This window comes from Pedobacter sp. UYP24 (assembly GCF_054057295.1).
The window spans coordinates 57,672-111,846 of sequence record NZ_JBSRZD010000011.1; the positions used below are offsets into that span (position 1 = coordinate 57,672).

At 37.8% G+C, this 54,175-nt stretch carries 49 protein-coding genes (1 of these 49 running past the window's edge); 26 read left to right on the forward strand and 23 right to left on the reverse strand.

All coding sequences use genetic code 11. The features are described from left to right. The 3 genes from ACVWYN_RS16190 to ACVWYN_RS16200 all read left to right on the forward strand — a co-directional run. Positions 1–1,179: the 3' portion of an ATP-binding protein gene (locus ACVWYN_RS16190; protein WP_457289924.1), read on the forward strand. 387 nt of this gene lie to the left of the window's left edge; 1,179 of the gene's 1,566 nt are visible here — the last part of the coding sequence; its start codon lies off the left edge, out of view; the stop codon is at positions 1,177–1,179. 57 nt (positions 1,180–1,236) lie between these two features. Beyond that, entirely contained in the window at positions 1,237–2,991 is a 1,755-nt protein-coding gene (locus tag ACVWYN_RS16195) for a PAS domain-containing protein (protein ID WP_457289925.1), read from the forward strand. Between the two features lie 172 nt (positions 2,992–3,163). After that, positions 3,164–5,122, forward strand: a complete 1,959-nt coding sequence (locus tag ACVWYN_RS16200) for a glycoside hydrolase family 97 protein (protein WP_457289926.1) — start codon at positions 3,164–3,166, stop codon at positions 5,120–5,122. Positions 5,123–5,209: 87 nt separating this feature from the next. On the opposite strand, the gene ACVWYN_RS16205 is transcribed toward ACVWYN_RS16200, so the two are convergent. Both ACVWYN_RS16205 and ACVWYN_RS16210 read right to left on the reverse strand, forming a co-directional pair. Next, positions 5,210–6,181 (reverse strand): family 43 glycosylhydrolase, encoded by a 972-nt coding sequence (locus ACVWYN_RS16205; RefSeq protein WP_457289927.1) that lies wholly within the window; start codon positions 6,179–6,181, stop codon positions 5,210–5,212. Positions 6,182–6,194: 13 nt separating this feature from the next. Then, entirely contained in the window at positions 6,195–6,905 is a 711-nt protein-coding gene (locus tag ACVWYN_RS16210) for a class I SAM-dependent methyltransferase (protein WP_457289928.1), read from the reverse strand. Positions 6,906–6,993: 88 nt separating this feature from the next. On the opposite strand from ACVWYN_RS16210, the gene ACVWYN_RS16215 reads away from it, so the two are divergent. From ACVWYN_RS16215 to ACVWYN_RS16225, 3 genes are all read left to right on the forward strand, one after another. Beyond that, positions 6,994–7,140: a hypothetical protein gene (locus ACVWYN_RS16215; RefSeq protein WP_457289929.1), complete on the forward strand. Its 147-nt coding sequence runs from the start codon at positions 6,994–6,996 to the stop codon at positions 7,138–7,140. A gap of 127 nt (positions 7,141–7,267) precedes the next feature. Then, the gene (locus tag ACVWYN_RS16220) at positions 7,268–8,152 is read left to right on the forward strand and encodes an aldo/keto reductase (protein WP_457289930.1); all 885 of its coding nucleotides are present in this window, start codon (positions 7,268–7,270) and stop codon (positions 8,150–8,152) included. A gap of 1 nt (position 8,153) precedes the next feature. After that, positions 8,154–9,110, forward strand: a complete 957-nt coding sequence (locus ACVWYN_RS16225) for an alpha/beta fold hydrolase (protein ID WP_457289931.1) — start codon at positions 8,154–8,156, stop codon at positions 9,108–9,110. Between the two features lie 18 nt (positions 9,111–9,128). Here the strand turns inward: ACVWYN_RS16225 and ACVWYN_RS16230 are convergent, their stop codons facing one another. Further along, on the reverse strand, positions 9,129–9,797 hold the full coding sequence (locus ACVWYN_RS16230; protein ID WP_457289932.1) for a DUF6266 family protein: 669 nt from the start codon (positions 9,795–9,797) through the stop codon (positions 9,129–9,131). Between the two features lie 5 nt (positions 9,798–9,802). Beyond that, the gene (locus tag ACVWYN_RS16235) at positions 9,803–10,441 is read right to left on the reverse strand and encodes a DUF6266 family protein (RefSeq protein WP_457289933.1); all 639 of its coding nucleotides are present in this window, start codon (positions 10,439–10,441) and stop codon (positions 9,803–9,805) included. A gap of 476 nt (positions 10,442–10,917) precedes the next feature. Between ACVWYN_RS16235 and ACVWYN_RS16240 the strand changes: the two genes are divergently transcribed. Beyond that, the gene (locus ACVWYN_RS16240) at positions 10,918–11,127 is read left to right on the forward strand and encodes a hypothetical protein (protein ID WP_457289934.1); all 210 of its coding nucleotides are present in this window, start codon (positions 10,918–10,920) and stop codon (positions 11,125–11,127) included. Beyond that, entirely contained in the window at positions 11,120–11,572 is a 453-nt protein-coding gene (locus tag ACVWYN_RS16245; protein ID WP_457289935.1) for a nucleotidyltransferase, read from the forward strand. Before ACVWYN_RS16240 ends, ACVWYN_RS16245 begins: the two co-directional genes overlap by 8 nt. Before the next feature lie 198 nt (positions 11,573–11,770). Here the strand turns inward: ACVWYN_RS16245 and ACVWYN_RS16250 are convergent, their stop codons facing one another. From ACVWYN_RS16250 to ACVWYN_RS16260, 3 genes are read right to left on the reverse strand one after another with little or no spacing between them, the layout of a single operon-like run. Continuing rightward, complete coding sequence (locus ACVWYN_RS16250; protein WP_457289936.1) at positions 11,771–12,940, reverse strand: glycosyltransferase family 4 protein; 1,170 nt, start codon at positions 12,938–12,940, stop codon at positions 11,771–11,773. A 1-nt stretch (position 12,941) separates the two neighbouring features. Then, entirely contained in the window at positions 12,942–13,856 is a 915-nt protein-coding gene (locus tag ACVWYN_RS16255; protein ID WP_457289937.1) for a lysylphosphatidylglycerol synthase domain-containing protein, read from the reverse strand. Further along, entirely contained in the window at positions 13,853–15,034 is a 1,182-nt protein-coding gene (locus ACVWYN_RS16260; RefSeq protein ID WP_457289938.1) for a glycosyltransferase, read from the reverse strand. The genes ACVWYN_RS16255 and ACVWYN_RS16260 overlap by 4 nt, the downstream gene beginning before the upstream one ends. Before the next feature lie 258 nt (positions 15,035–15,292). Between ACVWYN_RS16260 and ACVWYN_RS16265 the strand changes: the two genes are divergently transcribed. The 3 genes from ACVWYN_RS16265 to ACVWYN_RS16275 all read left to right on the forward strand — a co-directional run bounded on the left by ACVWYN_RS16265 (position 15,293) and on the right by ACVWYN_RS16275 (position 19,051). After that, on the forward strand, positions 15,293–16,714 hold the full coding sequence (locus tag ACVWYN_RS16265) for an inorganic phosphate transporter (RefSeq protein ID WP_457289939.1): 1,422 nt from the start codon (positions 15,293–15,295) through the stop codon (positions 16,712–16,714). A 41-nt stretch (positions 16,715–16,755) separates the two neighbouring features. Then, positions 16,756–17,577: a universal stress protein gene (locus ACVWYN_RS16270; protein WP_457289940.1), complete on the forward strand. Its 822-nt coding sequence runs from the start codon at positions 16,756–16,758 to the stop codon at positions 17,575–17,577. A gap of 76 nt (positions 17,578–17,653) precedes the next feature. Then, entirely contained in the window at positions 17,654–19,051 is a 1,398-nt protein-coding gene (locus ACVWYN_RS16275) for an SGNH/GDSL hydrolase family protein (RefSeq protein ID WP_457289941.1), read from the forward strand. Here ACVWYN_RS16275 and ACVWYN_RS16280 read toward each other — a convergent pair. Next, positions 18,986–19,324: a hypothetical protein gene (locus ACVWYN_RS16280; protein WP_457289942.1), complete on the reverse strand. Its 339-nt coding sequence runs from the start codon at positions 19,322–19,324 to the stop codon at positions 18,986–18,988. The genes ACVWYN_RS16275 and ACVWYN_RS16280 overlap by 66 nt on opposite strands. Before the next feature lie 97 nt (positions 19,325–19,421). Here ACVWYN_RS16280 and ACVWYN_RS16285 point away from each other — a divergent pair, with 97 nt between their 5' ends. From ACVWYN_RS16285 to msrA, 3 genes are all read left to right on the forward strand, one after another. Beyond that, positions 19,422–21,281 carry an ABC transporter ATP-binding protein gene (locus ACVWYN_RS16285; RefSeq protein ID WP_457289943.1) on the forward strand — a complete coding sequence of 620 codons (1,860 nt, stop codon included), beginning with the start codon at positions 19,422–19,424 and terminating at the stop codon, positions 21,279–21,281. A 125-nt stretch (positions 21,282–21,406) separates the two neighbouring features. Beyond that, a complete protein-coding gene (locus ACVWYN_RS16290) occupies positions 21,407–22,021 on the forward strand; it encodes a DUF4870 domain-containing protein (RefSeq protein ID WP_457289944.1) in 615 nt (204 codons plus the stop codon). 78 nt (positions 22,022–22,099) lie between these two features. Further along, complete coding sequence (gene msrA / locus ACVWYN_RS16295) at positions 22,100–22,591, forward strand: peptide-methionine (S)-S-oxide reductase MsrA (protein WP_457289945.1); 492 nt, start codon at positions 22,100–22,102, stop codon at positions 22,589–22,591. 90 nt (positions 22,592–22,681) lie between these two features. Here the strand turns inward: msrA and ACVWYN_RS16300 are convergent, their stop codons facing one another. Then, positions 22,682–23,260, reverse strand: coding sequence for a hypothetical protein (locus tag ACVWYN_RS16300; RefSeq protein ID WP_457289946.1), 579 nt, complete (start codon positions 23,258–23,260; stop codon positions 22,682–22,684). Between the two features lie 116 nt (positions 23,261–23,376). Here ACVWYN_RS16300 and ACVWYN_RS16305 point away from each other — a divergent pair, with 116 nt between their 5' ends. Beyond that, a complete protein-coding gene (locus ACVWYN_RS16305; RefSeq protein ID WP_457289947.1) occupies positions 23,377–24,069 on the forward strand; it encodes a CPBP family glutamic-type intramembrane protease in 693 nt (230 codons plus the stop codon). A gap of 5 nt (positions 24,070–24,074) precedes the next feature. Here the strand turns inward: ACVWYN_RS16305 and ACVWYN_RS16310 are convergent, their stop codons facing one another. Further along, positions 24,075–24,824: a LytR/AlgR family response regulator transcription factor gene (locus ACVWYN_RS16310; RefSeq protein WP_457289948.1), complete on the reverse strand. Its 750-nt coding sequence runs from the start codon at positions 24,822–24,824 to the stop codon at positions 24,075–24,077. A gap of 16 nt (positions 24,825–24,840) precedes the next feature. Then, complete coding sequence (locus ACVWYN_RS16315; RefSeq protein ID WP_457289949.1) at positions 24,841–27,633, reverse strand: sensor histidine kinase; 2,793 nt, start codon at positions 27,631–27,633, stop codon at positions 24,841–24,843. A gap of 182 nt (positions 27,634–27,815) precedes the next feature. On the opposite strand from ACVWYN_RS16315, the gene ACVWYN_RS16320 reads away from it, so the two are divergent. Continuing rightward, positions 27,816–28,274 carry a hypothetical protein gene (locus ACVWYN_RS16320; RefSeq protein WP_457289950.1) on the forward strand — a complete coding sequence of 153 codons (459 nt, stop codon included), beginning with the start codon at positions 27,816–27,818 and terminating at the stop codon, positions 28,272–28,274. 41 nt (positions 28,275–28,315) lie between these two features. Here ACVWYN_RS16320 and ACVWYN_RS16325 read toward each other — a convergent pair whose 3' ends face one another. The 3 genes from ACVWYN_RS16325 to map form a co-directional block, all read right to left on the reverse strand. Next, positions 28,316–32,074: a hypothetical protein gene (locus ACVWYN_RS16325; RefSeq protein ID WP_457289951.1), complete on the reverse strand. Its 3,759-nt coding sequence runs from the start codon at positions 32,072–32,074 to the stop codon at positions 28,316–28,318. Next, positions 32,068–33,552, reverse strand: coding sequence for a hypothetical protein (locus tag ACVWYN_RS16330; RefSeq protein ID WP_457289952.1), 1,485 nt, complete (start codon positions 33,550–33,552; stop codon positions 32,068–32,070). Before ACVWYN_RS16330 ends, ACVWYN_RS16325 begins: the two co-directional genes overlap by 7 nt. A gap of 108 nt (positions 33,553–33,660) precedes the next feature. After that, on the reverse strand, positions 33,661–34,461 hold the full coding sequence (gene map / locus ACVWYN_RS16335) for a type I methionyl aminopeptidase (protein WP_457289953.1): 801 nt from the start codon (positions 34,459–34,461) through the stop codon (positions 33,661–33,663). A gap of 192 nt (positions 34,462–34,653) precedes the next feature. Here map and ACVWYN_RS16340 point away from each other — a divergent pair, with 192 nt between their 5' ends. Together ACVWYN_RS16340 and ACVWYN_RS16345 are read left to right on the forward strand one after the other, a co-directional pair. After that, positions 34,654–35,286: a hypothetical protein gene (locus ACVWYN_RS16340; protein ID WP_457289954.1), complete on the forward strand. Its 633-nt coding sequence runs from the start codon at positions 34,654–34,656 to the stop codon at positions 35,284–35,286. 107 nt (positions 35,287–35,393) lie between these two features. Continuing rightward, a complete protein-coding gene (locus tag ACVWYN_RS16345; RefSeq protein ID WP_457289955.1) occupies positions 35,394–35,999 on the forward strand; it encodes a hypothetical protein in 606 nt (201 codons plus the stop codon). Here ACVWYN_RS16345 and ACVWYN_RS16350 read toward each other — a convergent pair. After that, a complete protein-coding gene (locus ACVWYN_RS16350) occupies positions 35,992–36,609 on the reverse strand; it encodes a hypothetical protein (protein WP_457289956.1) in 618 nt (205 codons plus the stop codon). The genes ACVWYN_RS16345 and ACVWYN_RS16350 overlap by 8 nt on opposite strands. 480 nt (positions 36,610–37,089) lie before the next feature. Here ACVWYN_RS16350 and ACVWYN_RS16355 point away from each other — a divergent pair, with 480 nt between their 5' ends. After that, positions 37,090–37,530, forward strand: a complete 441-nt coding sequence (locus tag ACVWYN_RS16355) for a DUF3995 domain-containing protein (protein ID WP_457289957.1) — start codon at positions 37,090–37,092, stop codon at positions 37,528–37,530. A gap of 10 nt (positions 37,531–37,540) precedes the next feature. On the opposite strand, the gene ACVWYN_RS16360 is transcribed toward ACVWYN_RS16355, so the two are convergent. Continuing rightward, entirely contained in the window at positions 37,541–38,050 is a 510-nt protein-coding gene (locus ACVWYN_RS16360) for a DinB family protein (protein ID WP_457289958.1), read from the reverse strand. 289 nt (positions 38,051–38,339) lie between these two features. On the opposite strand from ACVWYN_RS16360, the gene ACVWYN_RS16365 reads away from it, so the two are divergent. Together ACVWYN_RS16365 and ACVWYN_RS16370 are read left to right on the forward strand one after the other, a co-directional pair. Beyond that, entirely contained in the window at positions 38,340–40,949 is a 2,610-nt protein-coding gene (locus ACVWYN_RS16365) for a PAS domain-containing protein (protein WP_457289959.1), read from the forward strand. Further along, a complete protein-coding gene (locus tag ACVWYN_RS16370; protein WP_457289960.1) occupies positions 40,946–41,305 on the forward strand; it encodes a response regulator transcription factor in 360 nt (119 codons plus the stop codon). Before ACVWYN_RS16365 ends, ACVWYN_RS16370 begins: the two co-directional genes overlap by 4 nt. Before the next feature lie 63 nt (positions 41,306–41,368). Here ACVWYN_RS16370 and ACVWYN_RS16375 read toward each other — a convergent pair whose 3' ends face one another. From ACVWYN_RS16375 to ACVWYN_RS16395, 5 genes are all read right to left on the reverse strand, one after another. Further along, positions 41,369–42,670: an energy transducer TonB gene (locus ACVWYN_RS16375; RefSeq protein WP_457289961.1), complete on the reverse strand. Its 1,302-nt coding sequence runs from the start codon at positions 42,668–42,670 to the stop codon at positions 41,369–41,371. 621 nt (positions 42,671–43,291) lie between these two features. After that, complete coding sequence (locus ACVWYN_RS16380; RefSeq protein ID WP_457289962.1) at positions 43,292–44,206, reverse strand: EamA family transporter; 915 nt, start codon at positions 44,204–44,206, stop codon at positions 43,292–43,294. Positions 44,207–44,346: 140 nt separating this feature from the next. Beyond that, positions 44,347–45,111, reverse strand: a complete 765-nt coding sequence (locus ACVWYN_RS16385; RefSeq protein ID WP_457289963.1) for an NYN domain-containing protein — start codon at positions 45,109–45,111, stop codon at positions 44,347–44,349. 29 nt (positions 45,112–45,140) lie between these two features. Further along, complete coding sequence (locus ACVWYN_RS16390; protein ID WP_457289964.1) at positions 45,141–45,434, reverse strand: HigA family addiction module antitoxin; 294 nt, start codon at positions 45,432–45,434, stop codon at positions 45,141–45,143. Then, positions 45,418–45,570: a type II toxin-antitoxin system RelE/ParE family toxin gene (locus ACVWYN_RS16395; protein WP_457289965.1), complete on the reverse strand. Its 153-nt coding sequence runs from the start codon at positions 45,568–45,570 to the stop codon at positions 45,418–45,420. Before ACVWYN_RS16395 ends, ACVWYN_RS16390 begins: the two co-directional genes overlap by 17 nt. A gap of 297 nt (positions 45,571–45,867) precedes the next feature. Between ACVWYN_RS16395 and ACVWYN_RS16400 the strand changes: the two genes are divergently transcribed. The 3 genes from ACVWYN_RS16400 to ACVWYN_RS16410 all read left to right on the forward strand — a co-directional run bounded on the left by ACVWYN_RS16400 (position 45,868) and on the right by ACVWYN_RS16410 (position 50,943). Beyond that, positions 45,868–47,337 carry a Fic family protein gene (locus ACVWYN_RS16400; RefSeq protein ID WP_457289966.1) on the forward strand — a complete coding sequence of 490 codons (1,470 nt, stop codon included), beginning with the start codon at positions 45,868–45,870 and terminating at the stop codon, positions 47,335–47,337. Positions 47,338–47,494: 157 nt separating this feature from the next. Then, entirely contained in the window at positions 47,495–48,109 is a 615-nt protein-coding gene (locus tag ACVWYN_RS16405; RefSeq protein WP_457289967.1) for a hypothetical protein, read from the forward strand. After that, positions 48,106–50,943 carry a hypothetical protein gene (locus tag ACVWYN_RS16410; RefSeq protein ID WP_457289968.1) on the forward strand — a complete coding sequence of 946 codons (2,838 nt, stop codon included), beginning with the start codon at positions 48,106–48,108 and terminating at the stop codon, positions 50,941–50,943. The genes ACVWYN_RS16405 and ACVWYN_RS16410 overlap by 4 nt, the downstream gene beginning before the upstream one ends. A gap of 66 nt (positions 50,944–51,009) precedes the next feature. Here the strand turns inward: ACVWYN_RS16410 and ACVWYN_RS16415 are convergent, their stop codons facing one another. Beyond that, on the reverse strand, positions 51,010–52,287 hold the full coding sequence (locus ACVWYN_RS16415; RefSeq protein ID WP_457289969.1) for a hypothetical protein: 1,278 nt from the start codon (positions 52,285–52,287) through the stop codon (positions 51,010–51,012). Between the two features lie 191 nt (positions 52,288–52,478). On the opposite strand from ACVWYN_RS16415, the gene ACVWYN_RS16420 reads away from it, so the two are divergent. Beyond that, a complete protein-coding gene (locus ACVWYN_RS16420) occupies positions 52,479–52,847 on the forward strand; it encodes a hypothetical protein (protein WP_457289970.1) in 369 nt (122 codons plus the stop codon). 57 nt (positions 52,848–52,904) lie between these two features. Continuing rightward, positions 52,905–53,504 carry a hypothetical protein gene (locus ACVWYN_RS16425; protein ID WP_457289971.1) on the forward strand — a complete coding sequence of 200 codons (600 nt, stop codon included), beginning with the start codon at positions 52,905–52,907 and terminating at the stop codon, positions 53,502–53,504. A 3-nt stretch (positions 53,505–53,507) separates the two neighbouring features. Here ACVWYN_RS16425 and ACVWYN_RS16430 read toward each other — a convergent pair whose 3' ends face one another. Next, on the reverse strand, positions 53,508–53,759 hold the full coding sequence (locus tag ACVWYN_RS16430; protein WP_457289972.1) for a T9SS type B sorting domain-containing protein: 252 nt from the start codon (positions 53,757–53,759) through the stop codon (positions 53,508–53,510). Between the last annotated feature and the right edge of the window lie 416 nt (positions 53,760–54,175).

The window sequence follows — 54,175 nt, forward strand, 5'->3', positions numbered from 1 at the left end:
GAGATCGTAGAACAGGCTGGCCAAAATGTTGGTTACCATTGTAAACCATATGCATCAGAAGAAATTATTCAACTGGCTACAAAGGGTGTAGCTGATTATAATAGAATGCGTAATCTTGAAAATCTTATAGATTCTATTTCATCCATTGAATTAAACAAACCTCAGCTAACTTCTTTACTAAAAAACATCCTAGATCAGATATCAACCTCTCTCAATACTGACATGGCATTGATTGGTAAATTACATGATGATCTTAGCTATGAAAAAGTCCTCTCAATTGGTTCAATTGAAGAAAAGATCAATCTTCAAGAATTGATTAACGTAATAAAAGGTGTTGATATTGTTAAAAACGAAGTAATACAGATCGATGAATTGGTAGTTGCCCGTTTAGATGATTACTCCATTTTTGTTGTACTTAAAAAACAGGAAAAACTAAAAGTAGAAAAAATGTACCTGTTAAAGCTTTTTATTCAAAATGCTGCACAGGCTATACGTAACGCTGAATTAAACGAGCAACTGCTAAAAAAAGAAAAGCTTTCTGCGGTAGGCAATGCAGTGGGGATGGTAATGCATGATCTGCGTTCACCTATCAAAAATATTAAAGTTATTACCTCTTTAATGCGTGACGATTACCCAAATAGTGAGCTTTTAGATATGATCGATCAGTGTACTGAACAAGCTTCAGAAATATTCGATGATTTTCTGGATTTCATAGGACAAACCCCTATAGAAAAATCTCCTGTAAACGTTGCCAAAATAGTAGATGAGGCAATGAAACAGGCAGAAACGCGGGAAGGATTCGAAAACATAATACTCCATAAGGATATACCCGAATTGTTAGTGGTTTCTGGAGATCAAAGTAAACTTAGAAGAAGCATTATTAACTTGATAAATAACGCAATAGATGCCCTTCATGATTATAAGATTCCAAATGCATCTGTAACTGTTTCAGCTAGTCTATACCAGGATAACAAAGCGCTAATAACAGTGACGGATAATGGTCCGGGGATACCCAATGAAATCGCTAAAACATTATTTGAACCTTTTGTTACCAAACAGAAAAATAAAGGTACTGGTTTAGGTCTGGCTATTGTTAAACAATACATAACTGCTCATGGTGGCGAAATATGGTTTGTTAATAATCCCGGCGCCGTATTTTCTATCCTTCTTCCTCTATAAAATACGATTGCATCAATATACATCCACAACATCATCATTAATGCCTTTAACGATAGAATGGAAGATAGAACATTGACTACTGAAGAGCTAACCAAAGAATTAGCGAAATATAAAGCGCTCATTAATGCCTCTAATACTGGTGCATGGGAGTATTTTTTAGATACCGATGAATTGTTATGCAATGATATTTATTTTTCAATGCTTGGCCGCGATATTTGTGATTTTAACACAGTAGATCAAAGAAAGTTAAAAACTGCCTGGGCAGACTTTCTTCATCCAGATGATAGATCTAAAGCTATTAATGGCTTTGCAGAATATCTGAAAGATCCTGGCACTGAAATGTACGAGTGTTATTTCCGTATGCGCCATTTAGATGGGAGTTGGGTTTGGATCTGGTCAAGGGGGAGATTGCTGTATGAAAATAATAAGGACGTTGCTCAAATTGCAATCGGTACCCACATTAACGTTACACAGCAAAAACTATCAGAAGAAATTATTATACAAGAGCGCATCTTGCTCCGAACATTGATTGATAATTTACCAGATCCAATATATATAAAAGATTTAGAGGCTAGAAAAGTCATATCTAATGTTGCTGATGTGAAATCTATTGGTGCAGAATCCGAGGCAGAGGTCATTGGTAAAAATGATATGGAGTTATTCCCAGAGAATATAGAAATTGCAAAACGTGGTTATGAAGATGACATGATCGTTTTAAAAGATGGCAAAGCTATCCTGAATAGAGAGGAATTCTTTTTTGATGCTTCAGGGGAAAAACGTTGGCTGCTTACCTCTAAAGTTCCTATAAAAGACGATTCTGGTAAAATTAGCCGGCTATTGGGAATTGGTCATGACATTACACAGCGCAAACAGGCTGAAGAAATGTTAAATCAGTTAAACATCGAGCTAAATAATCAATCTGAAGTATTAAGCAAGCAGGCCGAAGACCTTAAACTTTTAAATGAACAGCTTAGCAAGCAAAAAGTGCAAGAACTAGAGAAGGCGATAGCACAGGGTAAGTTTGAAATTGCTTCGGAGGTATTACATGACATTGGTAATGCTATAGTTGGTTTTGGTGCGCATTTAAGTCGCATTAACCGCACTTTGGAGCAAAACAAGATAGATACCATTAAAAACCTTGGTGGATTTTTAAAGACCCACAATAGCTTGCTAAGTCAGGCTTTAGGTGTAGACAAAGCGAATGCACTCGTAACGATTACTGAAGGGGTAGCTAAAACGCAGGAAGATAATCGGGTTGAAATTGATACCTCCATAAAAGAACTATTAAACATTGTTTCCCACGTTCAGGAAATTCTTAATATACAAAGGCAATTTGTTAGAGGCCACGGTGGTGTACACGAGCGGAAACCTGTTAATCTCGTTAACATTATTGATGATAGCAAATCGATGCTATTTGCCTCCTTTGAGAAGCACAACATCAATTTTAGTGTAAAAATACGTCCGGGCAAGTATGTGATAAAAGGCGACCAGACTAAGCTAATGCAGGTCATTTTAAATATCCTTAAGAATAGCCTGGAAGCTATACCTTTAGATGCACCAGAAAAGAATATCACCCTTACGTTGGATGCGTATGACGATTTAATTGAGTTGAAATTGACCGATAATGGCGTCGGTTTTGATGAAGCAACTAATATCCGTTTGTGCGAAAGAGGTTTTACAACCAAGAAAAGCGGTACTGGCCTTGGTTTGTATAATTGCAGATCAATTGTTGAAAGCCATATGGGATCATTTGATATAAAAAGTGACGGTACCGGATTGGGTGCTGTTACCACCATAAAGTTTTCTCTCTAAAATATCTATTTTTACACTATAAAAGTACATGAAAGGTCCACTAGCTGGAACAGCAGAATCTGTGTTTTATTTTATAAGTGTATGTGTTGAAAAAGATGGATTCTAATTCAATAGAACTATTTTTCATAGTTTTTTATAACTTTAGCGTGCACATAAACAATACAGCACGCGCATGAATTTAAAACGACTACTACTAACTATTTCTTTGATCTTTTGCCTTTCATCAATGATATTGGCTCAAAAGGCAATTGAACTTAAATCCCCAAATGGTAAAATTAAGGTAACAGTAAATCTAACCGACAAGATTTACTATTCCGTATTTTATAACAATGATGAACTACTTCAAAAGAATAGTTTGTCATTAACGCTTAAAGATGATGGCGTTGGGATAAATCCAAAGTTGTCTGGCAGCAAAATAACTGCTGTATCAAATGTGATAAAACCATACATTCCTTTAAAATTTTCTACTGTAAACAATATATACAATAAGTTACTGTTGTCTTTTAAAGGCAATTATGCGGTGGAGTTTCGCGCATTTGATAATGGTGTAGCGTATCGTTTCATCACCACCAAAAAAGGTGATGTTGAGGTAATGAGCGAAGATGTTTCGCTTAACTTCCCTACAGCTTATGACTTACATGTTCAGCAACCGGGCGGATTCAAGACTGCCTATGAAGAAAACTACTCTGCAGTAAACTCCGCTTCCTGGAAAACTGAAGATAAGATGGCTACTTTACCAATGCTGATCGACACAAAAAAACAGTATAAGATTTTAGTTAGCGAATCAGATTTGTCGGATTACCCTTGTCTATTTTTAAAGAGCTCCGGACAAAACAAAGTAACTGGTGCATTTCCAAAAGTGCCACTTGAGTTTGGTGATGATGGAGATAGAAGTCTTAAAATAACAAAAGAGGCAGATTATATTGCGAAAACCTCAGGTACGCGTAATTTCCCATGGCGCTATTTTGTGATTACAACTGATGACAAACAGCTGATGGAGAACACCATGACTTTACAGTTGGCTTCGCCAAGTGTAATTAAAGATCCAAGCTGGGTAAAACCAGGACAGGCAAGTTGGGAATGGTGGAATGATGCTGCTCCATACGGCCCTGATGTTAATTTCGTAGCGGGTTATAATCTGGAAACCTATAAGTATTACATAGATTTTGCTGCAAAATTCGGATTAAAATATATCATCATGGATGAGGGTTGGGCAAAAAGCACAACTGATCCATATACACCAAATCCAAATGTAGACGTTCACGAACTTATCCGTTACGGAAAAGAAAAGAATGTGGGCGTTGTATTGTGGTTAACTTGGTTAACCGTACACAACCACATGGAATTATTTAAAACTTTTAAGGAATGGGGCGTTAAGGGTGTTAAGATAGACTTCATGGATCGTAGTGATCAGTGGATGGTTAACTACTATGAGAACGTTGCTAAAGAGGCTGCTAAAAATGAGATGTTTGTCGACTTCCATGGTGCCTTTAAACCTGCTGGTCTTGAGTATAAGTATCCTAACTTAATATCTTACGAAGGTGTAAGAGGAATGGAACAAATGGGTGGTACTACGCCTAACAATAGCGTGTTTTTCCCTTTTATGCGTAATGCGGTAGGTCCAATGGATTATACACCAGGTGCAATGATCAGTATGCAACCAGAATCTTACCGTGCAGAAAGACCTAATGCCGCCAGTATTGGTACAAGAGCTTATCAGTTGGCGCTTTTCGTAGTCTTTGAAAGCGGAATCCAGATGCTTGCAGATAATCCTACACTTTACTATAGAAACTTGGATTGTACTGAATTTATCACTTCTGTTCCTACCACCTGGGATGAAACTAAAGCACTTGCTGCAATAGCAGGCGAAGTAGCTGTAGTAGCCAAACGCAAACAAAATAAATGGTTTATAGGTGGTATTGCAAATGGCAAAGAAAACGTACGTAACGTGCAGATTGACCTGAGCTTCCTTGAAAAAGGAAAAACTTATACCATGACTTATTTTGAAGATGGTATCAATGCCGGAAGACAAGCGATGGACTATAGAAAGAAAACTAAACAAGTAACATCAGCAGATAAATTCGACATCAAAATGGTACGCAATGGAGGCTTTGCCGCTGTTATAAATTAAGGTAAACAATAATTGAATGCGTTAAAGGCTCCTTTTGGAGCCTTTAACATTTATAAAAAAACCAGCAACAGTTTATAAATAAACCCTTTATAGTTTAGTGACCGGCCAACCTTTTATCCAGTCAATTTTTCTTATTAGAAGCTTTGGAGCACCACCCTCTGCAGCAGAATAACCGTGGAAGATCAAGTAATCCAGCCTATCAAAAGTGCAAACAGCATTATGGCCTACCCCATACCAGTCCTTATTGCCAGCTAATAGTACCGTTCCTCCACCCTTAGCCATTTCAATTCCATCTTTATCCAGATAGGGACCGGTTAAAGTTTTTGATCTGCCAACTATCATTTTATAGGTACTTTCCGGCCCCCGGCAGCAAAAATCTATAGAAGCAAATAAATAGAAATAACTTCCCTTCTTAAATACAAAAGGAGCTTCTATTGGATTGGCTTTCCCTTCTTCCTTTTTTCTGCTGGCAATTGTCTGTGGAAGTATACCTGGATAAGCAGGATGCAAACGATCTGCAGATAACGGCAATAGTTGTAACCCGCCCCAAAAAGAACCAAAAGCCAGATAAGGATTGCCTTTTTTATCCGTAATCAGATTGGGGTCTATGGCATTCCAATTTGTCAGCCCAGGCGTTGATTCTATAACTTTTCCATGATCAGTCCACCTATATGCAACATCGCTGGTATTTAAGGTAGGGTTAGTAGCAACTCCTATAGCCGATTTATTGCTACCGAATGTGGAAATAGCATAGTACAAGTAGTACAAACCATTATAGAAAGATATATCGGGAGCCCATATGTTTCCTTTAAAACCTGGTATAGTAGAAACTGCCCATTCCGGCGACTGGCTAAAAACCGGCTTTTCAGGCTTCCAGTTAACACGATCTAAAGATGACCACACCGCGATACCCTTAGCCGTGCAAAACAGGTAGTACGTATTATCCTGCTTAATCATAACAGGATCATGAGCACCAATATTGGTCTTTAAAATCTGCGCAGTTGTAGTCAATGAAAAAAGAGCAGCAATAATAAAAAGGGTTGGCAGTTTGTAACGCATTTATAAATAATTTCTATTTCAGCTTTTCAAATAACAAAAAATGCTGAATGGGTAAGAACTGACCGTTTTGTATCAACTTGAATCCATTTGCTTCAAGCTCTTTTTTTACCTGTTTAACCGTCATTTTATGTTCCTTTTTTATATTTACCTCTGGGTCTTCCCCTCTGTATTCTATCAGCAATAACTTTCCGCCGGGTTTTAAAGCCTTTTTTAAAGATTGCAGAACTTCCTGTGGGTATAACAGCTCATGATACACATCTACCATAAATGCCAAATCTATGGTACCAGCCGGCAAATTAGTTGTTTTCTCATTTCCCTTAACCACAATTACGTTATTGATGCCTTTTTCTGAAGCCTTATTTTTCAAATAAGCAATTGCATCATCCTGGATCTCTACCGCATAAACCTTTCCATTAGGCACCTTATCAGCAATGCGAAAAGTATAAAACCCTGATCCCGCGCCGATATCTGCAACCACACTACTTTTAGTCAAAGGAAGTTTAGCTATGGTCAGGTTTGTGTTTTCCTCTTTAGATCTCGTGTTACGTTCCAACCAGGATACTCCGGCGAAATCCATTACTTGCGCAATCTCCCTCCCCATATATACTTTCCCTGTTCCGTTTGAGCTTGGGGCCTTAGTAGTATACGGACTTTCTTGTTTTTGCTCATTACAAAAACTACCCGTAGTCATTAATAATACAACTAGATATTTTGAATAGGTCATGCTTTGAAATTAAAAATGAGTAACAATGTTAAATACACAAACCAAAAAAGAATTGAACTGTTGTTGAAATGTACTAAAAAATTAAGTCATGATCAATCCAGAAGAAAACAAAGCACAAGAAAACGAATCAAAAAAGAAATCGGAAGATGAAAAAGCATCTACTAACAGCAATTACGATGAGCATATGTCAATAGACGAAGAAGGAAATGAAGTTGGACCGGATGATCAAATCTGACAATTAATGCCAAAAAAACTACGGCAGTCTGCTTTTATTGTTACTTTCGCTTTATAACCTGAGGGTTGAATTTAATTGCTGTTTACAGTGAACGGAATTGATTAAAATTAACATACAATTATAGCAGATGGAAAAAATATATCTGGGTGATGCCGGAGTTAAAGTATCACCAGCGGTTTATGGATTTTATAGATGGGACGAGGCTTATACCGAAGCTGATTTAAGACAAATTGTAGGTCTTTGTCTGGATTTAGGTATCAATACCTTTGAACATAGCAATAGTTATGGTTCATACCAGTTAGAGGCATTATTTGGTCAGTTGATCACAGACAAAGTCTTCAAAAGAGAAGAAGTTGTTTTGTTTACTAAATGTGGCTTGAAAGTGCCTGGTTCTAACAACAAGGATATCAGAACCAAGTATTACGATACTTCTGCAGCGCATATCTTATCAAGTGTTGATCACTCTTTGCAGCATCTCAAAACTGATTATATTGATGTATTTCTTTTAGATCGATTGGATCCGATTTCCAACCTGGAAGAAACTGCTTTGACATTGGATAAGCTGAAAGAATCTGGCAAAATCAGGAATATTGGTGTTTCTAATTTTACTGTTTTTCAGCATCAGCTCCTCGCCTCTTATTTAACAAAGCCAATTGTAACCAATCACATCGAACTGAATTTATTAAATACCCAAGCATTAGATAACGGTCAGCTGGACTATATCAAACAGCGCTACATGCGCCCACTTGCTTATGCTCCCCTGGCTGAAGGCAGGATTGCTATTGGAACAGATAAACAAGCAGTTGCGGTTCGTGCGAAGCTGGAAGAACTGAGTTTAAAATACAATGCAGATATTGAATCTCTTGCTGTAGCCTGGTTGGTTAAATTAGGTGCACTTCCAATATTGGGTACCCGCAATGAGCAACGTATAAAGAATGCGGCCAATGCATTCTGCATTGAACTAGACCATCAAGATTGGTATGAGCTATACAACGCATCAATAGAAGCCTAATATGAGAAATATCCTTATTCTATTTACCTTAATATTTTCCACTCCTATATTTGCACAGCAGTCGCCGGTAGATAGCTCAACTGATGGTAAATATATAAAAGTTAACAATGCCAAATTGTGGGTGGTTACAGTGGGTGCCGGAGATCCAATTTTCTTTATTGCGGGTGGCCCCGGTGGTGCGCATCCAGGTTTAAGAAGTTTTGATCCCCTTGCTATAGGTGGACATCAATTGATCTTCTTTGATGGATTTGGTCGCGGTAAATCGGATACAGCTAAAGTAGTTTCAGAGTATTCTTTAAACAGAGATATTGAAGATTTGGAAGGATTAAGAGTTGCGATGAAACTTCAAAAGATCTCTATTCTAGGACATTCCTATGGTGGCCTGGTGGCGCAGGGCTATGCCATCAAATATCCTCAAAATGTGAGTCACCTGATACTGGCCAATACATTCCATAGTTATGTGATGTGGCAGGAAAATGACGATAACTCAAACCATGAGATTAAAACCAATTACCCTGAGGTATGGGCGGATCTGATTAAAATCAGAGAAAAAGGTGCAATATCCAGTGATGCTGAACACCAGGCTATTTATGGAAGAGTTCCTTATGGGTTTTTGTATGCCTACAACCCTGATAGATTCGTTTCCAGAGGTAGAAAGCCCTATCCAAATAGCTTCAACAGCAAACTCTATTATCAAATGGTAGGTCGCGATGGCGATTTCTATGTAGGCAGTGACATTGGTACTTTCGATTTTAGAAAGCAGCTTAAAGACCTGAAAATGCCCATATTAATTATAGGTGGCCGATTTGATAGGGTGGCAACCCCATGGATGATGGTAAAGTATAAAGAATACTGCCCTCAGGCACAGTTTGTTATGTTTGAAAAATCCGGGCATAACCCTCAAGTGGAAGAGCCAGAAGCTGAATTTCAGTTGATTAACGATTTTCTGAAAAAATAACTCAAGCATAATTAACCATCAAATTGGTTTGCTGAAGTAGGTGGTATCCCCTACCAGCTTGCCACTTTCATTGCTAAATAACAGGTAAAAGTGTAATTCATGATCTTGGGTTTCGTCTGGCAGTGTAAAATTAAAGCCAAGACTGCCCCTGCTTGCCTGCCTGTCAAAATGGATAGATGTACCTTCATCATCATCCCAAACCAACAGCGTAGCCATATCAGTAACCCTGTTAAAATCAGACTGTGGAGAAGGCAGCCAACCGCAATTATAGGTAAGATTTTCCACCAGTGTTATCGCCGGACAATTTGCTTCATAGACATCTCCCCTGCTTAAAACCAATTTAGGATAGTTCAAATCAATCTGGGTGGCAAAATCTGTAACGGTGGTACCATCTTCATCAAACTGAACAATAAATGCATTGGGGTGATTATAGGAAAACGCCACATTAGCGGGAGTTTTTGATTTTGAAGAAGTTATAAAACCACGTTTAATTTCCGCAGAAAAATAGCTTAAAAAACCATTTAACAAGCCCAGCTTATATTGCTGTATCATTTGCTTATTGGAAAAAGGTCTCGCGTTGTAATCATAAGGTCCTGTGAGCATATTAATGCCACGGTAGCGCCTACCTATAGTTGGTCCAACTTTGCCGTAAACGTAGCCCAGCAATCCGTCTTTCTGTATACCCATACTATTTATACGTTAACATTCCCAACGTATAAACTATTGGCAATTTGCTTCCTGTCGGCCGTAATAAAAGAAATGTACACTTCCATTGGCTTTTCCAGCATTGGAGTGGCCATCTCAAGCAAAGCAGTTCCTCCTATCCTATTCGGCCCAAACATATTATAAAGGGCTTTACGATCTGCCGGGAAATAAACCAACAACATCGCCTGATCAGTCAATTCAGGCCATGCCATATCAGGCGTGGTATCCCATGTAAATTTTAGGCCTTCAGCAACCTTTTCCACTTTAGGATTTTCAGCAGGTTTAAGATCCCCCTTGCTAACCAAAACTTTAGGAAAGTCGATCGTAATGTCGGGATATGTGCCTTTTAAAGCATTTAACTTGATATTGGAATTTGCGGTATTGTTAACCATCTGATTTAGCTTTGCTGCTTCGAGAGCAAAACCGACATATACAAAACCTTTTAACGGTTTTAGAAAAGCACTAGTTACGCCCATTTCCATTCTGCAGCGAAGCTGAGCTTCAGTTGCTGGTTTTAAGGTTTTACCAACTCTGCGGACAACATTTTTACCCATTCGCTGGTAATAAACCAGGTTGCCAATTTTACCATTTGTTTTACCAAACAGTCCGTCTTCTGAGAACGCCATTTTTATATACTTAAGTTAAATAATTCACAAATATAATCATCCTTAATTAACTTGTAAAACTTATTATTTGTTAACGGTATGGAATAGACCCGCTATAGTATAAATCTGCATTCAAAATCTGCTTTGTAAGCGTTCTGGATGGGTTAGGGATTGCTTCTAGGTAAGTCAAGATATTATTAAGTATATATTGAGAGTAAATATTAGTTTGGTTCGGGTTTCCTTCGCATTTGGTTCGCTTTTAGTTCGGGTATTGATCGTTACAAACCGACTGAAACCTGTCGGATACCTGAATAAAACAAGTATTAAAAACGAGACAGATATTTAGATATTCTTAATTTTATATCTATTTTATATTGGCTTACTCAGAATGAAGGTAGAGTTGTACCCAAACCCTTCCCTAAATTGAAAGGAGGGTAATCTAGCTTTAATCCCATTGTATCATTAGGAAAAATACTTTAAAAAATTTACTTTTGAATATGGCAACTTATCGTTTAGATCGTACTGCTTTTAAAGGGCATACTGTTAGTGAAGCCGCAGATCATGCGCCATATTACAAGAGCCTAACTGTTGCAGAGCGTTTAAAAGTAGCAGGTTTTTTAAATAGTATCGCTTTCAACTATCCTGAAAATTCCCCGCCAAAGATGGATAGAAGCGCTTTTTCTGCAAGAGCGCGATCAAATGGGTAATATATTTAATGATGATTTCAGAGATTTTTTAAAAGCGTTAAATAATCAGGAAGTTAGATACATGCTGGTAGGTGGATTTTCCGTTATTCTACATGGTTATTCAAGAACTACAGGTGATATGGATATTTGGGTGGAGCGTACTTCAAAAAATTATTTATTACTCAAGGATGCTTTTGAGGAATTTGGCATGCCTGTTTTTGACATGACTGAACAAAATTTTCTCGCTCATCCTGCTTGGGATGTCTTTACTTTTGGCAGGCCTCCAGTAGCCATCGACATAATGGTAAAGGTTAAAGGATTGAACTTTGATGCATGTTATCAAAACTCCGTATTATTTGAAGATGATGACCTTTTTGTTAGAACTATTCATAAAGATAATCTTATTACTGCTAAAAAATCGGCAGGAAGGAATAAAGACTTAGATGATTTAGAAAACATAGTTTAAAAATAAAAAACATTTCTAACAAATAATCTATAATTGAAAAGGAGTAGACTCATAAATATAAGAGAATATTAACTCCACATCAATCCTACTTTACCATTGTGAAAAATACGTGTCTTACATGTTAATAAAAGCTATTTTTTCCTGCTTAAACTTAATGTACTGTTAGGTTTTCATTAGTCGTGACGTAATATATGCCTGCTAGTTTTGCGCTATATTTATAAAATGTAGCAGGTATTCGTTACACATCTTTTCCCAGCTAAATCGGTTGATTGTATAGTTGATTATATCAGATGCGGGCAAACTGATCGCAGACTGATCATCAGGCTTAAGATTTAAATGATGGACCCAGCTAGCTATATGTCCTGGTGGTAAAAGAATTCCGTTCTTCCCATGAGTTATGGCATCTGTTATACCTCCGCTAGCAGCTGCCAATACCCGAGTTCCCTTCAATGCAGCTTCAATACATACCAAACCAAAGCCCTCCATATCTCCTTCTATTTCAATGTTTGGCATTACAAAAGCATGAGTAATTACTAGAATGGCATCCATCTGCTCTATGGATAATTTGCCTAATCGGATTACATTTTTACTAGCAATGTTGTTTTTTAATAACTTTTTTAGCGCAGCCTCGTCGCTGGAGGCACCTAAAAACAATTCAATCTTATTGCGAAGGAAAAAAGGCAGGTTATTGACTATTTTGCTAACGATACCTCCCTCCTTTGGTAATGGCCCTATTAGCAATAGCATAAAATCATCGTTAAGTTTAGGCATCACATTTTTAATAAACCAGGAAAACCCTTTGCGTTTTACCGGCCGGCCAATGGCTACCAATATCTTTTTATGCTTAATATCTGTGTGATATTGCTCTAGCAGGAAAGAGGATACATCAAAGTCGGACTTTACTCCTTTTGGATCATTAGAAACTCCGTTGTTTACGACCACTATTTTCTTGCTTTCAATTCCCCGGTTGCGACAAGCGGTTGCTGTAGCACTACTTACTGCAAAAATTAGATCAAACCTGTTGAACTTTGGTATGATTAATTTTTGGTAAATCATACTCGGAAAAACAACATCGAGTCCATGTAAGGTTACCGTATGCTTTAAATGACGGTAACCAACATGAAGCATACTAAATGCGGCTATCAGTCCGTCGTTGAAATGGATGATAGAAATGCCTGGATGTTCCTTAATTACGTTTAGTATTCTTTTTCCCAATTGTAAGAAAAAGCCAATCCTGTTTTCCTGATTGTTATAAACGATATGATGGGTTTTGGTTAGCGCAGACATTCCATTAATCAACTCATAACTTTGTTTTTCCATCCCACCGGTAGCTGGCGGATATTTGTGACTAACAAATAATATTTCCATATCAAATTTGCAGTATTGCTTTACGTTTGTGAAATACAATAAAATAAACAGCAATGCCGAAGGCTACCCATATTACCTGTCTTGCCCTTCTTAAAATGGAAGCAGTGATCCAGATATCAGCACCAGAAATCCCTATGGTGAGCAACATTACTTTATTGCCATACTCTTCAATACCCAACTGTCCGGGAATAAAAGCCCCTGCCGTTTTAAATAATACAACACCCATATCAACAACTAGTGCCTGTATCACAGTTACTTTAATTCCAATAAATTTTAAAATAAAGTAGAATTCAAAAGAACCGAATAGCCAATGTAGCAATGCAAAGAGTGCAGATATGGCCAGCATTTGCTTATTTTCCTTTAAAACAATGGGCAAGTCTTTCCAAAGCCCATTCACTTTGGAGCGTAGAATTTTACATTTTAAACGGATTATCGGTAGCAATCCGGCAGTAGCTGTGTTATTTATAGGGTCGTTTGCCATTATGGGATTTTTAATCCACAAAAAAAGAAGGGCTACAATGAAAATTATTAACTGAGTAATGATGAGTATCAGTCGGGATAAAAACACGGAAAAAATTACGCTTCTTCTGGAGATCTCATAGTCGGCCAGCATGATTCCTTTTACGGCATCACCCCCAATTATACTAGCCGGGTTGAATAAACTCACCGTTTCTCCGATATGCCGGATTAAGAAAAGCCTCCAAATGGGTACCTTTTCGAAATCATTTCCTAATGTATACTTCCAGCTAATGGTAGCAAATAGGTAAGCGATAAAAGTAATAAATAGAAGAAATACAAACCTAAAGCCTACCGTTTTAACTGCGGCCATCACTTTGTGCAAATCAGTTGCCCGTACAAAGAAGAATAGAGAAATTAGTATACAGATGGTGACAGTTATAATTAAGGCTTTCTTCATTTTGTGCCAATGCCGGGTGCCAACTCTATTCCAGAACTTAGCTTTTCGAGATCCTTAAAATAGAAATCAGCAAGTTGACTCCAATTTAACTGCTTACTGTAATGCAAACCTTGTTGAGTAAAACTAGCACTTAGGGGATGGTTGAAGAGTAATTCCGAAATTCTCTTAAAATAGTCTTCTTCATCAAATGGACTGCATTTAAAACCGTTTATACCCTGTTTAATAAAATCTGCAGAGCCACCACCATCAGCGATAACGCAAGGTAAGCCGGAAGCCATCGCTTCCAGAACTACATTGCCATAAGTTTCAGAAACCGAAGTAAACAAAAACAGGTTGGAACTGGCATACAAAATGGAGAGCGTTTCATGATTGACCTTGCCTGTAAAAATTGCATTCTTCATTTGCTTTTTGCAGGCCTTTATCGCTATACCATCTCCAACAACCATAAAATTAACTTGTAAATTAGAGTGCTCTATTTTGTCATAGATCTTAAAAAGTGTTTCAATGTTCTTCTCCCAAACAAGCCTGCTGGCGAAGATGACGGTTGGGTTACTGTTACCGGTAAGCTTCTCCATAAGCTTTGCATCCCTATTTGCCGGAGAAAATAATTTAGTGTCTATTCCTCTCTTCCAAATGGTGATCCGATTGTGCTCAACACCCATTTGGGTTAGTGAAGTTCTTATACTTTCAGCTGGTACATATAACTTATCGCAGTGGTTATAAAAAGCTTTTTGAGTACCTGCAATTGCCTGTTTAACACGGCCAATTAAAAAAGGAGCATGTTTAAAATAATAGTCTATGTAGGAGACGAAATGTGTATGGTAAATAGAAATAACAGGAATATTTCTTTTGTTGGCATATTTTAGCGCAAAAGCACCAAGTAAAGAAGGAGTTGCTATATGAATCACTTCCGGATCAAAATCATTAATCCTATTCTTTAAACGTTTTTTGGCGAGTAAAGGCAAAGCCATTGTATAATTGGTATTTATAGGCAGGTTTATAACAGGCACTTTAAAGGTGGGATATCCCATAATGTACTCAGGACCTACACCACAAATGAACAGGAAATCAAATTTACTTTTATCTATTCTATGGATTAGTTGAAACATGGTGCGGGATGCCCCATCAAAATCAGCTGTTAAGATTTCGGCAAAAAAGGCTACTTTAATTCTTTTCATATCGGATAAAACCTATTTATTGAATAGCGTATGTTTTCAAATCTAACCCACAACCTCCTTTGTTTAATTAGATAATTAATCATTTAATATAATGTTAATGATTTCTTTTTCTCGCTGAAATTGGAAGCTCAACATATCATTGAGAAGACCTGCAATTGATAACAATATGGTAATGTTAAGAAAACGTTAAACCAACAATTATTTAGGTTATTTGATGATACAGATGTCACATGTCTGTGGGAATATCTAAATACATTTATGCTGCTGTCACTCTGTACTGTTATCCCCTTTATCGGCGAGGTTGCTTTGAGTACTCCTTTACTTATCGTTTTCTTTATTTGTATTGTTGCTGTTATTGGTTTTGAATTTGTAAACGGTTTTCATGATACTGCCAATGCAGTTGCAACGGTAATCTACACTAAAGCTTTAAAGCCATCTCTTGCCATACCCTGGTCTGGAATATGGAATTTCTTAGGTGTGTTTACTGGCGGTATCGCGGTAGCAATGGGCATACTAAAGCTGGTACCAATGGATGCTTTAATGGAATTGCCAATTGGTGTTGGTGCTTGCTTGGTACTTGCCGTTCTACTCGCTTCAATTTCCTGGAACCTGGGCACATGGTATCTTGGTATACCTTGTTCCAGTTCGCATACTATGATAGGTGCTATGATTGGTGCCGGACTAGCTTTTACCTGGTATTATGGAGGTCCGGGTGTTAATTGGGGTAAAGCTGAAGAAATAGGACTTTCCTTAATACTCTCTCCAATTATTGGGTTTGGTTTGGCCATGCTACTGATGTATTTTTTAAAACATGTAGTAAAATATCATGCCTTGTTTCATATACCACATGGTGAAAATGACAGGCCACCAATGTTGATTAGGGCATTGCTAATTACTACCTGTACATTGGTGAGCTTTTTTCATGGTAGTAACGACGGACAAAAAGGTGTGGGTTTGTTTATGCTCATTTTAATAGCTTTTGTACCAGCAAGATTTGCCTTAAATCATTCGATATCAAATCAAAAGATCCTTAATAATTTGGATCGTGTGGAAAATATAATAGGGGGTAAAACTAGTACAAACACGGAGGAGGCACTTAAAATAGTCAGTTTCCAAAAAGCAGTAGTAGCTACAAAAGCAAACTTACTGCTAAAAAGTGAGACAGATAAAAAGGCAACATTCAAACTTAGAAAAGAAATTGAGGCTTTGGTGTTGTCAATTAAAGCGCTTAAAAAAGACGACTCTTTAATTAAAAGTGATGAAGAAAGAGCTGTTTTAACTGAGGTATCTTCAGAACTGTCTAAAGTAGTAGAATTTGCTCCGTTATGGGTAATTGCTTTGATATCAATTTCTTTAGGATTAGGTACAATGATTGGCTGGAAAAGAATAGCCGTTACGATTGGTGAGAAAATAGGTAATGAGCATTTAAATTATGCGCAGGGAGCCACATCTGAAATCGTTGCTGCCTCAACAATAGGTTTAAGCACGGTATTTGGCTTACCTGTAAGTACAACGCATGTTTTATCCAGTGGCATTGCAGGAGCGATGGTTGCATCAGGAGGAAAGAAAAACCTTAATAATGGTACGCTAAAGAACATAGGTTTAGCATGGGTACTTACTTTGCCGGTCTCTATTATATTGGCCGCAATATTGTTTATATTATTCCATCTATTTATCTAGTACCCGCATACAATTAGCAGTTCGTCCCAATATTAAAGAAAATGAAACAGATCCTTGTAGCAACAGACTTTTCAAACAGTGCAGGTAACGCCATGTCTTACGCGCTTGCACTGGCCAAAACCCTAAATATGGAGGTGGTAGCCATACATGCCATACACCCTACTGAGGGTATTAATAATAGCACATACAATGCTATTTTTATTGAAGACTATTATGCGAAGAAAAGGGAGGCCCTTTCAGAATGGGCAAGAAGAATAAGTAAAAAAGGAAGCTATGCTGAGATTAAGGTTACCACTATTTGCGACATTGGGTTTTTAAAATCAGTTGTTTCCACCTACATAAAAGATAATCCGGTTGAGCTTTTGGTTATGGGCATAACGGGATCTACTGGCATTACAGGTATTGTTGGGAGCAATGCCAGCATGATGGTGACTAAGATGCGCATTCCAACCTTAATTGTACCGCTGGAAAGTAATTTTCCCAGCTTTCCTATAATTACATTGGCTACAGATTATGAAACTACACTTTCAGCTAAAGATGTAAATGCTTTAAATGAAATGCTTAAAGGTGCAGTTTCTCAAAAAATGCAGGTACTCTATGTAGCTGAGAAATCAGATAAAAACCACATACAAACTGGCGAGAAGGCTATAAGAGATCTATTTCCAAATACAGGGATAGATTTTAATTATATTAATGACAATAGCGCTCCTAATGGTATCATGGATTTTATACGTTCTAATCATACAGATATTCTGTGCCTAGTAAAGCATCATCATAATATTATATACAGGATGTTTACGACCAGTACTGTAAACCAGGTAATGAATAAAACTGTAAAAGCTATTCTGGTATTGCATGAGTAGTAAGTTTAACCGACTTACTTAATAATTTAATACCATATATTTAAAAAGGTATAACTTTATTGCGATAACCAAATGTATGATGGCTTTAAAGAAAACATTAATTGCGCTCTGTCTTTTAGTAACCCTAAGTTCAACAGTTATTGCCCAGGCACCGCTTAAGCCATTTAAAAAAGGTGAACGTGTGGTTTTTGCAGGTAATAGTATCACTGAGGCTGGTTTATATGGCGCTTATATTTGGCTATATTATATGACTCGCTTTCCTGACAGAAGAATTGAAGTGATGAATGCTGGCGTAGGAGGCGACGTAGCCGAACAAATATATGCCAGATTGGATGGCGATATCCTTAAAAAGAAACCTACGGTACTGGCTATAACTTTTGGGATGAATGATAGTAAGTATTTTGAGTATCTGGATAAGAACAATCCTGTTACTGACCAAAAAAGAACGGAAATAGTAAAAGTATCTTATGATAGTTATGTGAAGATCGAAAAGCAACTAAAAGCACTTCCAAACTTGACAAAAATTTTAATGGCCTCCTCTCCTTATGATGAAACTGCTAAAATGGAGGGAAATTTGTTTTTGGGGAAAAGTAAGACGATGCAAAGTATAGTAGACTTCCAGCTTAGCTCCGCTAAAGAAAACAATTGGGGATATGTTGACTTTTTTCATCCCATGACAGAGATTAACCAAAGGGAGCAAAAGACCAATCCGGCTTATACCAATACTGGAACTGACAGAATTCACCCGGGAGGTGCTGGTCATTTTATTATGGCCTACTTGTTTTTAAAAGATCAGGGATTGGCCAATAGTAAAATTGCAGACGTGAGCATTGATGCATCGAAAAGGAGAATTGTTAGATCTGCCAATTCAACCATCACTTCTTTAACTGCCACACCAAAAGGAATCAGCTTTAACTATCTGGCAAAATCCCTTCCCTATCCTATTGATACTGTTCCACGTCTTTGGATGAACTTTCAAATTCAAACAGAAGCAATGGGTGTGATTCCTTTCGTAAAAGAATTTGATCAGGAGTTACTAACTGTAACTGGCCTAAAAGGCAAAACCTATCAGATTACTATTGATGGTAATAACATTGGAAGCTGGTCTGCAGATGACTTAGCCAAAGGAATAAATCTTGCCACGGTAAAATCTACACCACAATATCATCAGGCTTTGAAAATTATGGCACTTAACAATACCCGCCGTGAAATTGAGAGTAAGTTTAGAAACTACTATTGGGTAGAATATGATTTTTTAAAAGACAAGGGTCTTTTATTTGCCAGAAACCAAGTGGCCTTAGATACCATTCAAGCAAATGTTCCTAAAAACGGATGGTTAAATGTTAAGAAAAATGATTACCAAGAGATTGTTAATGACGAAGCAGGCGTTCAAAAAAAGATGACAGACTTAGTTGATGAGATTTATAAAGTGAATCAGCCTATACAACGCAAAGTTGTTATAAATGAACTTTAAGTAGGTGGCTACTGCTTTATCTCCTGTTAATACTTTGGAAGTACCTGATACGCGCGGATAAATACCAGGTATGAGTTTTAAACCCATTTTTGTTTTAACGAAGTTTACCTCTTTGCCATCAACCAGAATCATTGGATTTTCCAGGGAAAGAAAACTCACGTAAGTATTGTGTACTTCAATCCCATCTTCTATTTCTGTTGCAGTACCTACTCCAGGACCTTGAACACGCCAATTGTTAAATAAAGCGCCAGACTCATTTTCTGGTAGTTTCAAGAGGTCCTCTCCTCCAGCTTTGGCAACTAAATCCTCTTTTTTTGTAAAAAAAACGAAGTAGTATAATTTCGGTGAAACGTTTTGTTATTTTAACCACATGAACTGGAAACAGCTATTTGAAAAGATTAAAATAAGTACAACCGAAAAACCGACCACCTTAACCTTCAGAGAAAGGATAAATGCTTTAAAAAATTTACCAGAGTTTTTTAAGCTGGTTTGGCAAACCAGCAAGAAGATGACCATCGTTAATGCGCTATTGCGCATTATAAAGTCTGCTACGCCCCTTGTTATACTATATGTTGGAAAACTAATTATTGATGAAGTACTTAAACTGAGTCACAATCCAGGTGCAGAATCTTCAGCTTACCTCTGGAAACTCGTAGTAATAGAATTCGTTCTTGCTATACTTTCAGATATGCTTAGTCGCGCAATTGCACTAATGGATGGCTTGCTTGGCGATCTATTTTCCAATCATACTTCTATTAAGATTATGAAACATGCAGCCACCCTGGACCTGGATCAGTTTGAAGATGCTGTTTTTTACGACAAACTAGAGAGGGCACGTCAGCAAACGGTGGGTCGCACGATATTACTCTCTCAAGTGCTTAGCCAAATACAAGATCTGATCACAATGGGTTTTCTAGCCGGCGGACTGATGCTATTCAACCCTTGGCTAATACTACTTCTACTGGTGGCCATTGTACCGGCGTTTCTGGGAGAATCTCATTTTAATGACAGAAGCTATGCACTTTCGCGCAAGCAAACACCAGAGAGAAGAGAACTGGATTACGTACGTTTCCTTGGGGCGAGTGATGAAACAGCTAAAGAGGTTAAGATATTTAACCTATCAGATTTCATCATTGAACGTTATAAGGTTCTGTCTTCAAAATTCTATAGTGATAACCGGCGGCTATCTATTCAGCGCTCTTCATGGGGTGCATTCTTTGCAATTATGGGTAGTGCAGGTTATTACGGCGCATACATATTTATCGTTATCAAAGCAATAAATGGTCTAATTTCAATTGGTGACCTCACCTTTCTTGCTGCCTCTTTCAGGCAGATGAGGGGTTTATTAGAGGGAGTGCTTACGCGATTTACTGTGGTATCACAAGGTGCTATTTACCTACAGGATTTTTTTGATTTTTTTGAGATTCAACCTAAAATAAAACAGTCGGTTAAAGCCCTCTCCTTTCCTAACCCTATTAAACTAGGCTTTACTTTTAATAATGTTGGCTTTCAGTATGTTAATTCAGATCGCTGGGCAAACCGACACCTCAGTTTTACACTATCACCCGGCGAAAAGCTTGCCCTAGTGGGCGAAAATGGTGCAGGAAAAACAACTTTAGTTAAGTTACTGGCGCGATTGTATGATCCTACAGAGGGACAAATCTTATTAGATGGTATAGATCTAAAGGAATATGATCTTGCGGAACTTAGAATGCATGTTGGTGTTATCTTTCAAGACTATTTAAGGTACCAGATGACATTTGCTCAAAATATTGCTGTGGGTAATATTAGAGAAGTTGATAACAGAAACCTGATTATTAAAGCTGCTCAATTGAGTTTGGCTGATGTGCTTGCAGAAAAATTACCTGATAAATATGATCAGATGCTGGGCAAGAAATTTGCCGATGGTGTAGAACTTTCTGGTGGCGAATGGCAAAAAGTGGCATTAGCAAGGGCATATATGAAAGATGCGCAATTACTTATTCTTGATGAGCCTACATCGGCTTTAGATGCGAGGGCGGAATATGAAGTGTTTCAAAGATTTGCTGATTTGACGAAAGGCAGATCCGCTGTACTTATTTCACATCGTTTTTCTACAGTTCGTATGGCAGATCGTATTTTAGTACTTGAAAAAGGGCAGCTGGTTGAGATTGGAACCCATGAAGAACTGATTGATAAAAAAGGACGATATGCAGAGCTCTTCGACCTGCAGGCGATGGGCTACAGATAATAAAATACAACTTTAATCACATTTAAACGTATTTTGGACACCAATGACGTAAAGATGTCGTAAACAAGTCGTAAGCCTATATAAATCCCCATACTACCTTTGCTATGTACAAAAAACGTCCAAACATGAAAAATACAGACCTAGCAAAACGCATTAAAGAATTAAGAGCCCGCAAAGGAATGAGTCAGGAAGAACTGGCTGAAAAATCGCAACTTAGCCTTAGAACGGTTCAACGAATTGAAGGTGGAGAAACAGAACCAAGAGGTGATACCTTACAAAGGTTGGCCGAAGCACTGGGTATTACTCCAGATGAATTAATAGATTGGACTGAAACCGAAGACAAAGGTTTTATCACCCTACTCAACTTATCGGCGCTTAGCTTTATTGCTTTCCCCATTTTAGGTATTGTTATTCCTTTGGCATTATGGATGCTCAAAAAAGACAAGATCAAAAACGTTAATGACATAGGGAAGAAGCTTCTAAATTTCCAAATCTCCTGGTGTATTATTATGTCGTTATTCTACCTATTGCCCATCCTGCTCCTCTTTTTTCCATCTGTTGCTTCCACTTTCTTCGGATGGTTTCGTATAAGTAGCTTTGGTATTGGAGGCTTTGAGTTAATGTTGATACTTATTCCGCTGCTTTATGCGGTCAATTTTATTGTGGTTATTTTCAACAGCATAAGAAGCTACCAGAATAAGAAAGTTTATTATCAACCAGCGGTCCCGTTTCTAAGATAAAGGTTAGCCATTAAACATTTTCTTGACTTGTCTGTTACACGAGATGATCGTACCTTCATTTTATTAAACTTAACCTATATGAGTACTGAAAAAGCCATTCTCGCAGGCGGTTGTTTCTGGGGAGTAGAAGAACTAATTCGCAGTCAGCCAGGCATAATATCAACTGTAGTTGGATATACTGGTGGTGATGTTCCAAATGCAACCTACAGAAATCACGGAACCCATGCTGAGGGCATAGAGATTATATTCAATCCAGAAGAGATTTCTTACCGCAGTTTATTGGAATATTTCTTTCAAATCCATGATCCAACTACTAAGAACAGGCAGGGAAATGATATTGGCACCTCCTATCGCTCTGCGATTTTTTATACTGATGAATCTCAAAAAGAAACGGCAGAAAAGCTGATTGAAGAAATGGAAGCATCAGGAGTATGGCCAGGTAAGATTGTCACTGAAATTCTTCCGGCAACTGATTTTTGGAACGCAGAAAAAGAACATCAGGATTACCTACAAAAGAATCCTTATGGATATACTTGCCACTTTGAGCGGCCAGAGTGGAAGCTTAGCTGAGCACAGTGAAGCGGCTTATATCATTTTTACCCTTATCTCTTGCGCAAAAAGTCTGTTAATTTTGGAAAAAACTGTTGGGAAATCCAACAGTTAACTAAACCATCGTTGTAGAACAATCATTTGTGTCCAAACGCCATTTATCTTCTGATAAATGACAGTTTGACCATCTGCGCAACGATTGCCACATTCGTAAGCGTATTTAAAAAGACATAACTTATTGTCTCTAAAAAAAATGGGTTTACTTATAGTATATATATTGTATGTTTTTTTTGTCAACCTAATATTTCTATTGCCAGGAATAATATTTTTCTTCCATTTTACCTTATCAAAACTATCCAATTGATTAATAATTAACATTCGTTCATCGGAAGTTATCATGATAAAGTCTTTATTTATTTTCATTTTTGATATAGGTCCTCTAACTAATATTGATTTAATGGTATCCTTGCTGAAGGTTACACGATGGCCTTCACCCTTCATGGATTCTATTTTACTCTGATAATAATATTTACCATCCCTTTCAGGCTTTCTAGTCGAAAAAAACCATTGCAATAATTCAGCTTCTTGCGTAGTAGGCCTTATCGCTTTAAGTTTTGGAGCCAAGCTAGCGGACTGACTAAAGACGAAAACAGATAATGCAGTAAAAATAAGTGTTAATGTTAATTTCATAAAGTAAGATAACAAATACTTAGCGATATGAGTTAACTATTGTTTTTTCATCGGCGTGTAACCAATTCATTAATTGAAATGGTTATATCGTATATTTAAACATAAATAACACCTAAATGATTGAAACGCTCTCCACCTATTGGCAATTCCTGAAACACCCTAGCCTTCTAAAACAAAGTCAAAATAAGAAAATGTTGTGGCAAGATATGTTATGGCTGTTTTTACTTGACATAGTTTTTGCGAGCTTAATTGTTTTTGCAGGATATACTCTTCAAAAATTCAAACTGATTAGACAATATGAAAGTGTAGATATTTTTAAACATGGCTTTGCTTGGGCATTATTACTAGGCATAATTTTAGCGCCGCTTTCAGAAGAATTTTTATTTAGATGGCAACTTAGAAATCCTAAATATAGTACTTGGTTTGTAGCAATTTCAAGTGTAATCATTGCTACTTCCAGTACAAAAAGCGATTTTGCTAAATTCTTTATAATTATTGGATTTATTGTAGCAGCTATAGTCATAAGCAGCATTGTAGGAAACTTAAAACGGCATAAGTCAATTGTTCTATTTAGAGCATATTACGTGTTCTTATTTTATTACACTGCAATTGTATTTGGATACATCCATATCAGCAATATTAAAGGATTAACTATGACTGACCCGTCATTTATTCTTTATATTGGTTCACAAATATTCGGTGGATTATCCTTAGGTTATATCCGTATTAAATATGGGTTGAAATATAGTATATTATTACATGCCTGCATTAATGCATTTATATTACCGATCGCATGGTTGGTAACCTGAATAGTTTACCGCAATATCCTGCCCAAAACCTCATCCTTCTTTTGTCTTGAGATAGGTACTTGTCCCCCGCCTTCCATTGCAATATAGCCCCCATCTGTCTTTACATATGCAGCAATTTTTCTAAAATTAATGAGGTGCGACTGGTGTGTTCTAATAAATTGATGACCATCGAGTAATTCTTGGTAGTCTTTTAGCGTTTTACAAACCAAATGATGTTTACCATCTTCAAGGTAGAAGTGTGTATAATTGCCCTCTGCCTCCAGACGAATGATTTTACCAATGGTAATAAACTCTATTTTATCAGCAAGTGGAACAGCTATTTTTTGCTCGTCATCCCGGCGGTCAATATTAGCTACCAACTCTTTGAGGCGTTCATTTTCTTTTTTCGGTCCAATCTGCTTAATGGCCTTATCTACAGCATTACTTAATTCTACTATGTTAATGGGTTTCAATAAGTAATCTATTGCACATGCCTTTACTGCTTGTATGCCGTATTTATCAAATGCAGTTACAAATATCACTTCAAAAGTTTGCTGTCCGTTTAATAATTTCAATAAATCAAAACCAGAAAGCTCGCCCATTTCTATATCAAGAAAAAGCAAGTCAGGCTTATGTTCAACAATTAATGCAAGGGCTTTTGTGGCAGAGTCGGCTTCTGCAACCACATCAACCGCAGGGCAGTATTCGCCAAGTAACTGTTTAAGGTTACTTCTGCTTTTAGTTTCGTCGTCTACAATTATACTTTTGATGCTCATCTGTAAGTTCAATTTCTTAATCTACAGGAATGGTTAAAACTGCAGTAACGCCATTACCTTGACCAGCTAAATCACTAATGATCTCCAGGCCACCTTTCCTATCCTCAGTATTCAATAAATTCAATCGCTCCCTAACCAGCTTTAAACCAAACCCTTTATGTTCTTTACTATGGTCTTTCCAGCCAAAACCATTATCAACTACCACTATTTTTAGACAGCCACTCTCTTTTGTAATGGTAACCACAAGTAAACCAGCACTACCTTTTCTGGCAATGCCATGTAAAATAGCATTTTCAATCAAAGGCTGGGTAATCATACCTGGTATCTCTATTAGATCAGCATTGATATTTTGATCTACTTCAATTTTAAAAGTGAAATCAAATCTAAGCTTTTCCAGTTCCGCATACAGTGTAACAGCTTCGAGTTCATCAGATAAACTCACAAATGTCTTTTCTGAATTGTTTAATACGCTTCGCATCAATAATGAAAACTTCTCCAGGTAAATATTTGCTTCTTTGTATTGATGAGAATTAATGAGCGACTGGATCGAATTTAATGCGTTAAACATAAAATGGGGATTCATTTGAGAGCGGATAGCCTTGATCTCCAATTCCTTCATTTGTCTTTGTAGAAATTCCTTTCTCCTTATTGTTGCTACCCTTGTTTTGTAGATCCATAAAAAAATAAGGCTGGCGAATAGAATGGAGCCTGCGCTCCATCCTATTGTTTTAATTAATTCTGCCTTTTGCTCTTTATTCATTTTTTTGGGTTCCAGTGCCCTTTGTATCGCTTCATTGAATAGCTCGTCTTGCGGTAAATTGTTTGGACTATCGTTGATATTGTCTTCAATAATTTGTAAGTCGGCATCCAAAACAAAGGTCTTAATATCAAAAATTCTAATTAATAGCGAAGGGTCTTTTTCAACTTCGTTTCTATTTACTTCAACATAAGTAACCTGGGGTAGTTTTTTAAGCTCTTCAGCAATTGTGGACGCAGGGAAACCTACGTCCTTTAACTGTACAATAATAAAATGAACTTTAGCTGCATCTTGTTTTTTAATCCTCCCCATTAACTTCTTCATTTCATCAGGGTAGTAAAAATTATAAGTAATGCTCAATACTTTGCCCTTGAACTTGGTAAAACCCAAAGTTTCTCCATCAGCAAGTTTAAGTGGTTTTAAAGGAAGTAATTTACCCGGTGCCCAGTTAGATACGGTATGCCATTTCTGCACTATCAGGCTCGTCAACGAGGTATCTCCACAATTGTTAATAAAGTCATCATAATAAGGTTTCAGGGTTTGCGCATTTTTCCAGTTATTTGATTTCAGCTGATTGTCAAATGCTCTAGCCAGCGAACTATATAAAGGATAACGTTTTAGGTAATTGAGTGATAAAACATAATCCCCAAGAAAAAATCCATCACTACCTCCGTTTAGCTTACTAACTTTAAAACTCTGATACAGGGTAAATAGGTTTAAAAAAGACGTGTACCAACCGGCAGTATTGTTATCGATCATCAAAACCGGTAGTGTATCTATAGCTTTAAAAAAGTGATCTGGGAAATGCTCAAAGGCTTCGGGAGAATCGGATGTACTCTTAAAAAATGTTTTCGATAAAAAATCCAGTCGATCAGTGGCCTGTTCAAAAGTAAATTTAAGCTGATAATATTTCAATACGGATGCAGGTAATACCTCTTGAAACGATAAGGCAATTTGATCGAAACTAGTTTTATCCAATTGCTGGGCTTTCATAAAGCTTTCTGCAGAAAAAGACTTAACACCATACGGTATTTCCTCTGTCTTTCTATTCTGCGCAAGCTTAGCCAATTTTAATGCATACACGGCTTTTTTAGCAGCATTTCCAGAAAATTGCAAAGTATTTATAAAGTCGTTGCCATCTGCATTGATAAGAAGTGTATCTCCCGGTTGTAAAAACAAGGGTATCTCTAGTTTAAACATCTTCAATTCAACATCAACCCCTTTTGGAGCAATTATGGCCGCAGCTTTTTTATCATCTACCAGCGAATAGCTATAGTACAGCGCAGCACCTGATCCTTCGACAACCTGTGCCGTAAGTTTAAAGCTTCCATCTTTTGCAATTTTAAATTCACCATTTGCCAAAGGAAAATATAGACTTAACCTATCCCTAACCTGCTGATTTACATTTTTGATGCTTCCTTCAATCACTACATTCGGTTTAATAGGGAAACTCGCTGCAGAAACCGCATAGCTTAAATTCGTATCTTTAAATAACTTCCCACCATTAAACCAATCACTTTTATGGTCGGCTAAAGCTTTAAATATTGGCTGCGATACTGCAGAGGCAGTTTCCTCATGTATAGGATCTTGTTCCATTGATGTACCTCCATATTCTTTACGCGATGCGACCTCAGTGAGGGTTACTTTAGCAAAAACATTTCCCGGTTTCATTGATTTCAACTTACCTGTTTTGTCAACTATTGCTAAAAAAACTGGCTTAACAGTTCTCTGCTGTAAACCTTGCTTAAATGGTGGATAGTAAGAATCGTAACCAAGCGGTTGACTTTTAGGAGTGGAGAATATTATCCTGATCCTTTCAAAACTCAGCTTGACTTGCCTATCTCCATTGGGTTCAACTTCTTTTAGTAGGTACTTAATATTATAACGGTAGCTTTCGCTATTAGGCTTTCTGGCCGTATCCGATACCAGCACCTCAAACCAGTCGCCTGGTTTCATGGTAGAAAAGCCATCGCCTTTCTGTTGTGCCAAAAGCACATGCGGCAAGCAAAGCAAAATAAATGCGAGGATGCCGAAGAGTTTTTTCTGTTTCATAATTCTAAGATTTGAAACAAAAAAGCGAAGAATACTTTTGGTGATTCATGTCCATTGAGCAAACGACAAGTTTGAGTTATTATTCAGCAATAATCGTAATTTAAACATCAATGGTAGCAATTTGCTGAATATACCAATACAATCAGTATCTTCATTTATTTTAAATCCATCAATAGACCATTATGTCGCAAATAAGCAAACTAAAGCCAATCAAAACCATTCACTTAGCATTCTGCGCGGCGATATTAACATTAGCTGCTGTATCTGCCATTACAGTTAAAAATAACATCTATTTTGATGTGGCACTAAACCAAAATAACGGACTCTATCCCCTGTTCCCAATTCTTGCGATCATTGTTACCGTTGTCGGGATATTCTTATTCAATAAACAAATCGCGGCTATAGACAATGCTGAAACATTTGATTCCAAATTCATGAAATATCAAACTGCATTTCTAGTACGATGCGCATTTCTTGAAGGCGGCGCATTAATGAATGTTGTAGGCTTCTTAATGACAGCCAATACCGTTTTTCTTATCGCAGCTGCTATTCCATTTCTTTATTTAGTGAGATCGAGGCCAACAAAAGATCAAATAGTTGAAGATCTGAACCTACAATATCCTGATACTGAAATCGAATAGGCTCAAGCTATTTCCGCAATAGGTATTAAACCCTACAAATCTTACTTATTCACTACTATCCCTTTTCTTGCACTCCCCAAACCGCCTTTCATGTCAGTTCCTTCAAAACTGATGGTGTAAGCACCTGTCGAATCTGAGGTATAAAATGAAACCGTTGCCTTACCATTGGCATCAGTTATGATGTTTGGCTCCCAAAAAATAGTAGAACGGTAATCATCTTGTCCTTTAGGAGAGTTAACGGTGTATTTCGGACTGTAAAATTGTTTCTGAGTTACACCAGGCAATGGCCTGTAATACACCACATCATTATGAACCGGTACGTACCAGCCTTTTCCATTTAAAGTCGTAATCTCAATCTTTGCGAAATTATAGTCTCTGTAACCAGGAGAATTATCTACCGTTTGCACCGTAAATTTCCTGCTATAAATAACTTCAATACCCTTAATATTTGCCAGAGTATACTCACCCAAACCGTCTTTCAAATCGTCTACCAACCAATCATGATCTACCCTAAGCTGTAAAGGTCTTCCATCAATATTAATATCTCCAGAGGAAACCACATACTTCCCAATTCGGATGGTTGGCGCACCTTTGCTATTTTCATAATCGTAGATCACTTTAAATCCAGGTACTTTCTGTTTTAAAAGTTGGTAAAGGTTCGCAGTACCAGACTCTTTAATATCGGCAGCATCAAAGGCCAAATCAGATTTACCCGGACCATACGGATTAAGCGAACCAGCGATTATTTTAGTTGCTTTTATACTTACCTCATCCAATTGAAGTCCTTCGCCAGCAAATCCATCCTCTGCAGCGTTCTTTGCCACTCTATTCGCAAAATTCCTCAACTGCGTGCTATCGCTGTTCACATACCACGGCATCACTACCTCAGGAAATCCCCTTGGTAATTTTGGTGCCTGAAAACGATCTACCGTTACTTCACCTGTAGTCATGATTTTTCCTTTTGGCGTCCTTGCCTGTATAAAAAACGATCCCGTATCAATCTTTGGGAAATCTTTAAATGTATATCTACCTAAAGAGTCTGTAAAAGTCGTTACAAGGAAACTAGGTTTTTGAGACGATATCAATACCTGAGCCTTAGCCACCGGTTTATCAAGCAAGCTTCTAACAAATCCAGTAATTTTATTACCATCCTCCGCACCAAATGGAATCTTTTTAGGAAAATTAAAAACCATCTTCCAATCATAATCGGTCCACCCCTGCGTAAGCATCAAATTGTCCAGATCAGCAGTAACATTCTTACCAGTCCCGAGGTAATAGGAAGGCGATTCTATCGTGCCTGTTAAATTAGAATTTAGCAATAGCGATACATCAATGCCATTGTTTCCAACACTATCAGCCCTAACCTGGCTATTGTCTGTAACCGCCATAGAAAAACTACCTTTAACAGGAGCACCCGTTCTATCTTTAACTAAAATAGCCAGCTCCACAGGCTCCCGCTTTCCATAAGATGGTTTACTGGCGGCTAAGGTAATGTCTAACTTTTCATGATGATTGATAAATATAACACGCTCATTTACCGGTTGAGTGCCCTTTAACAAAGTAAAATGAGTCATCCCAGTTGGGAAAGTAGCCTTCGGGATGTTTAAGGTTTGGTCTTCCTGTTTCATCTTGGCAGAATAGTACACTTTGCCTCTTGTGGTTCCAATTAAATAATAAGTGCTATCTGCAATAAAACCTTTAGCAGTTGTGGCTAATTTTAAGGTTACAAAAGAACTTCCTTCTAAGTTCTGTATGGTTAAAGCAATCCCCTCTTTGGCCGCCTTCGGCAGGTTGTAAGGTTTTATAGCACCTGCGGGACTGGTAATCTTTGCACTATAACTTTCGCCTTCTAATGGCGTAAATTCAAATGAACCCATGCCGTTGTGCACAGCAGAAAAACTACCTACAACTTTTTCAGCCTTATCCAAAATATTCCCTTCCACAAACATTCCCTTTCCGTCTTCGGCAATTGCTTTAAATCCAATTACAGATCTTAAACCAGCCACTAGTTTGCCACCCTCTGGCATAAATTGTAAATCTATTTTTTGAACACGGTGTATGATTAACGGGACTTGTAGTATCTGGTTTTTATCTGCCGGATGCAAACTTCTAATCTCAACCCTAATATTTCGGCCATTTGCGCGTCTTTTTAGTGCTCTCGTAAAATTCAATGCACCATCAGAGCCAGTCTGCAGCTTTTCACTATATAAGAAATTATCACCTTCAAACAATTGCACCAATACATCGCGTAAGGCAACCGGACTCTTATCCAACCTCATCAGGTTAAGATTTACTTTCAATTCATCGCCATTTGCTGTACTGTCTATCTCCGCGGTAGACTTAACCAGCCACCTGTCTGCACGCGCAACGCCAAGGTAGAACCGCTGACTGAAGAAATGACCATCTCCATAATTCTGCATCCAATTGGTATATGCCCTTAAAGTATAACCACCCTCCTTAAATACTTTCCCCGGAAGTACAATTTGTGCCATAGCAACTCCATTTTTAATGGGCACACTAACCCTACGCACCACCTCTGCACTGTCGTTGTTTAGCTCAACCATAAGCACTCCACTCGTTTTTGTTGCCGCTAAGCCTGGTCCGCTAAATACATAGCCTTTAAAATAAAGGGTATCACCAACATTATAACTGGTTTTATCCAAGTGCATGTATGTTCTTTCCACTGGTAACTTTATACCCAGTGTATCCAGTTTAAGCTTAGCTAAATTGGTTTCAATCTTTGCAAATTCAGTCAGCTGAGCTTGTGCGCCAGCCTCAACTTTATATCTAAATACCTGCCTGCCCAATTCTCCGGCTGCGTTTATCCCCTCCACTACTACTTTGTAATTTCCCGGACCATCACCATTAAAATAATTCAGTGTGGTTTTACCCGTTGCATCTGTTTTTACATTTGCATTCCAGTAAATAGTAGAGCGCAGGTCTGGTATCGCAGCAGCATTACCCGGACCATCATACTTAGGCGAGTAAAAATCACGCACCTTATTGTAACCCTTCGGACTTAAATTTACAACATTAGGGTTATAGGATCTCTTAACATATCCAGCTTTAGTAATAATCATAAGTGAAGGATTCCCACCTAACATATTGATCATAGCCATATTGGTACGCACTATCTCAATCTTTCCAATATCTGAGGGATCAATCTGGTTGTTATCAAAAATATCCCCAATCTCCTGTGGCTGTAACTTACGTCCATCCAGGTATACGTCCATCGCCTTATTTCTGGTAAAGGGATAATGTTGCACCTCTTCAGAAGATTGAAATACTACACCTTGCAACATCCCCTGTAAACAAAGGCCTAAGCTTGCACAACCACCGGGATTTTTAAACATAAAAGTTTGATCGGCACTCCCTTCCGGTACCTTAAACATACCCTGAGCGGAATATTGCTGACCAGCCCTTTTCTTAGCAGAAATATTTACTTCCATTAATCGCTGAGTCCTGCTCATTCCACCCATTTTAACCAACAATTCATCCTGTTTCTTTAAGTTGGCAACGTATTCTTTCATGGTAGAAAGAAAGGCCACAGAATCTGCTGCTCTTAGTTTCCTTTTCCTCATGCCCATTTTAGTCAGCGTGTCAAGAACGACTTCCAGTTTATTGCTATTTTTAACTGTGGTAGCCTGTACCGTTAACTTAATGCTATCCGTAAGCACCAGATTATCAAAACTAAACCTGCCTAAAGAATCAGAAACAGCATCCAATATAATACCTGACTTAAGCGAGTACAACTTTACTTTAGCACCAGGAAAAACCTTATTGTTTAATGATTTTACCACTCCAGAAATCGAGGTACCAATTGCTCTGCTTTAAACTTAGGCGTATTGGCAGTAGCCCCTGTAATCTCTTTCCAGCTAAATCTGCGGTAGCCCTGCGTCATCATCAAATCATCCAGCGCCTTGTTAATAGGTTCTGTACTGGCAGTAAAATAATAGTTAGGTTTTTCAATATAGCCCTTTAAGTCAGACGTCAGCAAGATGTTAGAAAAAATGGTGCTTTCTTCCGACTCATCTATTGGAGCTTTACTCTCATCAACAACAGAAACAGAAAAACTTCCCGATGCCGGTTCCCCACCCTTATTACGTGTATTTAACTGTAGTTCTATCTTTTCCTTGCCCTTATAAGTTTGCTTTGGTGATGACACTTCTATCTTCATCAAATCCTTATTTTTTATAAAAGCGATCCGTTCATTCAAAGGCTCACCATTAGCAGCAAATAAAGTAAACTGAGCAATACCCATTGGAAACTCGTTCTTCTTGAGCCATATAGAGGTTCTAACGCTGGCAATTGGCACATTCATGGTAAATAAAGACTCTCCACCACTTTGTACAATCAAACTAACAAGCGCTGGGTTCTCTTTCAGCAACTTCAATTGCGTATCAGATACATTGATCCTAACCAGCACACTATCACCTGCTGGTTGGAATACAGCTAATGAATAACCGCCATCTATAGCTTTTGGCAATGCAATGGTAGTTTCTTTCCCATCTGGTGTGGTTACCTTTGCAGAATACGTATGCGCCGCTTCCGGCCTTAATGTAAACTCACCAATACCCGCATGCTCACTAGTAAAATCAACAACAGTGGTATTGCTTTCATCAACAACAATTCCCTTAACTGCAGCACCATAACCAGTTGGCGCCATGGCTTTAAAAGCAACTTTACTAATAACACCATTAATCAGGCTTCCACCTTCCGGAAAAAACTGTATATCGTAACCTTGCGGTCCTTGTTTATCAGCAGCAGCTGATGCCTTTGTGGCTTTACCTCCTGTAAGGGCATTTGCTCCAGCAGCGCCTGGCTCATAGGTAGAACTTCCAACCATAAATGTATGGTCGTAAAAATAATCATCCCCCGCATTGCGCATCCATCTGGTATAGGCTCTTACCCGGTAATTGCCCTCATGCCATTCGTCCTCTAGCGCAAAATCACCCATAGCAGTACCAGCAGAAATAGGAAGTTTCAATGTTCTTAAAACGGAATCCTTCTCATTGATCAGGTCTACATAAAGGGCGCCACTTAGTGCAGAAAGTTGATGGTGACTGCCCACTGTAACATACGCCTTAAACCACAGGGTATCACCAAGGGCATAATAAGGCTTGTCCATGTGCAAATAAACTTTCTCAACAGGATTTATCTTAGACCAGTTGCTCAAAGCGTTAATTAAGCGGTCTAAGGAGTCCTCTTTTGGGATAAAAGCAAGTAGGGCAATAACTGGAATGGCAAAAACGGCACGGAGGGATCTTGTTAGTTTCAAGCTAAATATATTTGTTGTTCTAATTAAAGGCAATTTACTACAAACAAATGGGGACAAGCAAGAAAAATAAAATAGAACTGTTTACAACATACTGTCCCAGAGGTTATTTTAATAATAAGAACTATTCAAATTGCTATTCTGTTTTTCAGCAGCTTCAATCGGTGTATAATCAGAAAGAATAAGTGCTTCCCCCTTTTTAATGCAAACATCATGTTCAAAATGAACAGATGGGCTTCCATCGGCAGTTCTAATTGCCCAACCATCATTATCTAAGAAGACTTCTTTTTTACCTAAATTAATCATTGGCTCTATGGCTACTACTAAGTTCTGGTTCAGTAACATACCAGAACCTTTTCTGCCATAATTTGGCACCTGCGGATCCTCATGCATGTCTTTACCAAGGCCATGCCCTACCAAATCTCTCACCACACCATAACCCTGCTTCTCATTGTGATTTTGAATGGCAAATCCGATATCGCCCATGCGCTTACCTACTACAGCTTCCTTTATGCCCAAAAAAAGTGACTCTTTGGTCGTTTTAACCAGTTTTAATATTTCTGCAGAAACATCACCGACGATAAAAGTATAGGCATGATCACCATGGAAACCATTTTTAATGGTACCCACATCAACAGAAACGATGTCGCCATCAACCAATTCATTCTTATCCGGAAAACCGTGTACAACCACATCATTTACAGAGGTAATGATATGAAATGGGAAATTGTTGTAATTATAAAAAGAAGGAATGGCACCGTTATCCAATATAAACTCATTGGCCAGCTTATCAATAGACAGTGTAGTAATGCCGGGTTTAAGTACTTTAGCTACTTCGGCCAGTGTTGCGCTTACAAGTAGTGCACTGATACGCATCAGTTCTACTTCTTCATTGGTTTTGTACAAAATCATTGTTGCAAATTTAATAAAAGAAGCTTTAGTTTCCTAAAGTTAGGAAGTTCTGCGCTTAACACCCTTTTGCTACCTTATAAAAATGACTTGCGCATACATCGATACCCGTTGTTATGCAGTGCAGACAAGAACCCTATAAGTGCAGTGTATAGGATTAAATATTTCCTATATTGTACAACCAAATATTAAAAGATGAAAACGCTTAAAATCTCTGCACTGCTGCTTTTTTTTACAATTGCTTCAAAAGCACAAACCGCACCTGCATTACCAGAATCTTTCCAAAACGCACTTAACTTGGCTGGCATGACTTTTACCATGCCTAAAGATGCCATTGTTATTCCAATAGTTAAGAACATGCAAATGCACTATGAGTATGCCGTTACATTTAAGGATAAACCTTTGGAAGTACGTTATGCGGTATCCCCAATGGGATATAGCGTTGCCGAAGCCATTACTGGAGGAAAAGGCGTAACCAAACATTTATCAAAAGCTGATGATAATGATATGATGGCCAAAGTTATTGCGATGACTATTGCCATGAACGTTGCCGGGGGTGGAACAAATCCAAATATTGGATCACAACCTTTTCCACCAGACGCTGTTAAAAAAGAATTTGGGACCGATTGGGGTAGTACAACCATCATTGAATTAAAGAATAATTCCTTTGGAACGGAGTATAAAATTTGCTTGATGATTACGATCCATAAAAATGATTTGGCCAGTGCTTACGTATTTTACCTAACTGATACCAAAGAAAACCTGCAGAAATTGATGCCTGAACTGATCGCAAATACGGGGGCATTCCAAGCGTTAAAGTTTAAGTAGTTGATCAGGATGGAGAATTACTCAATATTCCTATATTTGGTTATTGTGTCTATTAAGTTATAGTATGTTCTTCTAACGGATTTTCCGAATGAATTTGAAAAAGATGAGTGGACACGGTAAAATCCATCAATATTAAGGTGTTTTGGATTTCTTTAGATCCATCACAATCAAGCGAAATGGCAAAAGCACTTTTGTTGTTAAAAAAAACTAAAAATAGAATTATGAAAAATAAATTAATTATAGTTTTATGTGTGTTACTAATACCATTACTGTCCCTCGCTCAAAGCACTAATAAAGCCGCTCCTGGTTTCTTTGTCATTAAATCCACCCCTTATTCAAAAGAAATAGTTACTAGAAATATGATGATTGATGCTTCGGAAATCGCTGACCTAAGGGTATTAAGAATACAAGAAGCAGAAAAACGATTTGGAAAATTGAAAGAAACATCAGTAATCGCGGAGCTTACTCTTAAGCGAGGCATCAAAATCTCAACACTAAGAGAATTTTACAACAAACATAACATACAGGGTAACAAGCGTAATCTGCCTTTTGTAATTAACGGTCAAGACATTAAAGATACTACCAATTTGGTAATTTCGGAAAATTCTTTAAAAGTTCTTAAAATCAGGACTGATTCTATTCAAATTATGTCTGCTGCACATTTAAAACATTTGGCCTCGATTAAAAATAAAAAACAAATCCTCACTAATTAATACAAAAAGAAAATCTTTCTAAAACTGATGTCGGTTTATAAAGTTCTTCAAGTTCAATTAGTTTTATATCGTATTCACTCCTGTCTAAAGCGTAATTTTCTAAAAGCCACTTCAAATTATTGAATTGGGCTTCGTAAGTTAATTTTTCATTTAACACCCCATACTTCTCAAGAAGATAGTCTTTACGTTTTGCTGCTACTTTAACTATAAAATCATTTAAGGCACCCTGGTCACTTTTCCTTTTTAAAAATTCAATTGGATTGACATTTCCAGGTTTAGTCAAAACCAATGTTTTCTTAAAGGTGATTAAAAATGCAGCTATACAGGAAACAGATATCAATAAATAAAAAAATTCAGCACCATCTTCAACATTCGAACCTATGCTTTTATCCAAAAAAATTATGAATGACAGCAATGTTAAAAATATCCCAGTAGCTAGCCAAGAACGTTTTCCCCCACTAATCTCTACTGTTATAGAACCTATATCTTCATACTTTAACTCGTACTCATGAGTTTCAAGTAATTTTCTATTCTTCAATCTTAACCCAGTAGGAGTAAATTTAAACCACTTTTTTTCCAGTATTTTTTGCTGAGTAAAGTCCCAATCCATCTATGCAAATATAAGGCTAATCTCTTTTCATTTTTAACTTAATTGGCATATACCCCGGATTGAAATAAATGTCATTTCCATTCTTTTAAAAGTTAGCGTGATTTTATTTTAAAAAATAAATTTGCCAAAAAAATGGCATAATCCAAAACGAAAATAGACTGTATTTCTTCAGGTTTGGAGCGCAGCAGATTATGGGTTCGTTCCAGACTCGGTAACCCTTTGCTTAGGTCTTGGTTGGGGCTTGCTTGGGAAAAGGTACCTTTTAGCAAGGAATACCCAAGCAAAACCTAACTGAAACCTTATCTAGCCCAAAGCGAAACCACTTCCTGCTCATAACTAGTTAATACAATAGGTGGTTTTTAATCTAAATTTTTTCGCTGAATTCCTATAACGTCACACCATTTGTTTAATCTTTTTTCTATCGTAGGGAAGATTAAGAACATTTTATTTTATTTTCATAAATTATTACCTTTGAGTTAAATGAAAAAACACTTTGCATCGACTATACTTATTGTCGTCAACACAAGTATCTTTTTATTGCTTTCAATATTGCATTTTTATTGGGCTATTGGTGGTCAACTTTGGTATGGAGATGTTTTGCCTACAAATTCAAGCGGACTTAAAGTTTTGAACCCCAGTATTATGGGGACTTTGACTATTGCCATAGGGTTACTTTTATTGGCTTTAATAACAATAGGCAATAACGGGTTATTTGATAAATACATCAATAGAAAGTATTTCCGATATGGAACTTTAGGAATTGCTATTGTTTTCTTTTTACGCGCAATTGGTGACTTTAAATTTGTTGGTTTTTTTAAGACAATCACCCAAACAGGATTTGCAATAAACGATACGCAAATATTTTCTCCATTATGTTTGTTCGTTGCATTGCTTAGTCTAACGATTTTTCTCAAAAAATAAGCTTATCTCATTATTCTATTTTACTAATAAATGGCAACATACATTTCAGTTGATGATTGTGTCTTTGGGTATGAACATCAACAAAAGTAATTAACTCCAACCTGGTCATAAATCCTATCCCAGGCATTTCAAAATCTAAGCACGTTTTAGAGAGGTCGTTATCTAAAGAAAATGCTATTATCTCTTTAGTTGTCTTTTGAAGTGAACCTATTAATTCTTTATGGTCAATTTCTATGGTTTCCGGTAAGATAAAATCTGGTGATTTCATCTTTGTATTGAAGTCCAGAAATAATTCTTTAAGTACTTTAACATTTTGATCAATAGGCCTGCTAGTTTCCTCAACCTCTCCTTTTAACGTTTCTATTGCTGAGTAGGATTTCAGTAAATGATCTCCAACCTGTCCCGGAGTCCAGCTACCTTCAAATGGCACTTGGTTAAACTGCTGTTGATCCAAGCCAGCCAATAAGCTAATCAGGGAATTAAATGTTTGCTGTAAATCTGCTGTTAGTTTTTCATTCATGATTATAGATTTAGAAAATAAAGTTACCTGTAAATAGATTTAACTGTGTGGGTTGAATGCGACAAATTAAGGTGTTCACTAAGATATAAGATTTGAATCAATAGCCCTTAACTTTTAACATCTAAACCCAAAAGCTCCTTCAATTCTTTATGCCCTAAAAACGTATTCAATTAAAACAAAAGTATATAGCGTTAAAAAGACATACTTCATCCTAAAATGAACAATGTAAATAATGGCGACTGAAAAATCTTAACACTAATTTTATTACCTTAGGTTTTTCATATTACCAATGAACGAAAACAATACCGACATTAACCGCTACAATGAATTAATTGAGGCCTCGCCTACTGCTACAGCCATTTACCACACCCGTGATATGGTTATCAATGCTGCTAATAGCCAAATGCTTAACTTTCTCAGAAAAGATTCTTCCATTATAGGAAAGCCACTGTTACAAGCAATTCCAGAACTTACAGGACAGCCATTCTTCGCATTGCTACAAAAAGTTTTTGATACTGGAGAAACACATCACGGTCAGCAAGACGAAGCAAAGATGTTGATCAATGGGGAACTGAAAACTTTCTATTTCAATTACACCTACAAGGCGATACTGGACAAGAATGGAAAAACAGAGGCAATTATCCACAGCGCCATTAATGTAACTGACCTGGTTACCGCCAAACTGGCCATGAAAGATGCTCAGGAAAGGTTATCCCTCGCCTTGGAATCTGCAGAGATTGGCACATGGGATCTTGATACATTATCTGAAGAGGTTTATTGGGACGAGCGATGCCGCGAGCTTTTCGGCTTTGAAGGCAATGAACATATCAAGTATGCGCAAGCGCTGGATTGTATCCATCCAGAGGATACCGAAAAAGTAAAACATGCTGTACAACTAGCTATTGATTCTTCAAATACACTTACTTACGATATACGTTACAGAACAATAGGCAATACTTCCGGAAACATTCGATGGGTGCACTGTAAAGGGCGTGCCTATTTTAATGATCAAGGGATAGCATACCGGTTTGCCGGAACAGCAAGGGATATTACCGAAGAGACCAAGGTAAGGCAAAGTGAGCAGAGGCTGATGGCGCTGGTTAACTATAATGCCGACCACATGTCTATAGCAGATTTGGCTGGTAACCTGATCTATATGAATAAGGCCGCAAGGATACTGTTAAACGTACCCAAACAGGCTGATATCACTACACTATCTGCCAAAGATTTCTATACCCCAGGAGAACTTTACCGTGTACAGCATAACATCATTCCTTTCATAGATAGTGAGGAAGGCTGGCAGGGAGTGATTCACCTAAAACCTTACCAAACAAACGAAGAAATTCCCTGCCAGGTAAATTACATATTAATTAAAGATCCCTTAACAGGTGAGATTATAGGTCGTGGTGCAACCGCTAGAGACCTTCGTCCCGAAATGAAGGCCAAGGCAGAGCTGCAGCGCCTGGCTACCATTGTAGACATTAGCGAGGATTTCTGTAACTATAGTGATCTTAATGGCAATACGATCTACATCAACCGCTCCGGAAAAAAGCTTATTGGCATTGATGACAATAATATGGCTACAGCCAATATTTACAAATACCACTCCCCTTCCTCATCAGAAAAAATCTCTACCGAAATCATGGATCATCTGCTAAGAGAAGAACAATGGTCGGGCACACTAGAGTTGATGCACCAGCAAACGCGGGAGATTATTCCAATCCATAAGCAGCTGTTCATCATTAGAGATGAGCTAACCAAACTACCCACGGCTATAGCGGGCATCGCAAGAGACCTTCGGGCAGAGATCAATGCCAAACAAGCAATGGACAAAAAGAACTCAGAACTTAGGCGCAGTGTTAGAGAAATGGAGTTTTTAGCCAATGCCGTACCTGCTGTAGTATGGACAGCAAGCCCCGATGGGATGCTGGATTATATTAACCAACGCTGGTACGAATGCAGCGATATACCTATTGCAGATTCCCTTGGTGCAAAATGGGCCGATACAATGCACCCAGACGATTTGCCAGGCACCCTAAAAGCATGGCAAAAAAGCCTAACCACAGGCAGCTCCTACCAAACGGAATTCAGACTTAAAGACAAATACGGACAATACAGGTGGTGGCTGGTAAGGGCATTGCCACTTACAGATAAAAATGGACATATCATCAAATGGTATGGCACCAATACAGACATCACCCAACAAAAGGAGTTAGAAACACAGAAGGACAATTTTCTTGGTGTAGCCAGTCACGAGCTTAAAACCCCGGTAACCAGTATTAAAGCCTATGCTCAAGTACTGGAAATGACCTTAAAGCGATCTGGCGATGTGAAGAATGCTTCACTGATGACCAAAATGGACAAGCAGATTAACAGGTTAACCTCCTTAATTGGCGACCTGCTAGATGTGACAAAGATTAACTCGGGCAGATTGCAGCTCCATAATGAGCCATTTGATTTCAATCAGCTTGTTGAAGAAGTGATAGAAGACACGCAGATTACTGCGGAGCACCACCAGATTAAAAAGGAACTCGGGTTTAAAGGAACAATAACCGGCGATAGAGACCGCATTTGCCAGGTAGTTGTAAACCTAATATCCAATGCCATCAAATATTCTCCAGAAGCCAATCAAATTATCGTTTACACGGAAGACCATGGCACAGAGGTGCAGCTTTGCGTACAGGATTTTGGCATTGGGCTAACGCGAGACAAGCAAGATCGTGTTTTTGAGCAGTTCTATCGCGTTTCTGGAACAAAAGAGCATACCTTCCCGGGTCTCGGACTGGGGCTGTATATCTCATCAGAAATCGTAAACCAACTTGGAGGCCGAATATGGGTCAATTCAGTAGCGGGCAAAGGCTCTACCTTCTGTTTTGCCATCCCTGTAGATCAACCATGAACAAAAAGATATTAATAGCTGATGATGATGAGGGGATTGTTGACGCTACCAGTATGATGTTAGTCGCCATGGGATATGATGTAATCCAAACTAGGTTCGGTGGAGAAGTGCCCGATAAAATACTTGAAAAGCCTGACCTGTTGCTGCTGGACATCTGGATGTCTGGCATGGATGGAAGGGATATTTGCAAAGCACTGAAAGCAGACCCCAAAACCAGCAAACTGCCCGTGTTGATGATCTCAGCAAGCAGGCAAATTATGCAATCGGCAATGGATTGCGGCGCTGATGATTTCTTGGCCAAGCCTTTTGAAATGTCAGATCTGTTGGATAAAATTGAAAAGCTATTAAAGAACTAGACAACAACGCACCTGAACAATAGTACGGATCAAGTATTCGTTATCCCCGCCGTCTTTCTAATATTATAAATGAGTAGCCGTGTTAACAGATATAATTCCTCTTTGTTCCTGATCGCCAAAAAACGCTTTGGCCTCTTCTTTACTAATTATATTTACATACTGGATATCTGATGCAGACAAATGGCTAAGTCCTTCCAATAATATAGGCTTGTTATTCAAGAAAACAGCATGAGTTACCCAAGTTTTACTGCCATCTTTATCTTGCGCAATAAGTTCCAGCAATTTCTGCTTGTCGGTAATTTGTTTATTTGCCTGATAGTTTTTTGTATAGATGTAGGTAATGCCATTCTTATAAGCCTCACCATAAAACTTAACTGCATCGGCTGGAGGTAGGATATTCACGTAACGAATAACATTGGTATCTATGTTACCATAAATGGCCGGAGTAGAGTAACTGGCGTTATCAATTGTCACCAATTCAGTTGGTAATGAACCCTTTCCATTTCTATAAGCAACAATGTTCTGAATAAGATTTTGCCTTACTTGTTTTTGCTTATCAATTCCAGCTTTGGTAATTAAGGAAGCTGTGCCCAGCTTATTTTTATCAATTGTTCTGGAAACAGCAGCGGTATAAAAAGAAATATTTACAATACTGTCTTTATTTAAGTATTTACGCCATTCATTTAAAGAAACGGGCTTATCCGCTACATTTAACTGAACTTTAGAAGTATCAATATTTTGAAGCATTTTAAATGCATACTTAAAATGTGCATCGTTGTATCCCTTTGTATTTATTACGCTATCATTAAAAAAAACTACTTTTTTGTTGTATTTTGCTCCAAAAATAGCAGTCGCAAACTTCGGTTCAAGTACAGAATAATGTAGTGTATCCAGATTTAAACGCATGGCTTTCCTACGCCTATTAAGTAAATTTCCATTAACCATCACTTCAGCGCCTTTAAGTGAAACAGTATCCGAAAATCTTATTGGAATATTGTATGAAAAGCTTTGCTTTATACCGTTAATTGTGGCCGGAATCCATTTTACGCTTTGTCGCACTACCCGCAGTGCCTCCAAATTAGTATGTTTATCTAATCCCTTTTTTATCTTAACGTTACTTACCTGACCGTTAGTGTCCACCACAAATTTCAAATTCACCTTTCCTTGTACACCTTTTAATCTGGAAGCAATTGGAAACTTGGTATTGGTTTTTAAATACTGGTAGAACAAATCTATACCTCCGGGAAATTGAGCAGGAACGGTGTCCTTCTTTAATGTATCAGTAGGGTAAGAAAAGGCCGAAGCCTTTGCCAGAATGGTTGTACTAAAGAAAAGTACTAAGAGTGCGGTTAATCTATATAACATATTTTTTATTTCTAATTTATTTTGCCCGTCATAACAGGACACGTTATTCAAAGCTACAAAATATAAGCTGCTAACCATATTGGAATAAAATATTTTGCAGGCACCAAGATCCCTATCAATTCTTGACCTTTCACAAAAATACTTGAATAGATTTGGTGCGAAACCATGGGTATGGTTTAGATCAATGCCGAGTTGTTTAAATAGCACAAATTGGTAGCTAAAATTTATAGAAAAATGCCTTAAAATTGCTTCTATTTTTAAGGTGTTAATTACAATTATAACACACTGATTATCAATTAATTTAATTCCAATAATTCGGCAATTTTATTTGGAAATGTCACTTATTTTTCCTACTTTTGTAAAGTAATTTAACGAGCTCTAAACGAGCCATAATTATAGTTCCGATTGGGTAGATCCGATCAATTTGTGGACATTCAGAGCGCTCTCTGCCTTTGCTGATCAGCTGAAATTAATAGGCAAGTGTTCCGATCTCAATTTTTTAATTGGTCAACAAGTTTAGTAAAAGTTGCCAGCTGGGATAGCCGGCAATGGAAGTTCATTGACGTATTAATACCCGGCGGGGTTTGTATTGCCTAAATTATTTGAAATTTGGTCGGCTGCTTAGTGTGCTTTTTTTGCTATAGTATGCTGCAAGAGTTTTCTTATCTGCGGTTCAAGCAGATTGAATACCACTCCTCCCATAATAAATAAAGAGGCTAAGAGCTTCCAGGTTGATAAATCTTCGCCTAAAAATATTGCCGAACTCAAAAAGCCTACTACAGGTATGAGGAGTGTAAAAGGAACAACCACTGAGGTTGGATACGCCTTGAGCAAAAAACCCCAGGCACCGTAGCCAACATGTGTAGAAATGTACACGATGTAAACAATAGCACCAATGGTTGGCCATGAGATATTTTGCAGTGAGCTTTGAATTAATACCGGACCATCAAATACTAACGAGGCGATGACCATAAATGGAAAAGCCATCAGGTTTCCCCAGACTACGAGTGAAAGTGGTGAATCTGCATGTACTTTTTTCGTGTATATATTTCCGAAAGCCCAAGATAAAGCGGCGAACAACGTAAAGACGAAACCAATAAATGTACTTCCGCCAGGTACATTGGAAGCAACTATGCCTATACCAATAAATGATATTAATGAACCATAAATTTTCCATGGACTTGGCTTGTCCTTAAAGAACAAAAAAGCCAAACCAATAGAAAAGAATACTTGAATTTGAAGAATCAAGGAAGCTAATCCGGGCGATAGCCCTAAATGTATTCCACTAAAGAGAAAGCCAAACTGCAAGGTAAATGTGAAGATGCCGTACGCTACGATTAGCTTAATAGGAGATTTAGGCCTTGGTAGAATGAAAACCCAGGGTAAGGCAGAAAGTCCGAACCGAACGCCGCACAATAGAAAAGGAGGAAAACCTTTTAATCCGACATGGATAGCGATAAAGTTTATCCCCCAGATCAACACGACCGAAAGGGCAACTAACAGGTGTTTGGGACTTAAACTAGTGGTGTTTGACATTTAACTCTTCTTATTGTTTTTCTGTCTCAATAATTTGCAATTCCATACTTATGGTTCGAATTTAATAAGATTTGAAATTGGCCTATACCCAATCTTTCCCGGGTGGCATTGTAACAAAAAGTTACACTGTATTCTAAAGACTAAGCTTTTAATTTTCGTCTAACAATTGAATGGCTTAAGCCAGTTTTAGCATCCTTGTAGACCTCATATTTATTAAGGCTTTCCAGTAATTTTGTTAGGGTCTGAAATCCGTGTGCTCTGGCATCAAAACTGGGCTCTATCTTTCTAAGATTGGTTCCTAAAACCGATACCAATATCCCAGAATCTTCAGGACTGGCCATAAAATATGCCTTATCGATTAAAGCGATGTCTACTTTTGGATATTTAGATGCAGCAGCGACAGCGGCAGTCGGCTTAGATTTTCTCTTAGTAGGTGCCGCAACAACTTGATCAGCAATAGTGTCCTCTTGGACAATGTTTTCTGTGAACGTGAAAATCTCGCAAGACTGAACGAAAGCCGTAGGTGTTTTCTTTTGTCCTATCCCCATAACAAAAACACCCTCTTCCCTAATCCGCTTTGCGAGGCCGGTATAATCGCTGTCGCTAGATACGATACAAAATCCGTCTACAATTTTACTATGCAGGATATCCATAGCGTCTATTATTAAAGCACCATCGGTAGAGTTTTTTCCTGATGTATAACTAAACTTTTGAATAGGTGTAAATGACAACTCATTTAACAAATCCTTCCAGCTGTTCATGTTGTTTTGTGTCCAATCGCCATAAATCCTCCTGATGGTGACCTTTCCATATTTAGCCACCTCTTCCAGAGTTGCTTTTAATAAACTAGCTTGTGCATTATCACCATCAATTAGGATCGCTATGCGTTCTGTCTTTTTATCCATTACGTATTAGATTCGGCAGCAATAATCTACTATGCTATTGCAAATGCCTTTATATTTTTAAATTCTTTAGATATACCAATTAACTCATTCTCTATATTAAAATCGTCTTGTAGACCCAGCCAGAATTTTGCAGAATTACCAAAGAACATGCTTAAGCGTAAAGCAGTATCTGCCGTTAATCTTCTATTTCCCTTAATAATTTCTGAAATACGAGTTTTAGGAATATTGGTATCCTTTGCTAGACGATATGCAGTAATACTTAAAGGGATCAGAAATTCCTCATTTAGAATTTCACCCGGATGAATATTAGGTAGCTTTTCCATCAGACCATTTAAAAATTATACGCCACTGATCGTTTATGCGAATACTGTAATAGTCTTTTAAATCACCTGGTAGCTTTGAGACGCTAATACCATTCCATATTTTTTCTGTGTCCTTTGATCCGAAAAAAAGTATCATATTAACTCTACGCGTTACTACCGTCAAAGATAAGTACTATTGTTAAAATAGGCAACACTTAATCTACTATTGATTTTTATTCTAACATTCATCCAACTTAGAAATGCCATCAATAGCGATAGCATTAAAAATTTGCATATAATGAAACGGAAAAGTGTCAAGATAAATGACACCGCTATTTTCTTAGATTTGGTAATAACATTAAATTTTTGCAATTTTAACCTAATTAGCATTAAATATTTAACTTTTAAAGGCTAAGGTGGCTAATTAGCATTAAATTTTTGCAAAGTAATAACTATGGATAAGTCAATCCCTTTACATCTACAGGATGTGATATTTTCATCTAGCGATCCTGTTATTAGTCGAACTATTTCCAAACTGGAGAAATTAGGGCAATTAAAAAAAATAGCCCCAAGAGTCTATACCCCAGCAGTAAATGAAACAGCAGAAGTGATTGTCAAACGAAATCTGTTTAAGATTATTGGTCACTTGTTTCCAGGGATCATGTTAAGCCACCGCACAGCTTTGGAGTTTAAGCCTACCAGTACTGGCGATATGTTTTTCACCTTTTCATTCGAAAGAAAAGTGAGACTTCCAGGAATTACCCTAAATATCATGAAAGGGGTTGCCCCCCTGGAAGGAGATACAATGAATACCCATTTAAGAGCATCACAAATCGAAAGGGCAATGCTCGAAAACCTTCAGGAGTCTCGTAAGCCAGGGCCACGCTCAAGGACATTAACACTGCCTGAAGTCGAAGAGCGGCTAGAAAGTATTGTCAGGGTAAGGGGAGAAAAAGGATTAAATGAATTCAGGGAAAGTGCCAAATCAATCAGTTTACAGGTTGGAATGGAAAAGGAGTTCGAGAAATTAAATAAGCTCATAAGCGCTATGCTTGCCACCAAACCCAGCAATATATTAAATTCACCACTAGCCATTGCCAGAGCACTAGGCCATCCTTACAATCCCAGCCGAATCCAGTTATTTGAAAAATTATTTGTTGAACTCAAACAAAGAGAATTTGCAGATATTCCAGATAAAAATTCTACTCAACATGGTTTTCGTAATTTTGCTTTCATTGAATCTTATTTTTCCAACTTTATTGAAGGAACCAAATTTACCATAGAGGAAGCCCTACAAATCATTGAAACAGGCAAACCGCTTGTTGCAAGAGATGAAGACTCACATGATGTTCTAGGTACCTATCAACTTGTCAGCAATCGTAAAGAGATGTCTGTTATTGCAAATACACCAGACAAGCTACTTGAAATCTTACAGTATAGGCACGCTATTTTACTAGCAGCCAGGCCCTATAAAAACCCTGGACTGCTTAAGTCACAAAATAACCAAGCCGGTAGCTCTTATTTTGTCGATCATAAACTAGTTAATGGGACTTTAACACAGGGTTTTGAGTTCTATCTGGCACTTAAAGATCCTTTCGCCAGAGCTGCTTACATGATGTTTATGATCAGTGAGGTACATCCATTCGACGACGGTAATGGAAGGATTGCAAGAATAATGATGAACGCAGAACTTGTCGCGTCTGGTCAAACCAAGATTATCATCCCCTCAGTATTTCGCGAAGATTACCTGGGTGGCCTGCGTCTACTTACCCGAAAACAAGAGCCTGACACATACATCCGGATGTTGCAAAGGGCCCAACTATTTAGTGCGACAATTCATGGCAAGGACATGGATCAAATTCTTGATTTACTCAAAGCCAGCAATGCGTTTGAAGAAGGTGAGGATTCCATACTTATCTTCTAACCTCGCTGTTTTTAAACGAGCTCGATTATGCAAATCCCAAAGATTAGAAATAACATTTTCTTATATGCTTTTGCGATGGATATCTATGCCTTGAGTAAGGGATAAAATCGCTACATTTATTACATGCAATTCCTAAAATTTAAATAATACTTTCCATATGAAACTTTTAGCGCTCGCAATTTTATTAGTCACTAGCTTTGGCGTCAAAGCACAAATAAAAACGACAACTATCACCAATGCAGATGGATCAAAATCGCCCAGCTTTAGCCTGGCTTTAGGTAAAGGTAAGCCCAGTACCACCGTCTCTCCAAATTCCACTTTTTCATTTTTTTATCCGAATGGGATGCTTCCTGAGCAGATAATTCCTAAAGAAGGCGCAGACAATAAAACCTATATTCTAGTTGCAAATGAGTCGGATGCGAACTTAGCAAAGTTTGAGATAGCTATTTTCTCGGGCAACAAGACACTTTCAAAAGCCACGTTATTGATACGCTTATCTGCAAACAGCTTTACTACGAAATTACTAGGGAATGGAAAGTATATTTTTAGCAATAAAAGTCCTGCTGAACGGCTGAAGTATGACTTTTCTGGAACTGTTAAGCTAGGCAGCGCAGATGTAACCATCTCAGACGGTTGGTTTACAGTGGAGCGGACTAAAAACCAAATAGAGCTTAAATATGAGCTAACACTTGTTAACGGCGTGAAAACCACAGGGCAATACAACACCGAGTATCAAACTGAGGATCGCAGCAGACAAACAGCGCAGAAATGAAACGCTCAACCATCCTTTCCGTTCTATTCACTATAGGTTTTGTATTAATTTGTTGTCCCCATACATCGGCACAAGAATACAAAGTAATTTACGATAAATATATACGGCAAAAAGAACTTGATTTTACCTTGGTGGGAAAATTCAAAGAAGAACAAGAAGCAGCCAGCTATAATCATGTGTCTCTGCATTCAGCCCAGGTAGAACAGCTCAGGCAACTGATCAAAGACCATCATCAGGGAAAAGTTAAAACTGTTTTTTTGATACCACAGGATACTACAGATTTGGCGAAAGTCTTTGAACTGTTAAGCCAGTTTCCAAATTTGGAAATGCTAAACTTTTATGAAGAGGGATATCCTAACCCGCCTAAAAAGACATATCATTTACCAGATGAATTGCTTAAACTCCGGAATCTAAAATTCATATCAATAAGGGCTACAAAGGCTCTTGATATTGAAGATACTTTCAAGAAACTTAAGGGTTGTACGAAACTGATAGGAGTAGATTTAACAGGATATGATCAAGATATTCCCGCAAACACCTCTCTTCCAGGTCAAATTCTAATTGTGAAATTAACTATTCCACAGCTGCTTCAGTTAGATACAAGGAAATCGGAATGGCGCATGGCGAAGATTGAAACCGGTTATAAAGAATTTATACGTGACGGTACAGCGCTTAATAAGTTAGCATCATTAAATACGCTGGAATTACTCGATTTTCAAGGATATATACAAACTGAAGACGCGTTTACAAAATTTGACAAATTAACAGAATTGAGCATCTCGGCGGTAATGGAGCCTGGAGCTATGTTGCTTAAATCATTGATGCCATTAAAGCAACTTAAATCGCTGAATCTCTATCGATACAACGACACTTTGCAGTGTATGACAGAACTCGGTCAATTTAAAAACCTCGAATTACTATCACTTGAAGGAACTAGCCGGTTTAAGAGACATCCAGAAGAATTGATGAGCATTGCAAAGCTGACAAAGCTTCGTAAGCTGTATATACAAAACTGTATAATTCCCACCTGGCCTGATTTTTTCAAGCCACTCACGAATATGGAGGAAGTTGTCATCAAATCGACTACCGGTAGCTACTACGAAAACATAGAATCAGCCAAACTACCAATTGGTTTATATGAGCTTCCTCACCTACAAAAGCTTACCATTTCAAACTCAATCTCCGAAATACCGCCTCTGAATAAGTTAATTAGCCTGCAGTACTTGAACCTGACAGCTAATACAATAAAAGTTGTGCCCGCAGGTTTGGGCGGACTAAAAAACCTGCGTAGTCTAATACTGGCCAGAAACCAATTAACTGATGTACAATCACCTGTCTGGGTAGAACTCAAAAAGATAAGTTTTGTGGATCTCAGCTTTAATAAAATAACAGCTTTTCCTGAAGGGGTGCAGCACCTGCACCGACTTGAGTTTTTAAACCTCGCCAACAACAAAATCACAGACTTCCCCATACTAGATAATGGTAAATACGGGTTAAAGGTACTGGCCATTGACAATAACCTGATTAAAGCCCTTCCCTCCAACTTTGGCAATTATCGTTTACTTACAAATCTAGCTGCAGGATACAATCAGCTCAATGGGCTGCCTGAAAGCTTAGGCAATTTAGCCCGCCTTAAATACCTGAATTTAGAAAACAATCACATTAAAAAGCTGCCGATAGGACTGGCCAATAATACTGTCCTGAGAGATATCATCCTAAAAAATAATACCGATATGGATGAAAATAATATCCACAAGGTCGTTTTTAGCAAGCCAAAAAAGCCATTTTTGAGAGCCGACTTATCTAATATAGGACTGAAATCATTACCCGCTGATGCCCCATGGCAACAAATGCAGATGGTATTAGACTTAACTGGCAATCAACTGAGCACGCTGCCTATTGAAATGAGCAGAATGAAATGGTTTTATATGAAACTACGAAACAACCCTTTAAAGATAGATACTGGGTTTATTGAAAAAGAAGTTTCTGGTAATGCCGATGCCAAGATTCTTTTTCAAGAGCTGGGCTACAAGGTGCCCTGGTTAAAAGTTACCGATAATGAAATGTCCATCGCAATGAGCAAAACTGTCGCATTTATATCCAGATTAGGCTCTTTTGATAAGGCAGTAACTTATGCCGAGAAAGCTAAAGCATTTAATCAAAAGCTTTATAAGGAAAACATCTATTGGCTTGCCATTGGCAGAGCACGTTATGAAACGAAAGATTACAAAGGAGCCATTGAAGATTTAAATAATTTCATGATTGCTCAACCAAGAAGAATGCGCGGTGGTAGTAATGCAAGAGAAACAGAAGCGTTAATATCGGCTTCTTATCGCGCCTTGGGAGAAGAGGTAAAGGCGGCTGAGACTCATGCTCTGTTTGGCAGCAAATGGGAGAACAGAGAAAGTTCATTGGATGCGGCGTTAAGCTATCTGGAATTGGGCGAATTGGCATTGAGTAAAAGGTATTTTGACAGCGCCGTAGTGCAGTACCGCAGGGAATTTGAAAGCTATCCGTCTTTAGATTTATATAACTATACGGAGGTTCTTTTGATGGCCGATAACCCAGACGAAGCGTTAAAGGCCATTAAGTTGTACAAAGAAAGCAAGCCGCGTTACATGGAGAAATACATGAATTATCTGGAGACAGCCGCATTGATCATGATAAATCATGCTGATTTTGAAAAACTCAAGAAAGACTACATTACGAAAATTGCTCAAACTGGCAAGATGACAACCTGGAATTACACTGATTTTAATCGCTACTTAAAATACTCAAAGCGCTCTGAAAAGAAAAAACAGCAGCTTTATGAATTAGAACGCTTAAATAACTAAGATTAAAAACTAAGGCAAGCTTAAACACTTGGTTATAAAAACAAAAGTCATATAAAAACTTGGTTTCTAATTGAACGTTAGCTTCTTTAGCAACAAACCATTTTTGTCGTAAATGTATGCTGTATTACCTGAGCTTCCAGGCCAAAAGGAAGACTCGTAAGGGACAGAAATTATTGAATCATCTGGAAGTAACAGCCACATGGTATCACCTTTATGCCGCCCCACCCCCTTTGAGTATATATCAATTACAGTTACTTGTTGCGGTGTTATGGATGCTAAGGGGCTGTAGAGGGGTTTGATACGTTTTAAAATCCAATAATCATTATCATCATCATAGTGGAACTCTCTTACATGCGCATTTGCAAGTTGCTTAGAATTGTTCTTCAGGTATTTAAATATGTAGTTATTACTCTGGCGTAACCTAATCAATCTTTCTTCAAGGAGTTTTATTGCGGTCAGTATCGTATCTGGTCGTTTAAATCTTCCGACTCCTATAGTGACTTGACTAGGTAATTTAGAAGAAGTCAAACTGAAGTACCAGCCACGATTGCTTTTAGAAGCATCGGTTATTCTAAGTCTATTACCTAGCTTCTTATAGTCTATTGGGTAATCTCTTTTAAAATTCTCTATGGTAAAACCAGTCATAAATTCCTTCCAATAAAGAAAGCGCATTAATACATGGTAAAGATGTGTTTTGGCGTACTTGTCATATTCCTTATCGCCCGTCAACTCTGCAAACAACCTGCTGATTTCGGGATTGTAGATAGGCTTTCCAGCTACCTTCCAAGGCAAATCGTAAAAGTTCCCCGATAATGCCTGTATCGTCTTCATGTTGCCATCCTTAGTAGTTACTCTGATAAAATACCCGGCCCTGTCTGAATATCCCTCGGGATAAAGTAGTCTCCTTGTTAAGCTATCCGATTGTACTTTTGAAAATCTCTTTAAAAACAAAGCCCGTTGTTTTTGAGTTATTTCCATAGAGTCTTTTCTATTTAAGGAATCGAATGCAAGCTCCATATCAGCCTTATTGAGTTTGAATTGCTCAATATGTATGGTGGTGTCGGTTGCCGACATGAAACTCAATAGCTGATTTATCTTTTCAGTGCTGACATTCGAGAAAAATGTTTTTCCAGACGGCCATAACATCTTATTGCTCACCCAAATTCCGTTCTCATTGGTAATCTCATATTTATGATAGCCCTGTGGGTCGCCAAAAAAGCCACCCGGGGCTTTAATTACATCCACTTTTAATACATCGCTGAGCGCAATATCCTGTTGGGCTGATAGCGTTGCAGAAGCTACAGTTATAATGAAGAATAGTAGAATGAGGCGTAAGTTGAGCATATATCTGGTTAATAGTTGAAGTTACATTAATTATTTGATCGGTTTCTAACGGGCTATCATGATATCAATTATCTTTATTGAAAGATTGCACCCCTGCTTTCCTTCAATTCTTTTAATTATATTGCATTAAACGAGCTGAGATCATGCAATTACCAAAGATTAGAAATAACATATTCTTGTATGCTTTTGCTATGAATATATTATTCAGAGTAATTATTTTACTTACTTCTTTTATTCCCCTTACCAATTTATACTTAAAAATCGCTCTGTCAAGCATTTTAATGGTGGGCCTAGGGTATGCTTTAGGGAGTTATACAGCAGATAATAGGAAATTGATAAGATGTATCTCAAGTCTAGCAGTTTTTGACGGTTTAATAAAATTGTTCCAAACTTTTAAATTTACGTTTGCATCCTTGGATATAACCGAAGGATTTGTATTCGCTATGCTCTTGGTTACTACGTTTTCAGCGGTTATTTTTTCCTTTATACTTTATCGGCTTGGTGCCTTTATTGGTTTTACCGTGAATAAAAAAAGAGCAAAGAATTTAGACGTTCTTTAATTATTATGCTTTATAATCGCTCGAGTAATTCTTTACAGTGTTAATAACATCTTAAATATGAAACTTTTATCGCTCGCACTATTAGTACTTACAAGCTTTGTAGTAAAAGGCCAAATAACAACGACAACCGTCACCAATGCAGATGGATCCAAATCGCCTAGCTTTAGCTTGGCCTTAGGAAAGCCCAAAACGACCATCAACTCGCAGTCCAGCTTTACATATCCTAATGGGATGACTGCTGAGCCGTTCATTGCGAAAGAAGGTGCCAACAAGAAAACCTATATTTTAGTGGCAAATGAATCCGACGCTAAGGTAGCCAAGTTTGAAATTGATATTTTCTCTGGGAATAAGACCCTATCAAAAGCCACCCTGTCTGTACAGTTGTCAGCTACCAGCTTCACTCCTAAATTACTGGGAAATGGAGAATACAAGTTTAGCGATAAGAGCCCAACTGAGCGACAGAAGTATGAATTTTCTGGCACTGTTATACTAGGTCCAAAAGAAGTGCCTATATCGGGCGGTTGGTTTACGGTAGCGCGGACTGGCAAGAATATACAGATGGAATATGATTTAACACTTGTTAATGGCGTGAAGACCAAAGGGCAATACAATATGGATCACCAAACAGAGGATCGCAGAATAAAGTACCTTGAGTAGTTTTTACTTCATCAAGGAAACATATCCCGATAAACGTTTATGTTCATTATTGTTGAGGTCAATTACATAGTAATACGTACCATTTGGCAGGGACTTACCATTACTTGTGCCATCCCAAGGTTTTAAATGAACCAGGCCTTTGAATATTGGTTCACCATTGCGACTAAAAATCGTTATTGTACTTTGCTTGTAGGAGTCTAAGCCGGCAATTACAATACGGTGGAGCGGAATAAAAAGAATATTGAGCTTAAATATGAGCTAACGCTTATTAACGGCGTGAAAACCAAGGGGGAATATAACATGGAATATCAAACGGAGGATAGGAGTAGTCAGATATTTGTGAAATAGAATCTGACATTGCACTTATTTTGTAGCTGGAAGGTACAAGCAAATCGATTATTTCTTTGAATCTGAATTTGCATACTAGTTATGAGTCTTTTTCCAGGTTTATCTATTTAGAGCCTAATCGCTGAGATGAGATGATAAACAAATTAATAGCGGCCAGCGACTGCGATACTTAAATTAACTATTTAACAATAAGCAAACTGACAGAAAGCATTTTTGTTTCCTTTATTCTATTAACCTGAGTTCGATTAATAAAATCGGAACAAAACGGTAAATATCGATAAAGAAATAGTAGATAAATTGGTAATATTCAGTAGAATTTTATA

Bases quoted from the DNA above. Each gene is read 5' to 3' on its own strand.
- ACVWYN_RS16260 (WP_457289938.1), bottom strand. From the start codon at position 15,034: ATGAAAAGAATTAAAGTAGCCTTTTTTGCCGAAATCTTAACAGCTGAT.
- ACVWYN_RS16375 (WP_457289961.1), bottom strand. From the start codon at position 42,670: ATGTTATATAGATTAACCGCACTCTTAGTACTTTTCTTTAGTACAACC.
- ACVWYN_RS16265 (WP_457289939.1), top strand. From the start codon at position 15,293: ATGCTGCTGTCACTCTGTACTGTTATCCCCTTTATCGGCGAGGTTGCT.
- msrA (WP_457289945.1), top strand. From the start codon at position 22,100: ATGAGTACTGAAAAAGCCATTCTCGCAGGCGGTTGTTTCTGGGGAGTA.
- ACVWYN_RS16360 (WP_457289958.1), bottom strand. From the start codon at position 38,050: ATGAATGAAAAACTAACAGCAGATTTACAGCAAACATTTAATTCCCTG.
- ACVWYN_RS16275 (WP_457289941.1), top strand. From the start codon at position 17,654: ATGATGGCTTTAAAGAAAACATTAATTGCGCTCTGTCTTTTAGTAACC.
- ACVWYN_RS16380 (WP_457289962.1), bottom strand. From the start codon at position 44,206: ATGTCAAACACCACTAGTTTAAGTCCCAAACACCTGTTAGTTGCCCTT.
- ACVWYN_RS16230 (WP_457289932.1), bottom strand. From the start codon at position 9,797: ATGGGTATACAGAAAGACGGATTGCTGGGCTACGTTTACGGCAAAGTT.
- ACVWYN_RS16370 (WP_457289960.1), top strand. From the start codon at position 40,946: ATGAACAAAAAGATATTAATAGCTGATGATGATGAGGGGATTGTTGAC.
- ACVWYN_RS16270 (WP_457289940.1), top strand. From the start codon at position 16,756: ATGAAACAGATCCTTGTAGCAACAGACTTTTCAAACAGTGCAGGTAAC.
- map (WP_457289953.1), bottom strand. From the start codon at position 34,461: ATGATTTTGTACAAAACCAATGAAGAAGTAGAACTGATGCGTATCAGT.
- ACVWYN_RS16410 (WP_457289968.1), top strand. From the start codon at position 48,106: ATGAAACGCTCAACCATCCTTTCCGTTCTATTCACTATAGGTTTTGTA.
- ACVWYN_RS16235 (WP_457289933.1), bottom strand. From the start codon at position 10,441: ATGGCGTTCTCAGAAGACGGACTGTTTGGTAAAACAAATGGTAAAATT.
- ACVWYN_RS16340 (WP_457289954.1), top strand. From the start codon at position 34,654: ATGAAAACGCTTAAAATCTCTGCACTGCTGCTTTTTTTTACAATTGCT.
- ACVWYN_RS16390 (WP_457289964.1), bottom strand. From the start codon at position 45,434: ATGGAAAAGCTACCTAATATTCATCCGGGTGAAATTCTAAATGAGGAA.
- ACVWYN_RS16315 (WP_457289949.1), bottom strand. From the start codon at position 27,633: ATGAAACAGAAAAAACTCTTCGGCATCCTCGCATTTATTTTGCTTTGC.
- ACVWYN_RS16250 (WP_457289936.1), bottom strand. From the start codon at position 12,940: ATGGAAATATTATTTGTTAGTCACAAATATCCGCCAGCTACCGGTGGG.
- ACVWYN_RS16305 (WP_457289947.1), top strand. From the start codon at position 23,377: ATGATTGAAACGCTCTCCACCTATTGGCAATTCCTGAAACACCCTAGC.
- ACVWYN_RS16215 (WP_457289929.1), top strand. From the start codon at position 6,994: ATGATCAATCCAGAAGAAAACAAAGCACAAGAAAACGAATCAAAAAAG.
- ACVWYN_RS16220 (WP_457289930.1), top strand. From the start codon at position 7,268: ATGGAAAAAATATATCTGGGTGATGCCGGAGTTAAAGTATCACCAGCG.
- ACVWYN_RS16310 (WP_457289948.1), bottom strand. From the start codon at position 24,824: ATGAGCATCAAAAGTATAATTGTAGACGACGAAACTAAAAGCAGAAGT.
- ACVWYN_RS16355 (WP_457289957.1), top strand. From the start codon at position 37,090: ATGAAAAAACACTTTGCATCGACTATACTTATTGTCGTCAACACAAGT.
- ACVWYN_RS16290 (WP_457289944.1), top strand. From the start codon at position 21,407: ATGAAAAATACAGACCTAGCAAAACGCATTAAAGAATTAAGAGCCCGC.
- ACVWYN_RS16320 (WP_457289950.1), top strand. From the start codon at position 27,816: ATGTCGCAAATAAGCAAACTAAAGCCAATCAAAACCATTCACTTAGCA.
- ACVWYN_RS16255 (WP_457289937.1), bottom strand. From the start codon at position 13,856: ATGAAGAAAGCCTTAATTATAACTGTCACCATCTGTATACTAATTTCT.
- ACVWYN_RS16240 (WP_457289934.1), top strand. From the start codon at position 10,918: ATGGCAACTTATCGTTTAGATCGTACTGCTTTTAAAGGGCATACTGTT.
- ACVWYN_RS16425 (WP_457289971.1), top strand. From the start codon at position 52,905: ATGAAACTTTTATCGCTCGCACTATTAGTACTTACAAGCTTTGTAGTA.
- ACVWYN_RS16400 (WP_457289966.1), top strand. From the start codon at position 45,868: ATGGATAAGTCAATCCCTTTACATCTACAGGATGTGATATTTTCATCT.
- ACVWYN_RS16300 (WP_457289946.1), bottom strand. From the start codon at position 23,260: ATGAAATTAACATTAACACTTATTTTTACTGCATTATCTGTTTTCGTC.
- ACVWYN_RS16225 (WP_457289931.1), top strand. From the start codon at position 8,154: ATGAGAAATATCCTTATTCTATTTACCTTAATATTTTCCACTCCTATA.
- ACVWYN_RS16195 (WP_457289925.1), top strand. From the start codon at position 1,237: ATGGAAGATAGAACATTGACTACTGAAGAGCTAACCAAAGAATTAGCG.
- ACVWYN_RS16350 (WP_457289956.1), bottom strand. From the start codon at position 36,609: ATGGATTGGGACTTTACTCAGCAAAAAATACTGGAAAAAAAGTGGTTT.
- ACVWYN_RS16395 (WP_457289965.1), bottom strand. From the start codon at position 45,570: ATGATACTTTTTTTCGGATCAAAGGACACAGAAAAAATATGGAATGGT.
- ACVWYN_RS16385 (WP_457289963.1), bottom strand. From the start codon at position 45,111: ATGGATAAAAAGACAGAACGCATAGCGATCCTAATTGATGGTGATAAT.
- ACVWYN_RS16200 (WP_457289926.1), top strand. From the start codon at position 3,164: ATGAATTTAAAACGACTACTACTAACTATTTCTTTGATCTTTTGCCTT.
- ACVWYN_RS16420 (WP_457289970.1), top strand. From the start codon at position 52,479: ATGAATATATTATTCAGAGTAATTATTTTACTTACTTCTTTTATTCCC.
- ACVWYN_RS16210 (WP_457289928.1), bottom strand. From the start codon at position 6,905: ATGACCTATTCAAAATATCTAGTTGTATTATTAATGACTACGGGTAGT.
- ACVWYN_RS16285 (WP_457289943.1), top strand. From the start codon at position 19,422: ATGAACTGGAAACAGCTATTTGAAAAGATTAAAATAAGTACAACCGAA.
- ACVWYN_RS16415 (WP_457289969.1), bottom strand. From the start codon at position 52,287: ATGCTCAACTTACGCCTCATTCTACTATTCTTCATTATAACTGTAGCT.
- ACVWYN_RS16365 (WP_457289959.1), top strand. From the start codon at position 38,340: ATGAACGAAAACAATACCGACATTAACCGCTACAATGAATTAATTGAG.
- ACVWYN_RS16205 (WP_457289927.1), bottom strand. From the start codon at position 6,181: ATGCGTTACAAACTGCCAACCCTTTTTATTATTGCTGCTCTTTTTTCA.
- ACVWYN_RS16245 (WP_457289935.1), top strand. From the start codon at position 11,120: ATGGGTAATATATTTAATGATGATTTCAGAGATTTTTTAAAAGCGTTA.
- ACVWYN_RS16405 (WP_457289967.1), top strand. From the start codon at position 47,495: ATGAAACTTTTAGCGCTCGCAATTTTATTAGTCACTAGCTTTGGCGTC.